Raw genomic sequence first — 56,877 nt, forward strand, 5'->3', positions numbered from 1 at the left:
AAAACTCAGGGACAGGGCTTGGATTGGCGTTGTCTTTTTCCTGCCTACATGGTCCTTTTTACTCATTCCCATTTGAAATTTTCTTGCATCACCTACTTGACTTCATACCATTGGACTAATACAGGCAGGATGTAGGTCAATTTAAGGCACTGTCCTTGGAAAAAGGTTAATGATTTAATGCAGTTGGTACTGTATAGAGAGTGTTTTTCTTCTGCTTTTCTTCAAGATAAAAACTTTGGCTCAAATCACAAAAATGTCTCTCCAAATGTGTGCAAACATTACAAGAAAGAGAAGCAGCCATGAGCATTAGGAAAATACCTGCTGCTCATGGCTGCTTTCAAGTTAGGGACTGCTATTTAGTGAAACCGACGGACTTTTTTCCATCAACACTTAGCTTGAACAGGGACTTTAACCGCCTGCCGTTTACACCGCCCCACTTTTATGGTAAAATAACTTGTTTCGACGGATGGGAGGCATTTTTTGTGGATCAACATCCTTTTTTTGCCTATTTGTCCCGGATGCGGTATATCAACCGCTGGGGGCTCATGCGCAATACCTTCCAGGAGAATATTCAGGAGCACTCCCACATGGTGGCGGTGCTCGCCCACGCCCTGGCGGTGATCCGGCGGGATGTGTTCGGGAGAGAGGCCGATCCCGGGCTGGCCGCCATGGCCGCCCTGTACCACGACGCCCCTGAGATCCTCACCGGCGACCTGCCCACCCCCATCAAGTACTACGACCCGGAGATCCGGGACGCCTACAAAAAGGTGGAGGAATTTTCCGCCGGCAAGCTGCTGGCCATGCTGCCGGAGCAGCTGCGCCCCGCCTTCTCCCCCCTGCTGCGGGAGGACTATGACCCGGATACCAAGGCTCTGGTGAAGGCCGCGGACAAGCTGTCCGCCCACATCAAGTGCCTGGAGGAGCTGAAGGCGGGCAACAGCGAGTTCCAGCAGGCCGCCCGTCAGACGCTGGATGCGCTGAAAGGCTATAACCTGCCCGAGGTGGACTACTTTTTGGAGCATTTCCTCCCCGCCTTCGGCATGACTTTGGATGAGATGGGCCGGGAATGACCGGCGCCGTTTTCATAGAGACAGAAGAAATAAAGGAGTTATCAAGTATGAGAGCCATTGTCACCGTTCTGGGCAAGGACCGTGTGGGCATCATGTCCGCCGTTTGCGCCCTGCTGGCCCAGCACAACGTCAATATTCTGGATATCAGCCAGACCATCCTCCAGGACTACTTCACCATGGTTATGCTGGTGGACGCCGGCAACTGCGATATGCCCTTTGCCGATCTGGCCGCCCTGATGGAGCAGGAGGGCAAAGATCGGGATCTGTCCATCCGCGCCCAGCGGGAGGACATCTTCAACGCCATGCATCGCATTTGAGGGTGAGCCGACATGATCAATACCAACGAAATTTTTGACACCATCCACATGATCGACCAGCAGCATCTGGATGTGCGTACCATCACTATGGGCATCTCTCTGCTGGACTGCGCCGACTCCGACCCCAACGCCGCCTGCCGCAAGATCTACGACAAGATCACCCGCCAGGCCGAGCATCTGGTGGCCACCGGCGAGGCCATTGAGCGGGAGTTCGGTATTCCCATTGTCAACAAGCGCATTTCGGTGACTCCTATGGCCCTGGTGGCCGGCGCCTCCGAGACCAACAGCTATGTGCCCTTTGCCGTGGCCCTGGACAGCGCCGCCAAAGCGGTGGGCGTCAACTTCATCGGCGGCTTCTCCGCCCTGGTGCAGAAGGGTGCCACCAAGGCCGACCGGAAGCTCATCGCCGCCATCCCTGAGGCCCTGGCCCGCACCGACCTGGTGTGCGCCAGCGTCAATGTGGGCTCCACCAAGGCAGGCATTAACATGAACGCCGTGGGCGTCATGGGCCGCATCATCAAGGAGTGCGCCCAGCTCACCGCCGACAAGGGCGGCTTTGGCTGCGCCAAGCTGGTGGTGTTCTGCAATGCCGTGGAGGACAACCCCTTCATGGCCGGCGCCTTCCACGGTGTGGGCGAACCCGACTGCATCATCAACGTGGGCGTGTCCGGCCCCGGCGTGGTACACCACGCCCTGAAGGACGTGAAGGGTCAGCCCTTTGACGTGGTGGCCGAGACCATCAAAAAGACCGCCTTCCGGGTGACCCGTATGGGTCAGCTGGTGGCCCAGGAGGCCAGCCGCCGTCTGGGCGTGCCCTTCGGCATCGTGGACCTGTCCCTGGCCCCCACCCCCGCCATCGGCGACTCGGTGGCCCGCATCCTGGAGGAGATGGGCCTGGAGACCTGCGGCACCCACGGCACCACCGCCGCCCTGGCCCTCCTGAACGACGCGGTGAAGAAGGGCGGCGTCATGGCCTCCTCCCATGTGGGCGGCCTGTCCGGCGCCTTTATCCCCGTCAGTGAGGACGAGGGCATGATCGCCGCCGCCCGTGCCGGCACCCTCCACCTGGACAAGCTGGAGGCCATGACCTGCGTGTGCTCCGTGGGTCTGGACATGATCGCGGTCCCCGGCGACACCTCCGCCGCCACCATCTCCGCCATCATCGCCGACGAGGCCGCCATCGGCATGGTCAACTCCAAGACCACCGCCGTCCGCATCATCCCCGCCCCCGGCAAGGTGGTGGGCGACACCGTGGAATTCGGCGGCCTGCTGGGCTCCGCCCCCGTTATGCCCGTCCACTCCGAGAGCGCTGAGGCCTTCGTGGCCCGGGGCGGCCGGATTCCGGCCCCCATGCAGAGCCTCAAAAACTAAGGTACCGGGCCGATGTGGGCATCGGCCCCTACGCAAATGATTCCTGTTTTACTCACAAAAGGCCGCCCACGGGCGGCCTTTTTCAAAAGGAGGTTATCATCATGTCCACTTGTCGTTCTGCCTGTCCCTATGATTGCCCTGAGGGCTGCTCTCTGCTGGTAGAGACCGAGGGCAATACCGTCACCTCCATTACCGGTGATCCGGCCAACCCCTTCACCGACGGCTGGGTGTGCGCCAAGATGCGCAATCTGCCGGAGGCCATCAACAGCCCTGAGCGTATCCTCACTCCCCTCCGCCGCACCGGCGCCAAGGGGACCGGGGTGTTTGAGCCCATCTCCTGGGATCAGGCCATCGGAGAAATCACATCCCGCTGGAAGGACCTGATCGCCCAGTACGGAGCGGAGACCATTCTGCCCTACTCCTACGCCGGCACCATGGGCGTGGTCCACCGCAACTGCGGAGAGGGCTTCTTCCACGCCCTGGGCGCCAGCCGCCTCAAGCGCACCCTGTGCAGCACCGCCAAGTCCACCGGCTGGCAGAAGGTGATGGGGGGCTCCTGCGACCTGGCCCCCTGGGATGTGGAGCACAGTGACCTGATCCTGCTGTGGTCCGCCAATATCCCCGCCACCCGGGCCCACCTGGCCCCCATCCTGCGGAAGGCCAGGGAGAACGGGGCCAAAATCATCCTTATTGATGTATACGAAAACGCTTCCGCCGAGCTGGCCGACCAGACCATTCTGATCCAGCCGGGCAGCGACGGCGCCCTGGCCCTGTCCATGCTCCAGGTGCTGGACCAGGAGGGCCTCACCGACGAGGCATGGCTGGCTGAGCACGCCGCCGGGTGGGAGGAGTTTCGGGCTACTCTGGATGTGTGGGACCCGGAGGAGACCCAGTGTCTCATCGGTCAGGCCCCCGATGTGATCCGGGACCTGGCCCGGGCCTACGGCAGAGCCAAGGCCCCCTGCATCGTGCTGGGCAGCGGCTTCTCCCGCTCGGGCAACGGCGGCGAGGCCACCCGGGCCATTACCGCCCTGCCCGCCGCTGTGGGCGCCTGGGCCAAGAAGGGCGGCGGCACCTATGGCGTGTGCTCCTCCCCCGATCTGGTGGACAAGTCCGCCGTCAAGCGTCCCGACCTGGCCGGGCCGAACACCCAGATGATCAACATCAACCAACTGGGCCGTGCCCTGGAGGGCAAGGGCCTCTCCACCCCCATCCGCAGCCTGTATGTCTACCACGCCAACCCGGCCACAGTGACCTCCGACCAGAACGCCGTCCGCCGGGGCCTGGCCCGGGAGGACCTGTTTACCGTGGTCCATGAGCGGTACATGACCGACACCGCCAAATACGCCGACATCATCCTGCCCGCCCCCTACATGGTGGAACAGACCGACCTGTACACCCCCTACGGGTACCGGCAGATCCAGTACGCCCCGGCGGTGGTTCCCGCCCCCGGCGAGGTGAAGAGCAACCTTGAGGTATTTACCCTGCTCTCCGCCGCCATGGGTCTGGACGATCCCTTCCAGGGCCGCACCGCGGAGGAGCTGTGCCGCCAGATGGTGGAGGACAGCTGGGCCCTCTCCCGGGAGGAGAAGGACAAGGTGCTTGCCGGGGAGCCGGTGGTGCTGGAATCCCCCTTCCCCCTGCCCATTCAGACGGAGGACGGCAAGGTCCATCTGGACGATCCTATCATCGGCTGGTTCCCGCCCCACGGCGGCTCCGACCCCTTCCACCTGATCTGCGCCCCGGTGGTCCACACCCTCAATTCCTCCTTCAATGAGTCCTCCACCCTGCGGGACCTGCGGGGGGAAATGACGGTGCGCATGAACAGCGAGGACGCTGCCCGTCTGGGCCTGGTTCAGGGGGAGCAGGTGGTGTGCTATAACAAGCTGGGCGAGATGACCTGCACCCTGGCTCTGGACCGGGCGGTGGCTCCCATGACGGTGGTGGCCGAGGGCGTCTATCCCGGCGAGAACACCGTCAACTGCCTGACCCACGACCGCCTGTCCGACTGGGGCGAGGCCACCACCATGAACGACAACACCATCTGGGTCCGTAAGGCCTAAAGGTTTTTCCGGGAATTGGCTTTTTTCTCTGGTCAAAGCCGGTCCCCGGGTGTATGATAAAGGCATCAGCCGATTCTGGCTTTGTGAAACATAAAAGGAGTGACGTCACCATGATTCAAATCGACACCTCCAACGCCCGTTCTTTCCTGCCCGACACTTGGCTCACCAGCCGTCTGGAGGCGCTGGAGAGCGCCCGTCAGAAGCTGGAGACCGGCAGCGGCGCCGGCGGCGACTTTACCGGCTGGGTCCACCTGCCCCGGGACTATGATAAAGAAGAGTTTGCCCGCATCCAGGCGGCGGCGGAGCGCATCCGCGCCACCTCCCAGGCCCTGGTGGTCATCGGCATCGGCGGCTCCTATCTGGGCGCCCGGGCCGTGGTGGAGCTGGTCAACTCTCCCAACTTCAACCTGACCCACAAGGACGGCCCCGCCATCTACTTCGCCGGCAACGGCCTGTCCACCGACGCCATGCTGGAGGTGATGGACCTCATCAAGGATAAGGACTGGTCCATCAACGTGATCTCCAAGTCTGGCACCACCACCGAGCCCGCCGTGGCCTTCCGTATCTTCAAGAATCTGCTGGAGGAGAAGTACGGCAAGGAGGAGGCCCGCAAGCGCATTTACGCCACCACCGACGCCCACAAGGGTGCCCTGAAGGGTCTGGCCGACGCCGAGGGCTACGAGGAGTTCGTGGTGCCCGACGCCATCGGCGGCCGCTACAGCGTGCTCACCGCCGTGGGCCTGCTGCCCATCGCCTGCGCCGGTGTGGACATTGCTGCCCTGATGGAGGGCGCCCGGGAGGAGATGGAGACCCTGGCTGTGCCCGGCGAGGCCAACCCCGCCTGGCAGCACGCTGCCGCCCGCCACGCCCTGTACACCGGCGGCAAAAAGGTGGAGATCCTGGTGGGCTATGAGCCCTCCTTCCGGTTCTTCGGCGAGTGGTGGAAGCAGCTCTTCGGCGAGAGCGAGGGCAAGGACGGCAAGGGCCTGTTCCCCGCCAGCGTGGAGTTCACCGCCGACCTGCACTCCATGGGCCAGTACATCCAGCAGGGCGAGCGCCTCATGCTGGAGACCGTGGTGCGTTTTGAGAATAGTAACGGCCCCGCCATCACCATCCCCCACGATCCCGACAACGTGGACGGACTCAACTTCCTGGCGGGCAAGGACCTGTCCTTCGTGGCCGAGCAGGCCATGCGGGGCACCCTGCTGGCCCATGTGGACGGCGGCGTACCAAACCTGATGGTCACCGCCCCCGGCCGCTGCGCCAAGAGCGTGGGCGCGCTGATCTACTTCTTCGAGTATGTCTGCGGCCTCACCGGCTATCTGATGGAGATCAACCCGTTTAACCAGCCCGGCGTGGAGGCCTACAAGAACAATATGTACGCCCTGCTGGGCAAACCCGGCTACGAAGATAAAAAAGCTGAGTTGGAAGCCAGACTGTAAGGCCTCCACAACAAGCGTTTTGCCGCAGGCAAAACCTTGATGCCGGGCGGATTTATTCCGCCCGAGCAGATCAAATCTTTGGGGTCCCCACGGAACTGTAGTTCCGTGGGGCGGCCTATAAGAACAATATGTACGCCCTGCTGGGCAAGCCTGGTTACGAAGATAAAAAGGCGGAGCTGGAGGCCCGGCTGGGCTGAATGTGACGGCCAGGTTGTCACAACCTGGAACGCCAACCGTGGGAATTTTTTGTGAACTTGAGCAAATCAGTTGCAATCCCACGGTAAAAATGGTAACATAAATGCACCAGGCCGGGGTGGTCCCGGCGGACTAAGAAGGAGTGATAATTATGGTGAGAGTGATCATGGGGGTCAAGGGCACCGGTAAGACCAAGCAGATGATCGAGCTCATTAACTCCGCTGTTCACAGCGAGAATGGCAACGTCGTTTGCATTGAGCGCGGCCCCAAGCTGACCTATGACATTCACTATAAGATTCGCCTGGTTGAGGCCAGCCACTTTGATGTCTGCAACTTCGACTTTATGAAGGGCTTCATCAGCGGCCTCTATGCCGGCAACTACGATATTACCCATGTGTTCATCGACAGCCTGACCAAGATCGTGACCGCCGACGTCACCGACCACGCGGTTGAGGAGTTCCTGGATTGGCTGAACAGCTTCTCCGAGAAGAACAATATCAAGTTCACCGTCACCATCAGCGCTGACGAGTCTCTGGCCACCGAAGGCATCAAGAAGTACTTCTAATGAACGAAAAACCGCCCTGCCGAAGCAGGGCGGTTTTTTTACGGTCTTTTTACATCTGTTCGTGGAAGGTGCGCTTGATGACCTCCAGCTGCTGCTCCCGGCTCAGGCGGGAGAAATTCACCGCATAGCCAGACACCCGGATGGTAAGGGTGGGATACTGCTCGGGATGCTCCATGGCGTCCACCAGCAGCTGCCGGTTCAGCACGTTGACGTTGAGATGGTGGGCCCCCTGGAGGAAGTAGCCGTCCAGAATATGCACCAGGTTGTCCACCCGCTCCCCCTGGCTCTTGCCCAGGGCGGAGGGCACGATGGAGAAGGTGTTGGACACGCCGTCCTGGCACACCGCCCGGTAGGGGATCTTGGCCACTGAGTTGAGGGAGGCCAGAGCGCCGCTCTTGTCCCGGCCGTGCATAGGGTTGGCGCCGGGGGCAAAGGGCTCCCCCGCCTTCCGGCCATCGGGGGTGGCCCCCGTCTTTTTGCCGTACATCACGTTGGATGTGATGGTGAGGGCGGACAGGGTGTGGATGGCGTTCCGGTACAGGGGGTGCTTCTTCAGCTCGGCGGAGAAGTAGGACACCAGCTCCACGGCAATGTCGTCCACCCGGTCGTCGTCGTTGCCGTACTTGGGGAAGTCCCCCTCCACTGCGAAGTCCACGGCGATGCCGTTTTCATTGCGGATGGGGCGCACCTTGGCGAACTTGATGGCCGACAGGGAGTCGGCGGCAATGGACAAGCCCGCCACGCCGAAGGCGGCCAGCCGCTCCACCAGGGTGTCGTGGAGGGCCATCTGGCTGCTTTCGTAGGCGTACTTGTCGTGCATATAGTGGATGATGTTGATGGTATCCACATAGAGCTCCGCCACATAGGACAGCACCTTTTTATAGTTGCCCAGCACCTTGGGGTAGTCCAGCACCTCGTCGGTGTCCAGCTGGATGTCGGGCACCACTTTGATGCCCTTCTTCTCGTCCACGCCGCCGTTGATGGCGTACAGCAGGCTCTTGGCCAGGTTGGCCCGGGCCCCGAAGAACTGCATCTGCTTGCCCACCGCCATGGCGGAGACGCAGCAGGCGATGCAGTAGTCGTCGCCGTACATGGGCCGCATGAGCTCGTCGCTCTCATACTGGATGGAGTCGGTGTCGATGCTCATTTTGGCGCAGTAGTCCTTGAAGCCCTTGGGCAGATGGGGGCTCCACAGCACCGTCAGGTTGGGCTCGGGGGCGGTGCCCAGGTTGGTGAGGGTATGGAGCATCCGGAAGGAGTTGCGGGTCACCAGGGTGCGGCCGTCCACTCCCATGCCGCCGATGGACTCGGTGACCCAGGTGGGGTCGCCGCCGAAGAGCTCGTTGTACTCCGGGGTACGCAGGTGGCGCACCAACCGCAGCTTGATAACAAACTGGTCGATAAGCTCCTGGGCCCCCTGCTCGTCCAGCACGCCGTTGTCCAGGTCCCGCTGGATGTAGATATCCAGGAAGGTGGACACCCGGCCCAGGGAGGTGGCGGCGCCGTTGTTTTCCTTGATGCCCGCCAGGTAGGCCATATACAGGTTCTGTACCGCCTCATGGGCGTTCTCCGCCGGGCGGGTGATGTCGCAGCCGTACCTGGCGGCCATGGAGGCCATTTGCTCCAGGGCCCGGATCTGCATCTGGACCTCCTCCCGCAGGCGGATGCGCTCGTCGGTCATGGGGCCGTCGATCATGTCCAGGTCCTTTTTCTTCTCCTCAATGAGGAAGTCGGTGCCGTACAGGGGCACCCGGCGGTAGTCGCCCACGATGCGGCCCCGGCCGTAGGCGTCGGGCAGGCCGGTGAGCAGGCCCGCCGTTCGGGCCAGGCGGGTGCGCTTGGGGTAGGCGTCAAACACACCCTCGTTGTGGGTCTTGCGGTAGAGGCGGAAGTGGCGCTCGATCTCCGGGTTGAGCTGGTAGCCGTACTGCTCCAGGGCGGAGGTGGCGTTGCGGATGCCGCCGAAGGGGTTGACGATGCGCTTGAGGGGGGCGTCGGTCTGGAGGCCCACGATGACCTCGTTCTCCTGATCGATGTAGCCGGGGGCGAAGTTGTCGATGCCGGAGACAGCGTTTGTCTCCACATCGATGATGCCCTTCTTCACCTCCTCGATGATGAGGGCCTCGGCTTTTTTCCACACTGCCGCCGTTTTTGTGGAAACAGGGGCCAGAAAATCCCCATTTCCCGAATACGGAGTGTAATTCTTCTGGATAAAATTACGGACATTCACCAAATGCCGCCACTCGCCGGTGCGAAACCCCTGCCAGGCGGTGCAATTTACATCAATGCTCATATGACGACTCCTTTTCTCAGGCCTGAACGCAGGTGCGGTTCAGGCGTTCATTCCAGCGCTCCAGGGCCGCCCCGTCCATGGGGGGCACCCCCTCCAGGGGGTAGGGCAGGCCCAGGGACGCATACTTGTGGACGCCCAGGGTGTGGTAGGGCAGCAGCTCCACCCGCTGGATGTGCTTCAGCCCCTTCAGATAGGCCTCCAGCCCGGCAAGGTGGGGCTCCCCGTCGGTGAGGCCGGGCACCACCACATGGCGGACCCAGAGGGGGACGGCAGCCTGCTGGGCCTGCTCCAGGAAGCGGTCAAAGGCCGCCATGGAACTGCCGGTGACCTGCCGCCAGCCCTCGGGGGTGTAGTGCTTCACGTCCAGCAGGATCAGGTCGGTGTGGGCCAGGATGGCCTCGTACTCCCCCAGGCCGCACCCCGCCGTGTCCAGGCAGGTGTGGATGCCCGCCTCGTGGCACAGCGCCAGGCACTGGGCCAGAAACTCCGGCTGGAGCAGGGGCTCCCCGCCGGAGAATGTGACCCCGCCGGTGCTGCCGTAGTAGGGCTTGAAGCGGACCAGCCGCTCCACCAGCTGCCGGGTGGTAACCGTCTCCGCCGGGCCGTCCACAGCCCAGGTGTCCGGGTTGTGGCAGTAGCGGCAGCGCAGGGCGCAGCCCTGCAAAAAGACCACCGTGCGGATGCCGGGGCCGTCCACCAGCCCCATGGATTCCAGGGAGTGGACCCTCCCCTGTGTCATAGGGAACCATACCTCCTTTTTGCATGAAGAAAAGCCGACAGTCCGGGCTTCTCTCGCCCAGACGGTCGGCTTTTTACTATCATACTCCATGTGGTAGGCTCCACATTATCCGTCAGTCATATGATATTATTTTTATAGCATGAGCATCCCCGCTTTGTCAAGCGGACGGACTTCTGCAAACAAAACAAAAAAGACATCCAAACGGATGTCTTTTTTGGTGGTGGAGACGACAGAACTCGAATCTGTGACCCCTTGCGTGTGAAGCAAGTGCTCTACCGGCTGAGCTACGCCTCCATATTGGTGACCCGTACGAGACTCGAACTCGTGTTACCGCCGTGAAAGGGCGGTGTCTTAACCACTTGACCAACGGGCCATGTTGCCCAAGCGGGCCGAACGCTCGGAAAAGGGACCCCAAAAGACGGCACGTGCCGTCTTTTGGGTCTGGTAGCGGCACCTGGATTTGAACCGGGGACACTACGGGTATGAACCGTATGCTCTAGCCACCTGAGCTATGCCGCCATTTGCACCCGGACGAACAGGGCAAGAGATAGTATATCCGAAGTGTCCCGTTTTGTCAACAGCTTTTTCGCAATTTTTTCAAAAAATTTCAGACGGGGGTTTTTAGTCGATCTTGTAGCCTACACAAGCGCGGGGACTTCCTGCGGGAAGTCCGGCGCAGAGCGCCAAGCCGCGCTCGCGGGCGGGAACCAGTTCCCCCCGCGGCCCCCCTCCGCTCTCCGAGGGGACGGAGGATTCAGTCAATCTTGTATCCCACGCCCCATACCGTTTTAATGAATCTGGGGTTGCGGGAGGGCTCCCCCATCTTCTCCCGCAGGCGGCGGATATGGACCATGACGGTGTTGTTCCGGTCCAGGTACTTCTCCCCCCACACGCTCTCAAAGAGCCGCTCGGCGGAGATGACCTGACCCCGGTTTTCCGCCAGCATCCACAGGATGTCAAACTCGATGGGGGTGAGGTTAAGCTCCTTGTCGTACAGGGTACACTCGTGGGTGGCGCGGTTGATGACCAGGCCGTTGAAGTCCAGAATGTCCTTGCTGTCCCCCTTGTCCGCCTCGTTGTAGCGGGTATACCGGCGCAGCTGGGCCTTTACCCGGGCCATCAGCTCCAGGGGGTTGAAGGGCTTGGTGATATAGTCGTCCGCCCCAATGGTCAGCCCGGTGATCTTGTCCATGTCCTCCGCTTTGGCGGTGAGCATAAGCACCGGGAAATGGTGGTCCTTGCGGATCTCTCCGCACAGGGTAAAGCCGCTGATATCGGGGAGCATCACGTCCAGGATGGCCAGGTCCACCGACCGGCTGTTCACCACCGCCAGGGCCTGGGTGCCGGTGTTGCACTTGTAGACGGTGCAGCCCTCACTCTGCAAATAGACCTCCACCAGATCGGCGATCTCGGGCTCGTCGTCCACCACCAGAATGTTGGCCTCCATAGCCATCCCTCCTTTTGTCTCGATTATACCGGTCCGGCCGTATTTTCGTCAAGCTGGCGGAAAAAATGTAATAAAATCATAAGATGGGCCGGGCCGAGGCGCCGGTGGTGACTTTTCCCGCCAACAGTGGTACAATATAAGTCTACAATTCTGATTCTTCCAGAGAGAGAGGGCTGTTCCATGCACGACGCAGATACATTGCTGGCCCGGGTGGTCGCCCAGGCCAAGGCTCTGGGCATCCCGGTCTCTCCCCATATTCTCCCCCAGGTACGCCTCAACCGCCGGGCGGTGACCCGGTTCGGCTGCTGCATCCGGCAGGCCGACGGCAGCTACCGCATCGAGCTGGCCCAGCGGCTGCTGGAAGCCCCGGAGGAGGCCTGCCTCCAGACCCTGGCCCACGAGGTGCTCCACACCTGCCCCGGCTGCCGGGACCACGGCGTCCGATGGAAGGCCTACGCCGGGCAGATGAACGCCGCCTACGGCTATACCATCTCCCGCACCGGCACCTGTGACCAGCTGGGGGTGGAGGATATCCGTCCCATCCGCCATCTGGTGGTGTGTACCAAGTGCGGCCGGCAGTTCCCCCGCGCCCGCCGCTCCCCCCTGGTGGCCCACCCGGAGCGCTACCGCTGCGCCTGCGGCGGCGTGCTGCGCCTGGCGTATTAGAATGGAGGGAAGGCTACGAAAAAGCATAGCAAGGCCGCCCTGTTCAACCGCATTTTCTCCATCGCGGGTCTGAGCATCGGCGGCGTCATTCTCATTGCTCTGGTGGTCCATGTGACCCGTACCATGGACCTGCGGGCCCTGGTGGCCCAGGTGCAGCCCGGCTGGCTGCTGCTGGCCGCCCTGTGCATCCCCTTCAGCGAGAGCGTGGACGCCATCCTGTTCTACGGCATGGGCAAGGCCGCCGGCTGCCCCATGAAGCTGACCGGCTGCTTTGACGCGGCCTATATCGGGGAATTTTACTACAAGCTGGGCCCCGCCGGAGCCCCCGTCCAGCTCAAGCTGATGTACGACGCCGGGATGTCCGCCACCTACACCGCCTCCATCTACACCTGGAAGGCGGTGGCCAACACCATGGTGTACACCGGCTATGCCGTGGCCGCCCTGGCCTATGAGCTGATCTGGCGAAAGGCCAGCCTGGGCCCCGCCGTAGCCGGCGCCGGAGTGCTCATCGCCCTCTACCTCTTCCTGTGCGGCCTGGCGGTCTTTACCGCCATCCGTCCCGCCCCCATCCAGCGGCTCATCCGAGGCATCCTCACCTTCCTGTCCCGGCACTGGAAGGTGATGGCCAAGGAGGGCATGGTGGACAAGGGCATGAACAAGGTGGAGGAATTCTGCCAGCAGCTGGGGGCCTTCCAGGGCAACAAACGGCTGCTGGTCTGGCTGTACGCCGGGATGTTTGTGGAGCTTACCGCCCTGTTCTCCATCCCCTTCTTCCTCTATCGGGGGCTGGGACTCACCGGCTTCTCCTTTTGGGAGCTGGTGATGGTACAGTGCCTGGTGATGGTGCTCTCCCGCATCATCATGCTGCCTGGCAATGCCGGCGGCGCGGAGGGCAGCTTCTATCTGTTCATGGGCCCCATCTTCGGGGAACATCTGGCAGTAGGTATGGTGCTGTGGCGGTTCGCCTCCTTCCTGGAGGTGCTGCTGCTGGGCGGCGCCTGGTCGGTGGGCCGGTTCGCCAAGCGCTCCGCCGCCCGCCGCCACGCCCAGGAAAAGGAGGGGCCCGCATGAAAGGGAAATACACCCGCCTCAAACTGAAAATGCTGCTGGTGGTCATTGTGGGCACCCTCATCGCCGGAGCCGCCGGCATCTTCCTGCTGGAGGTGGTGGTGGACGGGGTGCTTCAGGACCCCTTCGCCCGGTTCTTCCTGTGGGCGGCCCAGACCCTCTTCGGCCAAAGCCCGGAGGATGCCGCCCACCTCTATCAGATCCTGATCCGGGACAATAAGCAGGAGATCCTCACCGTCTGCATCATGGTGCTCATGCTCATCGCCTTCTATCTGGCCATGGGCCGGTTCACCCACTGGCTGGAGGACATCCGGGCGGCCACCCGCCGCCTGGTGGAGGAGCGGGAGGACCCGGTGGTCCTTCCCCGGGAGCTCTCCCCCATCCAGGACGACCTGAACGTCATCCGCCGCCAGCTGGCCGCCCGGGAGCGGGCCGCCCAGGAGGCGGAGCAGCGCCGGGGGGATCTGGTGGCCTTTCTGGCCCACGACCTCAAGACCCCCCTTACATCGGTGGTAGGCTATCTGACCCTGCTCCACGACGACCCCGGCCTGGCCCCGGAGCAGAGGGCCAAATTTACCGGCATCGCCCTGGACAAGGCCCTGCGGCTGGAGGAGCTGCTGGGGGAGTTTTTCGATATCACCAAAATGGACCTGGACAGCGGAGCGGGGGAGAAGGTGCCCATCCAGCTGTCCATGCTGCTGGAGCAGCTGGCCGACGAATTCTACCCCCTCTTTGCCGAAAAGAACCTCACCTGCGTGGCCGACATCCAACCCCACCTGGTGGTGCGGGGGGACCCGGACAAGCTGGCCCGGGTATTCGACAACGTGCTGCGCAACGCGGTGAGCTACTCCATCCCCGGGGGCACGGTGGATGTAGTAGCCAAGGCCATGGGCTCCTACACAGAAATCACCATTCAGGACGAAGGGCTGGAGATCCCCGAGGGGGAGCTGGCCAACATCTTTGAGAAATTCTACCGGCTGGACGCCGCCCGCTCCACCCGCACCGGCGGGGCGGGGCTGGGTCTGGCCATCGCCAAGGAGATCGTGGAGCTCCACGGCGGCTCCATCCGCTGCGAAAGCAACGGCAAGCTGACCAGCTTCATCATCTCCCTGCCGCTGTACCGAGGAGGAAAGGCATGACACAGAAAGAGACCGCCCTGGCCCGGCTGTCGGGCAACCGGCTTTTGTACATCGATATGCTGGAGGTGCTCCGCCGGGGAACCGCCCAGATCCGCCGGGCAGGACCCGACGGGGTGCTGCTCTACGATCCCCCCAGCGAGGTGTGGTTCCTGGACGCGGAAACCCCCGCCGCCCTGGATGAGATGCTCCCCATGCTGGATGGGTGTGTCATCCTCACCGGCCATCAGATGTGGTACAAGGATAAACTGGCCGCCCACTTCGGCTTTCAGACCGAACAGATCTGCCGCCAGTCGGCCTGGCTGGCCCCCCAGCCGCCGGTAGTCCCCTCTTTTGACGGAGAGCTCCGGTGGCTGGACCGCAGCTGGGCGGTGTGGACGGAGGAGCACTACAGCCACTCCTTCGGCGGAGTTTCCTACATGGAGGATGCCATCGACCGGGGGATGCTGGGGGCCTTTGTGGACGGGCAGCCCGCCGGGTTTATCGCCACCCACATCGAAGGGTCTATGGGGATGCTGGAGGTACTGCCCCAATACCGCCGCCGGGGCATTGGAGAGGCCCTGCTGCTGGCCATGACCGCCTCCTGTCTGGAGCGAGGGATATACCCCTACGGGCAGGTGTGGGCGGACAACGACCCCTCCCTGGCCCTCCAGCGCAAGGTGGGCATGACCCTGTCGGAGGAGCTGCTGTTCTGGCTGTTCTGACAGATGCAAAAAGGGCCTGTTGCAAAATGCGCAGCTCGTACAAAGACCCGTCATTCCGAGAAAAACGGCCGCCCGGTGGGCGGCCGTTTTTCGTGGGAATCCGCCCCTTTTGCCGAGGAAACGGATTGCCACGCCAGTGTGCGCACTGGCTCGCAATGACAGGCTTGTGCAAAACAGCTATTTTGCAACAGGCCCTTTTTCTGCATTTATGCCTCCGTGCCGTGGGCGATGGGCCCGAAATCCTGGAAGGGCAGGATCACCCACAGGGCCCGGCCCAGCACATACCGCTCGTCCACCGTGCCCAGGGTCACATCCCGGCTGTCGGAGGAGTGGTTGCGGTTGTCGCCCATGACGAAGATGGAACCCTCGGGCACCACCACGTCGGTGAGGGTCTCCCCTCCGGGCTGGCGCATGACCTCCTCCGGATTGATATAGGGCTCGTCCAGCACCTCGCCGTCCACGGTAACGGTGCCCGCGTCGTAGTCGATGACCACGTGCTGACCGCCGGTGGCGATGACCCGCTTGACGATGGGGCCCTCGGAGGCGTCAAATTCCTTGGTGAGCACCACTACGTCTCCCTGCCTGGGGGTATAGCCGATGCTCTGTAACAGCAGCAGGTCCCCGTCGTGGAGGGTGGGGTACATGGAGGAGCCCACCACGCCGATGATGCGCCCCACAAAGGTGAAGATGAGAATCAGGGCCACCAGCACCATCACCAGGGCCTGTAACCAGAAGTAGAGGTCCACCTTCAGGGCGTCCTTCCCCTCCAGCTCCTGCTCCTGGGTCTTTTCTTTTGCCAATGCCATCAGCTCCATATGCTTGGAATATGCCACATTATAGAGCTTGCCGAAAAGGTCTTTTCGGCAAGCTCAGCACTTTTTGAAGGTTCAAAAAGTGTTTGACTGGACGCGAAAGACAACCCTGACGGTTTTCTTTCACACTATCTTTCCCTCCGAATCCTTTAGCCGGAGCGATTTTTGATAGATTGATTATAGTAGCAATTTCCCCCGATTGCAAGGGAAATTCGCGTCAGCGGCCCTCCTGCCAGGCTCTTTCCCGGCTGTGGCAGGTGAAGAGCAGGATCTGCCGCTCCTCCCCCAGCTCCTCCAGGCACTCCAGCGCCAGGGCCATGCGGCTGTCGTCGAAGTTGGCCAGGGCGTCGTCCAGCACCAGGGGGCAGGGCTCCTCCTGAGGCAGCACCAGCTTGCAGGCCGCCAGCCGCACCGCCAGATAGAGCTGGTCAGCCGTCCCCTGGGACAGGGCCAGGGCCCGCCGGGACTGGAGGCCGCCGGCCTCCTCGGCCAGGGCCTCAAACTGCCGGGTGAGGGACACCTTGTCGTACTTGCCGCCGGTGAGCTTGGCCAGATAGTCCCCCGCCAGATGGTTGAGGGCGGGGGAGAACCGGGCCTGAAGGCCGGCGTGGGCGGCGTCCAGAGCCTTGAGGGCGGTTTCCAAGGCGGCGTGCTCGGTCTGCCGCCGCTCCAGCTCCTCCCGGGCCTCCTCCTGACGCAGCTCCAGCTCCGCCGGATCGCCCAGGGTGTTCAGCTCGCCCTGGGCCATGGCCAGGCCGCTGCGGAGCCGGGACAGCTCCCCCTCCGCCGCGTTGAGCCGGGCCGCCGTCCCGGCGGGGTCAAACCGGGGCTCCACCCCGGGGTCGGCCGCCACCGGCTCGGGCCGGGGCAGGCTGGCCGCCAGCTTTTCCGCCCCCTCCAGCTTCACCTGGGCGGTGGCCAGCCGCTCCTCCAGCTGGAGGGCACGGGAGATGGCCGCCGACACGCCGAAGGTATCCTTCACCGTGGGGGCAAAGGGGTGGACCAGCTCCAGCAGGACCTTGCGGGTGTTCTCGTCCTGGGCCAGCAGGGCGTCCAGAGCCTGCTGGGCCTCCTCCCGCTGTTTGGCGGCCTGTCCGGCCACCACACAGGCCTCCCGGTAGGCGCTGGCCCGGTTCAGGATACCCTGGGGGTCCTCCGCCTCATAGCGCTCCAGCAGCTCCGCCGCCAGAGTCCCGGCCCGCTTTTTCCGCAGGGCGGCCGACACAAACAGGCCCACGCCCGCCACGGCCAGCACACCGCAGGCAGCGCCGCCCATCCACAGGGCAGGCAGCACTCCGGTAAAGGCCAGCACCAGCGACCCGGCGGCCAGCACCAGGGCAACGGCGCCCCCGGCATACAGTCCGCCGCAGCGGGGAACCTCCCCCGCTGTTTGAGCGTCGGCGCTGGCCTGCTCCCAGGCCTGGTCGGGGGTCATATCGGGGAACAGGGGGTCCACCGCAGCGGCGGCAGCTTCCGCCTCCTGGGCCTGAGCCTGTTCCAGCCGCTCCTCCGCCTGCTTGCGACTGGTGTGGAGGGCGTTGAGCTGGTTCAGTTCCCCCTGGGCCTTTTGCAGGGTGGCCTTGTCGGGAGGCGTGCCATAGCGGTTAAGTTCTGCTTCGATGGTGTCCACCTGTCCCCTGGCCGCCTCCAGGGCGCTCTGAGCCTCCTCCCACCGCTGGCGGCGGGCGGCCATGGCCCGGGCCAGGTGGGCGTCCCGCTCGGCCTGGAGGCGCTTGTGCTCGGTCTGGAGCTTGTCCATCTCCCGGCGGGCCTCCTGGGCCAGCCGGAAGGCCTTGGCCTGACGGCCCGCGATCTCATCGTTGCCGGCCAGCTCCTCCTCCAGCTTGGGGATGAGGCCGGTCTTGTTGTGCTTGCGGCGGTTGAGCCAGTCCCGCAGGCGGCGTTCCACCTGGGAGTAGGACACGTCCTCCTCCCCACTGGAGGCCAGGGCGGCGATACGGGCCTCCAGGGCGGGAGCGCCGTCGATGGCCGCCCCTCCCTGGCACACAAAGGCGGAGCGCTCAAAGACCTCTCTGGGCGCGCCGATGAGGGTCTCCCCCACGTTATCGGCGGTGAGGTATCCCACCGGCTCCCCGGTGTCGGTATACACCGCCTCAAACTTGCCGAAGGGGGTGTTGCCCTTGGGGCCACGGCGAAGGGTGATCTGCTCCCCCTTCCACTCCAGCTCCACCACGCCCTCCATGGCCCCGCCGTTCCAGGGCTGGTAGCGGTTCTTTTCGGCGATGTAGCCCTGCTTGTCCCGTTCCTTGGTGTTGATGCCGTAGAGCATGGCCCGCAGGAAGGCCGACCAGGTGGACTTGCCCCCCTCGTTGGGGGCCTCGATGATATTCAGCCCCTCCTTCAGCTCCAGCTCCCGGTGGTCCAGGCCGCCGAAGGTGGCTTTCATACGAATGATTTTCATGGGCAGGGGTCCTCCCCGTTTTCCAGCGCCGCCAACGCAAACCGGGCGGCCAGTTCAGCCTCCGGCCCGCCCTGGGCCTTCAGCTGGCGCAGGACCAGGCCGGTGAGGGAGTCCTCCCCCGCCCGCTCCCACAGGTCCCGCAGCTGTCTGGTGTGGTCCCGGATGGTGACGCTGTAGTAGTATGGTTGGGCCTGGGCGGTGAGAGCCGCCACATCAGGCGGTCCAAAGGACCGCTGGCCGGTGAGCAGGATGCGGCAACAGTCGCCGCAGGGCTCCGCCGGCAGCACCTCCTCCAGGGCCTGGGCGGCGGTGTCCGCCCCGGTGACGTCGGCCTCCACGATCGCATACCGCCGGGCGGCCAGGGGTACGAACCGGGCGGTGACATCGCTGGGGTCGTCCCCCACGGTGACCACCAGCACCCCCTTGTCCCCCGTCTCGTCAAAGCCCCGGCCCTCAGGGCAGCCGGGGTAGGCCCACCAGGTATCCCCCGCCTTCTGCAACCCGGAGCAGGCATGGATATGGCCCAGGGCCAGATAGGTCAGGCCGCTGGCGGCGATGTCGGCGGGATCGATGGGGCCGTAGCGGCCCTTGCCGTCCACGTCGCCGTGGAGGGCCATCAGGTGGATGCCCCCGTCCCGGGGGACGGTAAAGCCCATGAGGGGGGAGCGGTCGGCCTGGGGGGTGGTGAAGGCCGCCCCGTGGACGGTGCAGCCCAGCTGGGGTAGGGCCACCGACTCCACCGACACGGTGGAAAAGATGTGTACGTTGTCAGGCCATACGGTGTTGGCGTACACCGACCGGGGACCGTAGCAGTCGTGGTTGCCCGGGGCGATGAACACCGGGGCCTGGATCTGGCCCAGGGTGCGGGAGAGGGCCTCCACCGTCTCCTGGTAGGTCTGGCTGGAGTCCAGCAGATCGCCGGAGAGGAGCACCAGATCGGCCCTCACCTCCTGGGCCAGATCGGCCAGCCGGTCCAGCAGCTGCCGCTGCTCTTCCCGCCGCTGCCTTGCCTTGTCCGGGGGCAGGGCGGCAAAGGGGGCGTCCAGATGAAAGTCCGCCCCGTGAATGATGGTTAACATAAATGTATATTCCTTTCCAAAAGGATGGCGGCATCAGTCCCGCAGGTCCAGCCGCTCCACACCCACGCACTTGCGGGCGTCGGTATCGATGGAGAAGAGGACGCTCTCCAGCTTACAGGGCCCCTCCGCCTGCTCAAACCGCCGGGGCAGGCCACCCAGAAAGCGGTTGATGGCCTGGTCGGGCCGGATGCCCAGCACGCTGCGGGCGGGGCCGGTCATGCCCAGGTCGGTGACGAAGCCCAGCCCCTTGGGGAGCACCTGGGTGTCGGCGGTGGGCACATGGGTGTGGGTGCCCCACAGGGCCTGGACCCGTCCGTCCAGGTACCAGCCCATGGCGCCCTTCTCGCTGGTGGCCTCGGCGTGGAAATCCACCAGTACCACGTCCACCCCTTCCATCCGTTTCAGCACCTTGTCGGCAGTGGTGAAGGGGTTTTCAAAGTTGCTGTCCATCTCGCACCGGCCGATGAGGTTCATCACGCCGATCCGCAGGCCCTTAGGGCCGTCGTACACCCCCCAGCCCCGGCCGGGCACCCGGTTGGTGTAGTTGGCGGGCCGCAGGGTATAGCGGTCGTCCTCCAGAAAGTCGGCGATCTGGATGCGGTTCCAGGTGTGGTTGCCCAAAGTGATCACGTCGGCCCCGGCGTCGAAGATGTCCCGGGCCTGCCGGGGCAGGATGCCCACGCCGGAGGCGTTCTCCCCGTTGACCACAGTGAAGTGGACCTCATGGAGCTTTTTCAGGCTGCGGAGGTGGCGGTTCAGGTACTCCACGCCGCTCTCCCCCACCACATCGCCTACCGCCAGCACGTTTAAGATCATAGTCTGCCTCCCTCTGTGTTTTTACGCAGTGGTTCTATTATATGTGATTTTTCGGAAAAGGGCAATTCTTCTTTGCCGGCTGGAGACGCAAAAGAGCACGCCCGAGGGCGTGCTTTTTTGTCATTGCTCCTTCAGGCCCAGCAGCACCTGACCGGCGGAGCGAGCGAAGAGCCGGGCGGCGGACAGGGCCTCCTGGAGGGTGTTGCCGTGGGTGCCCACCTCCACCAGCAGGGAGCCGGTAGACAGCTCCTGGTTATAGCTGGAGGAGCGGAAGGTCATGGGCCGGGCCAGGGTGGGATAGAGGGTGTTCATGCTGCTCTGGATCTTGCAGGCCAGGGCCAGATTCTCCATCCAGTGGGGGTTGCTGCCGTCCTGACCGTGGCCGATGACCAGCATCACCTGGGCGGTATCCACCCCGTCGATGACCGTCACCGCCTTGTACACCGTGCCGTCCTCCCCCGCCAGGGCGTCCCGGTGGACGTCCAGCACAATCTTGATGGAGGGATACTGCTCCAGATACTTCTGCACCGTCTGGGCAGAGCGGGTATAGGCCCCGTTGTACTGGGGGTAGTCGTGGACGGTGCGGTCGTGAATGACCGACAGACCCATCTCGGTGAACACCCGCTCCATCTCGTCCCCCACCCGCAGCATATTGTCCTCCTCCTCCAGGGTGCGGGCCACCCCGCCGTCGGGGGTATACACGTCGGTGCCGTCTGGGGTGTATGCCTCGGTGGTGTGGGTATGGATGATAAGGATCTGAGGTCCCTCGGCGGGCAGGGTGATGTTCACCGACGCCTGAGCCGCCGCCGCCAGATCCACGGACTCCCCGGTGCGGTTATAGAGATACAGCCCTCCCGCCACATCGTAGCCCTGAGGACTGGTGGGGATCAGGGTACGGGCGATGATATCCGAAGGCGCGGTAGTAGTCTGAGGCTCTTCCACCAGGTCGTCGTGGTCCTGAGCAGGCTGTCCCGCCGGCAGTTGTATTTCCTCCGGCACCTCTTGTCCCAGATGCTGGGCCACCGCCTCCTGATTGCCTGCCAGCAGCAGGGACTGGCCCACCGCCAGCCGGTCCCAGCCGTCCAGTTTGTCCAGGGTGTCGCCCCCTGTCTTGCCCAGTTCCGCCGCCAGAGCGGTGGACACAAAGGCCCCGCTCTCCCCCAGGCTTTGCAGCGCCCCCGCGCCCCCGCCGCACAGAAGCAGCAGCCACACCGCCAGGGTGGCCAGGAACAAAGCGGCACTCCGGCGGAACAGTCGTTTCCATAAGATCGGCCCTTTCATATCGCACCATCCTCATCTGTAATGTGGGATCCTTTCGGTCCCTTCTACCCTATGCGCCCATTCCTCCGGGTATGCCTTGTCCCAAATCTCACCGGCGGTGGAAATTATTTTGACTGTCAAAGGATTCCCTTGACATTTTTCTACAATCCGGTATAATTCAGTTGCGAAACAAGCCACGCAGAAGGGAGGCCCTCAGTGGAGTATTCCAGCGAAATCATCAACCATTTTCTTTCCGACGTCTTTGGCGACATCCTGAAGCGGGAGGAGGCCACCCTGGCGGCAGGGGATCTGTCCCTGCGGGAGGTACAGCTCATTGACGCCATCTGCCGCACCGTGGACGAGGGGGGCGACAACCGCTCCACCGCCATTGCCTCCGCCCGGCAGATGCCGGCGGGTACCCTGACCTGCGCCGTGGGGCTGCTGGAGAAGAAGGGCTATCTGGTCCGCCGCCGGGACGAGAAGGACCGGCGGGCGGTGCGCCTGCTGCCCACCCAGCTGGGCCGGGCCGCCAGTGAGCAGCACCGGGCCTTTCACCGCCGTCTGACCGACCGGATGCTGTCCGCCCTGACCGATCAGGAGGCCTCCGCCCTGGCGCGGGGTATGGAAAAACTGACCGCTTTCTTCCGCGGCGGAGCCCAGGCTCCGGCGGAACCACAACCATAAAGATCTGATGAAGTGAGGTACGTTATGAGTAAGATCGCCATTGCCACCGACAGCAACAGCGGCATCACCCAGGCTCAGGGCAAGGAACTGGGTATTTTTGTTCTGCCCATGCCTTTCTATATCAACGACGAGCTCTTCCTGGAGGACATCACCCTCTCTCAGGAGCAGTTCTATGAGCGTCTGGCTCAGGACGCCGACGTCAAGACCACCCAGCCCTCCCCCGGCGACGTCACCGACCTGTGGGATAAGATCCTCCAGGACTATGACCAGATCGTGTACATCCCCATGTCCAGCGGCCTGAGCAGCTCCTGCGAGACCGCCATGATGCTGGCCCAGGACTACGAGGGCAAGGTGTTTGTGGTCAACAACCAGCGCATCTCGGTGACCCAGCGCCAGTCGGTGCTGGACGCTCTGGAAATGGCCCAGGCCGGCAAGTCCGCCCAGGAGATCCACGACTATCTGGAGCGCACCAAGTTTGACTCCGATATCTACATCACCGTGGACACCCTGAAGTATCTGAAAAAGGGCGGCCGCTGCACCCCCGCCGCCGCCGCTCTGGGCGCCGTGCTGGGCATCAAGCCGGTGCTGCGGATCAAGGGCGAGAAGCTGGACTCCTTCGCCAAGGTCCGGGGTTGGAAGGCCGCCAAAAAGACCATGATCGACGCCATCCACCACACCATGGAGACTGAGTTTGCCGGGCTCTCCGGTCCGGAGCAGCTCCACATCGCCGCCGCCTACACCGGCGACCGGGCCGACGCCCAGGAGTGGCTGGAAGAGCTGGAGGCTATTTTCCCCGGTCATCCCATCCATATGGACCCGCTTTCTCTGTCGGTGGCCTGCCATATTGGCCCCGGCGCCCGGGCAGTCACTGTAACAAAAGCTCTGGAAAAATAATGATAATACTTAAAAAGGGACGCAAATGCGTCCCTTTTTCCTGTTATTTGCCCTTTTCTGACACAAACCTGCCATCGATGGGAACAATTTAAAAATCATGCACATTTTCTTCATAATTCAGCCACAATTACAGGGTATTCTAAAACTCGTTCAAAGGAAACCGCAAAATCCGCTGGTAAAGGAGAGATCCGTTTATGTATTACAGTGATTATAACCGGCCCCCCGAGGACCGTGACTCCGTCATAGAAACCAATCAGTTCCATGTGTATGACGCCGTACCCCCCAAGGAAAAGAAGAAGGGTGGATTGGGTAAGCTGATTGCCGTTGGCCTGTGCTGCGCCATCATCGGCGGCGCGGTGGGCGGCGGCGGCGTGTGGGCTGTCAACCGCTTCGGGGGCAACTCCACCACCATTTACGAGGGCACCCGTCCCACCGCCGTGTCCCTGGCCAACGTGGACGGCAAGACCGTCCTCTCCGCCGAAGAGGTGTACGCCTCCAACCTGGAGTCGGTGGTGGGCGTCAACGGCAACGTGACCACCAACGTGTGGGGCCAGACCGTTAAAAACGCCGTGTCCGGTTCCGGTTTCGTCATCAGCTCCAATGACACCACCAGCTACATCCTTACCAACTACCATGTCATCAACGGCGTCAGCGACATCACCGTATTCTTCTCCGACGGAAAGAGCTATGACGCCACCTTGGTGGGCGGCGAGGAGGAGAACGACATCGCCGTGCTGAAGATCGACCAGGGCAACCTGCGGCCCGTGGTGCTGGGCGACTCGGACGCCATCAATGTGGGCGAGGATGTGTACGCCATCGGCAACCCTCTGGGTGAATTGACCTTCACCTTCACCGGCGGCTACGTCTCCGCCAAGGACCGCTCGGTCACCATGAGCGACGGCACCGTCATGAACATGATCCAGACCGACACCGCCATTAACTCCGGCAACTCCGGCGGCCCTCTGTTTGACAAGTACGGCCAGGTGGTGGGCATCGTGTCCGCCAAGCTGTCCTCCAGCTCCAGCTCGGAGGCCTCTGTGGAGGGTCTGGGCTTCGCCATCCCCATCAACGATGTGAAGGACATGGTCACCTCCATTATGGAGAACGGCTATGTCACCGGCAAGCCCAACGTGGGCGTGCTCATCAACGCCGTGGATGAAAGCGTTCAGCGCTACGGCGTGCCTGCCGGTGTGGAGATCATGGCCATCCTGGACGGCTCCTGCGCCCAGAAAGCCGGCCTCCAGGTAGGCGACATCATCACCGCTGTGGGTGACACCCAGGTATCTACCGAGACCCAGCTCCAGAGCGCTGTGAAGGATCACAAGGCGGGAGAGTCCGTCACCTTCACCATCTACCGGGACGGCAACACCTCCACCGTCAATGTAACCCTGGATGAGGACAACCAGGAGCGGCAGGACGCCATGAATCAGCTGAGCGAGGAGTACAACAGCCAGCAGCAGCAATCCCAACCCCAGCAGGGCGGCAATTACTACTACAACTTCCCCTTCGGCAACTGGTAAGCATCTGAGCAAAGACCCCCGGCGCACTGGGCATCCCAGTGCGCCGGGGGTTTTCGTTCCATCGGTAAGGCCGCACCGGAGTGAGGGCGTGTGTTTTGCAGCGCAGCGGTAATGATATCCCCTGGCAAACGGGCGGGTTCGGTCTTCGCCCCCTACAGAGCGGCGCATTTCATCCGCAGGGACCATGTCCTCACCGGCCCGCCGTTCCTTGCCGTGGATCGCCGGCGGGGGTAAACCGCCGTCCTACTCAGCGCTGAAACATTGGACGTCCACAAGCCCTACGCTAGAGCTGTAAAGTCCAGCAAAAACCGGGCGGAGCCAAATGGCTCCGCCCGGTTTGTTTGGCTGAAAATCAGCCCTGGGTGCAGTGGTCGAAGAAGAAGTAGCCCAGAGGAGTATAGTACATACCCTGGATGCCGTCGGCCAGCATATACTTCTGAGTGTAGAAGTACAGGGGGCACAGAGCATAATCCTGACCCATGATGATGTCCTCGGCCTCGTGCATCAGCTGCATACGCTCAGCAGGATCGGTAGAAGCCTTGGCAGCCTGGATCTTGGCGTCATACTCCTCGTTGGAGTACTGAGCGTCGTTGTTGCCGCCGCCGGTGAGCCACATATCCAGGAAGGACATGGGATCGTTGTAGTCGGCGATCCAGCCGTTACGGGCGATGGAGTAATCGCCGTCCTTACGGGTCTGCAGGAAGGTGGCCCACTCCTGGTTGTTCAGGGTGACGGTCACGCCCAGCTGGGTCTGCCACATATTCTGCAGGGCCTCGGCAACAGCCTTGTGGGAGTCGTCGGTGTTGTACAGGTACTCAACAACGGGGAAGCCCTCGCCGTTGGGGTAGCCGGCCTCGGCCAGCAGAGCACGGGCCTCCTCGCAGTTGGCCTCGTAGTCAGCGTCGGTGGGCTTGTAGTAGTCGCCGCCCACGGTGCGGAAGTCGTCGCCGGTGGCGCCGGCAGCGTCGTAAACACCAGCGGGCACGAAGCCGCCAGCCTCGACCTGACCGGTCTGGGTGATCTCGTTCACGATGTAGGTACGGTCAATGGCCAGAGTGAAGGCCTTACGGACGCGAGGATCGTCGAAGGGGGCCTTCTGGGTCTGGTAGCAAACATAGTAGGTGCCGATGTAGTCCACGATCTTCAGGTCGCCGGAAGCCATCAGGCCGGCGATCTCGTCGGTGGGCATGGACTCGATGAAGTCCAGCTCGCCGGTCTTGAAGCCGTTCAGCATGGCGTTGTTGTCTTCCATCAGCTTAAAGGTGATCTTCTGGGGACCCAGGGTATCCACATTGTAGTAGTACTCGTTGGGCTCCATGACGATCTCGGAGTTGGTCACACGGTTGGTCATCTTGTAAGCGCCGTTGGACACATAGGTAGCGGGATCGTAGGTCCACTGAGCGTTGCTCACGATGTCCTCACGCACGGGGAAGGTGGCGGGGAAGGCGCAGATCTCGGTGAAGTAGGGCAGGTCGGAGGTGATGGTGACCTCGAAGGTCTTGTCGTCCACAGCCTTAACGCCCAGCTCGCTGGGATCCTTCTCGCCGTTGATGATGGCGTTGGCGTTGACCACGCAGTCGATCATGTAGCTGTAGTCAGCAGCGGTCTCGGGGTTGACCAGACGCTGCCAAGAGAACACGAAGTCCTGAGCGGTAACGTCCTTGCCGTCGGACCACTTGATGCCGTCGCGCAGGTGGAAGGTATAGGTGACGGTGCCGTCCTCGTTGGGAGTCTTGTCATAGCTCTCGGCCTGGCCGTAGCCCAGCTGAGCGTTGGTGCAGGTACCGTCGGAACCGGCGGTCTCGCTGCCGGAATCCTCCCAGCGCATCAGGCCCTCAAACATATGGCTGATCATAATGGCGCCGTCGACCGCGCTGTTCAGAGCGGGATCGATGGTCTGGGGCTCAGAAGCAATGTTGACAGTCATCTCAAAAGCGTCGCCGGAAGGAGCTTCGCTGCTGGGAGTGCCGCTGTTCTGAGCGTCAGGAGTCTCGTTGCTGTTGCTGGTGCCGCCGCCGCAGCCGGCCAGCAGGCCGAACACGAGGGCCCCGGACAGAAGCAGAGAGACAAGCTTTCTCTTTTTCATGGTTGGACCTCCATCTTTCTCATTTTTGTATCTATAACGCCTTGGGGCGCGATACACATGGGGATGGTCCCCGGCGCCCGCGCAGCGGGCGCCGAAAGGCCATGGCCTTTCGTGCGTTAAAGTAACGCGAAAGTATTATACCACAGGTCAGGTACAGGTGTAAAGAAAATGTTTCAAAATTGTTACGAACTCTTCAGTTTATTTCTATCTGGTTCCGAAAAAAGGCGGCAATCTGCCGCCTTTTTCCAATTTTCGCTTGAGTGTCCTTACTGTGCAGGCCCGGCTTTCCCTTAGCCCAGCAGGTGACAGGCAGCGTAGTGGCCGGGAGAATGCCTCCCACCCGGCTCAGGCCGCCGGGCGGGTACCCCATTCTCTTTCATCTGCTCGGGCGAAGTGAATTCGCCCGGCATCAAGGTTTTGGGCACAGCCCAAAACGCTTGGACGCCGCAATGCGGCGGCAGGCCCATTCGCCCAATCAGCCCAGCAGATGGCAAGCGGCGTAGTGGCCGGGAGAATGCTCCTTGAACTGAGGCACGCACTCCTTGCACTTCTCCGTGGCGTAGGGGCAGCGGGTATGGAACCGGCAGCCCGTGGGCGGATTCATGGGGGAGGGGATATCGCCCTGGAGCACGATACGCTGACGGGTCCGGCTCACCTCGGGATCGGGCACCGGCACGGCGGACAGCAGGGTCTTGGTGTAGGGGTGGATGGGGTTCTTGTTCAGCTCGTAGCTCTCCGCCAGCTCCACCATGGTACCCAGATACATCACGCCGATACGGTTTGAGATGTGACGCACCACGGACAGGTCATGGGCGATGAACAGATAGGTCAGGCCCAGATCCTGCTGCATATCCTCCAGCATATTCACCACCTGGGACTGGATGGACACGTCCAGGGCGGAGATAGGCTCGTCACACACGATGAATTCGGGGCGCACCGCCAGGGCGCGGGCGATGCCCACGCGCTGCTGCTGGCCGCCGGAGAACTCATGGGGATAGCGGTTGGCGTGCTCGGTGTTCAGACCCACCCGGGCAAGCAGCTCCTTGATGCGGTCGGTGCGGTCCTTCTTGTTGGGGCACAGCTTGTGGATATCCAGGGCCTCACCAATGATCTCGCCCACCGTCATACGGGGGTCCAGAGAGGCGGAGGGGTCCTGGAAGATGATCTGCATCTTCCGCCGGTAGGGCAGCATATTGACTGCCTTGGGCTTGGGAGTCTTGACGTGGATCAGCTGGCCGTTCTCGTCCTTCTGCCAGGGGTCCTCACCCTCAAAGATGGTCTCGCCGTCATAGACGATCTTGCCGGACGTGGGGGGATGGAGCTGGAGGATGGTACGGCCCAGGGTGGTCTTGCCGCAGCCGGACTCGCCCACCAGGCCCAGGGTCTCGCCCCGCTTGATGAACAGGGACACGTCCTCCACGGCCTGGACGCCGGGGCCCTTCAGGCCCTTGACGCCAAAGTATTTCTTCAGGTGGTCTACCTGAACGAGGATATCATTCTTCTCACTCATGGTCGCCCGCCTCCTTGTTCTCGGTCTCTGCCGCGGGCTTGGCGTCCGCCTGGCCGGCCTTCTCCTTGGCCATCTGCTCCTGCACCCGCAGCCAGCAGGCGGAGCGGTGGTTGTCGCCCAGCTCCACATAGGGAGGCATCTTCTGCAGGCAGATCTTCATGGCGTATTCACACCGGGGAGCGAAGGGGCAGCCCTCGGGAGGATTGAGCATATCCACGGGGGTACCCTCGATGGGGATCAGGCGCTCGTAGCTCTCGGCGTCCACACGGGGCATGGACCGCAGCAGGCCCATGGTGTAGGGGTGGCCGGGCTTGTAGAAGATGTCGTCCACAGGGCCCTGCTCCACCATCTTGCCGGCATACATGACGGAGACCTTGTCGCAGATCTCGGCCACCACGCCCAGGTTATGGGTGATGAAGATGATGCCCATGTGGGTCTTCTTCTGCAGCTCCTTCATGAGCTCCAGGATCTGAGCCTGGATGGTCACGTCCAGAGCGGTGGTGGGCTCATCGGCGATGAGCAGCTGAGGATGGCAGATCAGGCCCATGGCGATCATGACGCGCTGACGCATACCGCCGGACAGCTCATGGGGATACTGCTTCATCCGCTTTTCCACGTTGTTGATGCCCACCATCTCCAGCATCTCCATGGCCCGCTTGGCGGCCTCCTCCTTGGAGACCTTCTTGTCGTGGGCCTTCAGGGCCTCGATGAGCTGGTTGCCGATGGTGTACACGGGGTTCAGGCAGGTCATGGGGTTCTGGAAGATCATGGCCACCTTGTTGCCGCGCAGGTCGATCATCTCTTCCTTGCTCTTGGCCAGCACGTCCTCGCCCTCCAGGGTGATGGAACCGCCCACCACCTTGCCGGGGGACTGGAGCAGGCCGATGATGGAGTAGGCCTCCACGCTCTTGCCGGAGCCGGACTCGCCCACGATGCCCATGACTTCGTCATAGTTCAGGTCATAGCTGATGCCGCCCACAGCCTTGACTTCGCCGGCGGGGGTAAAGAAGGAGACGTGGAGATCCTTCACTTCCAGCAGCTTGCCGGTTTTCTGTTTTTCTTCCATGGTGTCTCCTCCTTTCTTACTTCTTCAGACGGGGATCCAGAGCGTCGCGCAGGCCGTCGCCGAACAGGTTCAGGCAGAGGATCAGGATGCTCAGGATGATGGCGGGGATGAACAAACGATAGGGATAGCTCTGCAGGCCGCTCAGACCATCGGAGCACATGGAGCCCAGGCTGGTCATGGGGGCGGAAACGCCCATGCCCAGGAAGGACAGGAAGGACTCGGTGAAGATGGCGGAGGGGATCTGCAGGAAGGTGGTGGTCACGATCTGGCCCACGCAGTTGGGCAGCAGGTGGCGCTTGATGATGCGCCCGCCCTTGGCGCCCAGAGCACGGGCGGCGGTGACGTACTCCTGCTGCTTGAGCTGGAGGATCTGGCCGCGGATGATGCGGCTCATGGTCACCCAGTACAGCAGACCGAAGGCGATGAAGATGGCGATCAGGTTGGGGCCCAGAATGGTGACCATGTTCTGGAAGAACCCGTCGCCCGAGTTTTGGAAGTCCTCCAAAATGGGTTTGAGCGTGGCGCCCAGCAGCAGAATGATGAGCACCTCGGGGATGGTGTAGATGATCTCCACGATACGCTGCATGACGGCGTCCACCTTGCCGCCGCAGTAGCCGGAGATGGAGCCGTAGATGGCGCCGATGACCAGCACGATGAGGGCGCAGCAGATACCGACGATCATGGACACACGGGTACCGATCATGGTACGGACCATGATGTCACGGCCCTGCATATCGCAGCCGAACACATGGGGGAAAACCGACTCGCCGTTGGCGATGCGCTGCAGCTCGTCGTTGGTGTAGCCAAACAGCTTGGGCTTGATGCCCAGCTCGGCCCGCAGCTCGTCCACGTCGCCGCCGCTCTTCACTTTGGCGCGGATCTGAGCTTCCTCAATGCGGCTGAGTTCGCGGCCCTCAGCCTCGGCCTCAGCCCGGGCCAGCTCAATGGCTTTCTCCGGGTCCTGCGCCGCCGCCAGCTCCTCCTGGTCCTCCAGGGAGTAGTGCCAGGGGTGCAGGTTGTTGGCGCCGGGGATCACTTCATCGTAGCTGTAGGGCACGATCAGGGGACCCACGAAGGCAAACAGGCCCAGCAGGATCACGATGACCATGGCCACCATGGCTACCTTGTTGCGGCGCAGGCGGCGCCATGCGTCCTTCCAATAGGACACGCTCTTGCGGTCCTGAATAAAACTCTCTTTCTCTTCTGCGCTGGCCGGCTGAAAGGCGTCTTCCGGCAGCTTGTTCCAATCCAGGATATCTTCAATATCCGGCTGAAGAGAGCCGAGCACTTTTTTCCGTTTCTCTGCCAACTCAGTTCCCTCCCTTGCTCAGATTGATCCGCGGGTCCACCAGCTTGTACAGCAGGTCCACGACCAGGTTCATCACAATGATGAAGGCCGCCAGGAAGATGGTGGTGCCCATGATGATAGGATAGTCACGGGACTGGATGGACTGGACGAAGTAGCGGCCCAGACCGGGGATGGAGAACACCTGCTCCACCACGAAGCCGCCGCACAGGGTAAAGGCGATCTGGGGGCCCAGATAGGTGATGACGGGGATCAGGGCGTTGCGCAGGGCGTGCTTGAAGATGATCTTCTTGTTGCGCAGGCCCTTGGCCCGGGCAGTCTTGATGTACTCCTGGTTGATGGAGTCCAGCATGGCGGTACGGGTCTGCCGGGACAGATAACACATGGGGTAGAAGCCCAGGGCAGCACAGGGCAGCACATAGCTCTGCCAGCTGCCGTCAAATACCGTTGGTAATATCTTAAAGCCCTCAATACCACCGGTAAATATTTGCAGCAGGATGGTAGCCACCACGAAGCCCGGCATGGAGATACCTATTGTACATATTACGCGCAATAGGCTGTCCACCCAGGTACCTCGTTTGTATGCGGCCAGACAGCCCAATGGGACGCCCACTAAAATAGCCCACACAATGGCGATGATGCCGATCCTGGCCGAGATGGGGAACATGGTGGTGATGATGTCCAGCACCGGCCGGTCCTTCTGCATCTTGATGGAGTCGCCGAACTCACCCTGCAGAATGTTGCCCAGGTACTTACCCAGCTGCACGATGACCGGCTGATCCAGGCCGTACTTCTCATTCAGAGCATCGATGGTGGCCTGAGATGGGGTCTTCTCAGACAGCCAGGGGTTGCCCGGAATGGCGTTCATGAGGAAAAAAGTGAGGCAGATGACGATGAACAGGGTGATCACTGCCATCAGCACTCTTTTCAAAACATATTTTGCCATTTCTTCACTTCCTATACCAGTCTCTGTTCGTTTTCCGTGAATGCCCCACAATAAACGTCTGTTTATTTTATCGTAATTAACACCTTCCGTCAAGAGTTCTGCCGCCTGAATTTGATGGAATCGCCGTCAAATCTTGCAGCTGTCCTTGTCGGAAAGACACTTTTCTGCATAATTGTCCATTTCATTCTTCGACATCGGATGCTTTCTTCCCTTGTATCGCCTGCTTTTCGACACTTTTTCTCGCTAATGCGATGAAATTCGCTTATAAATATTCACGATTTTGCCCCGCATATTCATTTTAACGGAATTCCTGCAAAACCCCGGCTTTGAATCTTGCCCCACCGTCTGGTTGCAAAACCCATGCCAGGATAAAGAAACGCGGACAGATGAGGGACCATCCCCCGTCTGTCCGCGCCCATCTTTGAACGCTGTATTCTGTTTTGGAGCCGGTCAATCAAAGCCCAGGCCCATATAGCCATGGGTCTCCTCCCCCCACAGGGCGCCCTTCTCCCGGTCATACCACTTGACCATGCCGAAGGGCTGGAGATAGCTGCCCTGCATCCCGTCCCACTGGGCCGGGGTGCGGACGAAGCACCGCTGACCGGGCATCCGGGCGGCCAGGGCGGCCAGACCACGGGGCATATGCTCCGGCGGCAGCAGCAATTCCTTAAAAAGGACGCTCTCCTGGTTCAGGTATTCGGCGGCGGCACAGCCTCGGAACGCTCCCACGGTGACGCGGTACAGGCCGCCGCCGGTGATCTTGCCCATTCCCTCCTGATAGCGAATCAGCTCCTGGCTGTAGGAGACAAAGGGCAGGCCTGCCAGCGCCGCCTCCCGGATGGCGTTGTACTCCGCCGGGCTGATGGGTTCCACCTTGTCCTCCGGGAAGGCGGGCGTGGTCATGCTCCGCAGCAGCTCCACCTTGCGGGTAAAAAAGCCGGGCAGATAGCCCACCATGCCGAAAAATTTAAAGAGCCCAGCCTCAGCGGGCACCACAGTCACACAGTCGGCCCCCCGGGCCTTCAAAAATTCGTCCACATAGAGCAGAAGCTGCCGGCCATAGCCCTTGCTGCGCACATTGGGGTCGGTAGCCAGGGCGTAGACATACCAGGCGGAGGCGGTGCCGCCGCCGGGTAGGTGGATGGTCTGAGGCAGCAGGGCCAGCATGGAGGCCAGCTTCCCGTCCTCCAGCAGCAGGAGGGTGTCCTCCGGCCGCCAGCAGCATTCATAGAACCAGTCGATATAGCGGGGGTCCTCCCCAAAGGCGGCCCGCCACAGGTCCTTCTGGGCCTGGGCCTCGCCGGGCCGGGAGGGACGGATCTCTACCATAGGAACACTCCTCTCTCTTTCAGGCGGCAGACAGGACCCGCACGGAATTCGTGCCGCAAATCATCTTATCCCAGTACAGTTCGCCGACATGATATCATGGCCTCCGGAAATTGGCAAGGGAAATCCGGCGAACCGGCCCGGAAGCAGGAAAATGGGCGGCCAAAGGCCGCCCATTCAACGATTTATTGCTGCTCCACCAGCATGAGGCAGCCGTCCTGATCGTACTTGAGCCGCTGGACCTCCGCCTTGGTGTTGCGGATGATGTCGTCCATGCGGACGCTCTCGGTGACGGTGGCCACAAAGGTGTAGGCCACGCCGTGGCGCTTGGCACGGCCGGTACGGCCGATGCGGTGGGTGTAGTTCTCCATCTCGTCAGGCACGTCGTAGTTGAACACCGCGTCCACGTCGTCGATGTCCAGGCCACGGGCGGCCACGTCGGTGGCCACCAGCACCTTGATCTCGCCCTTTTTAAACTTGTCCAGGGTCTTTTCCCGCACCCGCTGCTGGATATCGCCGTGGATGGCCTGGCAGGAAATGCCCCGCATCTGGAGCAGCCCGGCCAGCCGGTCGGTCATGTTCTTGGTGTTGCAGAAGGCAATGGCCCGCTCGTACTCCCCGTGGGTGATGAGGGCCACGATGGTGTCCAGCTTCTTCTCCCGGCCGTCCAGATCGATGCGGTACTGGGTGATGTCGGGCTTGGACTCCTCCACCGGGCGGACGGTGATCTCAATGGGGTCCCGCTGGTACACCCAGGAGATGTCCATCACTTCCCGGCTGATGGTGGCCGAGAACATTCCCAGGTTCTTCCGGTGCTTCAGCTGGTCCAGGATACGGGTGACATCCCGGACAAAGCCCATATCCAGCATCCGGTCGGCCTCGTCCAGCACCACCGTCTCCACCTTGTCCAGCTTGACGGTGCGCCGCTTCATGTGGTCCATGAGGCGGCCGGGGGTGGCCACCACGATCTGGGGGCGCTTCTTCAGGGTGTTGATCTGCTTGTCGATGGGGGCGCCGCCGTAGAGGCACACGGTGCGTACCCCTTCCTTAAATTCGCACAGGTCCCGCAGCTCCTCCTGGATCTGTACCGCCAGCTCCCGGGTGGGTGCCAGCACCAGGGCCTGCACATCCTGGTTGTCCGGATCAATGTGCTCCACCATGGGGATGCCGAAGGCAAAGGTCTTGCCGGTGCCGGTAGGGGCCTTGGCGATCACGTCCTTCCACTCCATAAAATAGGGAATGGCGCCCGCCTGGACCGGCGTGGCCTGGACGTAGCCCTTCTTGTCGATGGCCTTCATGACCTCAGGGGACAGGCCCAGGTCGGCGTAGTTGACGATCTCGTTGACCTGCTCGCCGTTGATTTCCATGGGTACAAAACTTCCTTTCCGTTTCAGTCTGCCTGATTCAAGGTCCCCACAGGCATCGAAACTCCCTTTCGTACCCAACGCCCTCTTTCCCCGGGGCGCGACCTCAAATCGTACCGAAAAAGTGTATCATATCCCGGGAAAAAATGCAATCCTTTCACTCTGGAGGGAACTCATGCCGGCAGAAAACCGGCGGGCGGCCATAAAGGCCGCCCTTACCCGCCTACTATAACTATCATGGCTCTCTACAATAAAACCCCTAAAACAAAAGGACGCACCGCGCTGCGGTGCGTCCTTTTCCTCTTATTACGCCCGTTTGGCGGCCAGGGATACCCAGCCGTTCTGCTCCCGGCGGCGGATGATGTGCAGGCCGTTGCGCTCCAGGGCGGCCTCCACCTCGGCGGAGCGGGTGTCGATGATGCCGGAGCACAGGAACACCCCGTCCTCGGTCATCCACTCCCCCGCCTTGGCGGACAGGGGCATGATCACGTCGGCCACGATGTTGGCCAGTACCAGGGGGTAGCGCTGCTGGCCCAGCTCCTTCACCAGAGCCTGGTCGGAGAGCACGTCGCCCGCCCGGACGGTGTACCGGTCCTTGCCGATGCCGTTGAGCCCGGCGTTCTCATAGGCCACGTCCACCGCCTTAGGGTCAATGTCCACCGCCACGGCGGTGGAGGCCCCCAGGGCCATGGCGGCGATGGACAGGATACCGCTGCCGCAGCCCAGATCCAGCACCGGCTGGCCGGGTACCACATACTCCTCCAGCCCCATGAGGCACAGCTGGGTAGAGGCGTGGTTGCCGGTACCAAAGGTGAGGCCGGGGTTGAGGTACACCGGAGTGCGTCCCTCCGGCGGGGTCTGATCCCGCTCCCACTCAGGGACGATCCACAGCTTCTCGCCCACGGTCATGGGCTTATAATACTTCTGCCAGGAGTGTGCCCAGTCGTTGTCCCCCAGGGATGCGGTGGTGTAGGGCTTGTCGATGCCCTCCAGCCAGCGCGCCAGCTGGGCCTTGCCGTCTGCATCGTCGGTGACATAGAACTTGACCCGGCACACACCCTTCATCCGCTCCATCAGGTCCTCGTCCACATAGTCCCAGTACTGACGGTTCTGCTCCAGGAAGGTCTTGAAGTCCTCTTCATCCTCAATGGCGAAGCCGGTGACGCCGTTGGCGGTGAGCCGGGCACACAGGCCGTCCAGTTCCTCCTCGGTGGTGTCCAGCACCACTTCCAGCCACTTGATATCCTCCATCAGCGCTCACTCCCCATAAAGAAGAGGGCCACGGTGCCCGGGCCGGAGTGGGCGCCGATAACGGGACCCACATAGTTGATGACGATATCCTCCACCCCAAAGCGGGCCCGGATATCATCAGCCACCTTCTGGGCGTCTGCCAGGCAATCGCCGTGGCTGATGAAGATGGACTGACCCTTCAGATCCAGCACGGTCTGCTCCATGTGGTCCACCAGGGCCTTGAGGGAGGCATTGCGGCCACGGGCGGTGCCTACCTTAATGAGGTGGCCCTCATTATCCACGTGCATCACCGGCTTGATGGACAGCATGGTGCCCAGCACGGCAGTGGCGGAGGAGATGCGGCCGCCCCGCTTGAGGAAGTGGAGGTCGTCCACGGTGAACCAGTGGCACAGGTTGAGCTTGTGCTCCTCGGTCCAGTCCCGTACCTCCTCCATGGTCTTGCCCTGCTTTTTCAGGTTGGCGGCATACCACACCAGCAGGCCCTGACCCAGGGAGGCGCACAGGGTATCCACCACATACACCTTCCGGTCGGGATACTGCTCCATCAGCTCCCCGGCGGCGATCTGGGCGGAATGGCAGGTGGCGGACAGGCCGGAGGAGAAGGCCAGCACCAGCACGTCCTTGCCCTCCTTCAGAATGGGCTCCATGGCCTCGGTATAGTCGGCCACATTGACGGCGGCGGTGGTAGCCATGGCGCCCCCCCGCAGGCGGGCATAAAAATCCGCCGGGTCGATGTCCCGGTTGTCGGGATAGTTGAAGTAGGTCTTATCCTCCATAGTGAAGGACAGGGGAATCACTTCCACCCCCAGCTCGGCCACCAGCTCGGCGGTCAGGTCGGCGGAGGAGTCGGTCAAGATCACATATTCTCCCATTGTTCAGAGAACCTCCATCGTTGTTAAAATCTGAGCGGTATTCAGTCTTTTTTCTTCTTTTCCTTTTCATTGGGGGGCTGTTTGGCCCGCAGCAGTTCCAGGATACGCTGACAGGCCAGCTTGTCGGCGTAGCTGCGCAGGGCCAGCGCCAGGGCCAGGCCGGGCAGGTCCTCCTCCCCGGCGGTGGGGTCCAGGGACCCGGCGGTCACGTCCAGGGCCCGGTCCAGTTCCATGCGGAACTGCTCGTACAGCTCCTTGGGCTCACGCCCCTGAGCTGCCGCGGCCAGCAGCAGACCGGCATCCTTCACCGACAGCACCTGCTTGAGGGCGCACAGGGCTGTGAGGTAGGCCAGGTGGGTGCGGGAGTACCGCTTGCCCTCCGCCCGGGGCATAGCCCCATCTTTAATATAATTATTCACCATGGCGGAGGTCAGGGCCTCCCCCTCTCCATAGTGGATCAGTTGGCGGGGCATATAGTTGATAAGCTGGTCCATATACAGCCCGATATCGGGGAAACCCTCCCAATCTACCGGCCGTTCCCCCTCCAGCCGCTCCTTTAATGCGCGGATCTCTTCCAAGGTGGGCCTCCTTTCTGGTTTTCAAAACCATATCTAAACATATCGCTGTCATTATACCACATCACTTTCCCGGAAGTAAACCCTTTCAGGTGCTGAAAACAGGCCTGTTTTCTCACATAACAGCATTATGTGACTCTTTTCCCCCACCTGCGGGCACGGAGAGAGACCGGCTGAAAACTTCCAGGTTTTTTGTGGGGTTTGACGAATGAATAAATATTGCATTTATTTGCATACGGTGTATAATAAGAGACACCTAATTCAAGGAACGCAATGAGGATCGCGTGAAACGCAATGAATAGGAGAGAATACATCATGAAGAACTTCAAGAAGCTGGCCCTCATGGGCCTGACCGCAGTCATGTCTCTGTCTCTGCTGGCCGCCTGCGGCGGCGGCAACAGCGGCAGCGCCGAGACCCCCTCCGGCAACACCGAGACCCCTTCCGTTGAGAACACCGAGACTCCCGCCGCCTCCGGCGAGTTCACCACCGTGGAGGCTGGTAAGCTGATCATGAGCACCAACGCTCAGTTCCCCCCCTATGAGATGGTGGGCGACGGCGAAGGCTACGAGGGCACCGGCTATGAGGGCATCGACGTGGAGATCGCCTACGCCATCGCCCAGAAGCTGGGCCTGGAGCTGGTCGTGGACAACATGGGCTTTGACGCCGCCCTGCAGGCTGTGCAGACCGGCAAGAGCGACATCGTCATGGCCGGCGTCACTGTGACCGATGACCGTCTGGAGGTCATGGACTTCTCCGACACCTATGCCAACGGCATTCAGGTCGTCATTGTTCCCGAGAACTCCGACATCGCCACCATCGATGATCTGGAGGGCAAGCTGATCGGCTGCCAGATGGGCACCACCGGCTACATCTACTGCTCCGACACCCCCGAGAACGGCGGCTACGGTGAGGACGCCGTGATCCCCTATGACGACGGCGCCGCTGCCATCCAGGCTCTGATGAACGGCCAGGTTGACTGTGTGGTTATCGACAACGCTCCCGCCCAGGAGTATGTGAAGGCCAACCCCGGTCTGAAGATTCTGGACACTGAGTTCGCCAACGAGAACTACGCCATCGGCTTTGCCAAGGGCAACACCGCTCTGAAGGACGCCGTCAACACCGCTCTGACCGAGCTGATCGAGGACGGCACCGTGCAGTCCATCATCGACAAGTATATCCCCGCTGAGGGCTAAGACAAACGACAAATCCGTATTCAACTGAAAAGGGCGGCCTTCGGGCCGTCCTTTTTCGGGTCGTATTTGGCAGAAGGTAAGAAAGGAGAATCTCTGTGAACTGGGCGCAACTCTATGAGTCCCTGGGACAGCAGCTGAAAGACGGCGTGGACTTGCCCTGGTGGCAAGACGCCTTTGTGGGCATTTATAAGGCCTTTTTTGAGGAGTCCCGCTGGCAGCTCTACCTGGACGGCGTGCTGACCACCCTCTGGATCACCGCCATGGCCCTGATCCTCGGTATTGTGCTGGGCGTTGTGGTGGCTGTAATCCGCACCACCCACGATCAGCAGCGTCTGGGCCGGCACAACCCCGTCCTGGGCGTACTGAACGTGATCTGCAAAATCTATGTTACCATTATCCGCGGCACCCCCATGATGGTCCAGCTGCTGATTATGGGCTTTATCATCTTTAAAAGCAGCCGCGAATATACCCTGGTGGGCACCCTCACCCTGGGCATCAACTCGGGCGCCTATGTGGCCGAGATCGTCCGCGGCGGCCTGATGAGCGTGGATATCGGCCAAACCGAAGCCGGACGGTCCCTGGGCCTGAACTATCTGGACACCATGCGCTTTATTGTCATTCCCCAGGCCTTTAAGAACATCCTGCCTGCTCTGGGCAACGAGTTTATCACCCTGTTTAAGGATACTGCTCTGATCTCCGCCATCGGCGGCAAGGAGCTGGTCTATGCCGCCAAGTCCATCGGCAGCAAGACCTACGATGTGATGTATCCCTATCTGGGCATCGCCATCATCTATCTTCTGATGGTCATGCTCTTCACCTGGCTGCTGGGTATTCTGGAAAGGAGGCTGCGTCAAAGTGATAGACGTTAAACATCTGTCCAAGTCCTTCGGGGACCATCTGGTGCTGGACGACATCTCCGAGCACATCTATCCCGGGGAGAAAGTGGTCATCATCGGGCCCTCCGGCTCGGGTAAGTCCACCTTCCTGCGCTGCCTCAACCTGCTGGAGGCCCCCACCAAGGGCACCATCACCTTTGAGGGCACCGCCATCACCGATCCCAAGACCAACATCGACCTGATCCGGCGGCAGATGGGTATGGTGTTCCAGCACTTCAACCTCTTCCCCAACATGACCATCCGGAAGAACATTACCCTGGCTCCCGTCCGCACCAAGCTGATGAGCCAGGCCGAGGCCGACGACACCGCCACCGCCCTGCTCAAGCGGGTGGGCCTGGAGGAGAAGGCGGACGCCTATCCCGCCCAGCTCTCCGGCGGCCAGAAGCAGCGTATCGCCATTGTCCGCGCCCTGGCCATGAAGCCCAAGGTGATGCTGTTCGACGAGCCCACCTCCGCCCTGGACCCCGAAATGGTGGGCGAGGTGCTGGAAGTCATGAAGCAGCTGGCTGACGAGGGCATGACCATGGTGGTGGTCACCCACGAGATGGGCTTTGCCCGGGAAGTGGGCAGCCGGGTCCTCTTTATGGACGGCGGCCATGTGCTGGAGCAGAACGAGCCCCACGCCTTCTTCGCCAATCCCAAAGAGCCCCGCACCATCGAATTTTTGTCCAAGGTGCTGTAATCTGCCACGTCCCCCGGTACAAACTGTACCGGGGGACGTTTTCCGTTTCTTTTTCACCGGTCGGCTTTGACAAGACCAACTTTTTGCGCTATAATGGCACACTATCTTCCCAAATGACCGGAGTACCATACTATGATGAACCGTGAACAAATCCTTTCCCTGCTGCGCAAGGACCGGCTGTGGCAGGCGGTCTTTCTGCTTTTGACCCCCTTTACCGCCGTGTGGCTCATGCAGTTTACATACGGAGCCAATCCTTTTGCTCTGACCTTCCCCGTACTGGTGGCCAACGCCCTGTGCGTGGCTCTGTTGTTCTGGCTGCTGTGCGCCCTGGTGGGGCGCATCGCCCCCTGCACCATCGGTATCCACATCGCCGCCGGGTCCTGGGGCGCCGCCAACTGCTTTGTCAACACCTTCCGGGGCACCCCCATCCTGCCCTGGGATTTCTCCGCCCTGGGCACCGCCGCCAGCGTGGCGGGCAACTACCACCTGTTCCTCACCTGGCAGATGGGAGTCGCCATCTTTCTGGCGGCCGCCCTGGTGGTATTCCTCCACCCGGAGCGGCGCAAGGCCCGGCTGCGGCTCACCACCCGGAAGCGCCTGCCCCTGCGGCTGGCCTGTCTGGCGGCGGGGCTGGCCTGCCTCATGTTCCTGCTACCCTCGGAAAAGCTGGAGAAGCTGGGGGTCAAGACCGACGTGTGGGATCAGGCGGGGGCCTACCGCACCGGCGGCTGCCTGGCCGTCTTTTACCGCAATACCGAGTTTCTGGAGGTGGAAGAGCCGGAGGGCTACTCTCCGGAGAACGTGGATACCCTGCTGGAGGGGGTGGAGGCCCTGGAGCCGGCGGCGGTGTCGGTCCAAAAGCCCAACATCATCGCCATCATGAACGAGTCCTGGGCCGATTTTGAGTCCTACGGCAACCTGCAGCTCAGCGAGAGCGTCACCGACTACATCCGCTCCCTGGACAATTCCATCTTCGGCCACACCTATACCTCGGTATTCGGGGCGGGTACCAGCGCCAGCGAGTTTGAGTTCCTCACCGGCAACACCATGGCCTTCCTGCCCTCGGGCAGCATTCCCTACCAGCAGTATGTGCTGGGGCCCACCGCCTCTCTGGCCTCCCTGCTGAAGGCCCAGGGGTATGACACCCTGGCCTTCCACCCTGGTGAGCGCACCTCCTGGCAGCGCAACCTGGCCTATCCCCAACTGGGCTTTGACCAGTTCAAGTGTGTGGAGGACATGGACGTGGCCCAGACCATGGAGCACGGCTATGTCAGCGATCAGTCCGATTTCCAGCAGATCATCTGGGAGTTTGAGCGCAAGGAGGAGGGCAAACCCCTCTTCCTGTTCAACGTCACCATCCAGAACCACGGCAGCTACACCGCCGAGGACTATCCCGCCCAGGTCACCCTCACCGACCAGCCGGGCAAGTATCCCCAGGCCGAGCAGTACCTCACCCTGGCCAACAAGACCGACCAGGCCTTCCGCACTCTGGTGGAGTATTTCCAGAACCAGGAGGAACCCACCATCATCCTCATGTTTGGCGACCACCAGCCCTCGGTGGAGCAGGGCTTCCTGGACAAGGCCTACGGCGTCACCCAGGACCAGATGAACATGAATCAGTACATGGGCAAGTATAAGACGCCCTTTGTGATCTGGGCCAACTATCCCCTGCCGGAGGAGGGCCCGGAGATCACCAGTCTGAACTTTTTGAGCCTCTATCTGCTGCGGTACGCCGGCATTGAGGGCACGGTGTACGACGGCTATCTGTGGCAGCTCCAGCAGCAGCTGCCTGCCCTCACCTTTGTGGGCTATATGGACACAGCCGGGCAGGCCCACAGCCATCTGGAGACCAACGACTACGCCGCCCTCATTGAGGACTACCAGCAGATACAGTACAACAACCTGTTTGGAGGGGGCGGACGGCGAAGCGCCGTTTTTGATCCATAAACATCAAAAAATAGGGCTGGCACCTTAGGTGCCAGCCCTATTTTTATGAGTTTCTTATTCCCCTGCACAGGCAGCACATTTTTGTACCTCTGCCTCTTTTGCTTCATTTGGTGTGCTGAAACGTCCCCGGCGCTGCACACGGGATCTTTTTTCAATCTCTTCAGGGGACATCTGGGATGAGATAGAAAGCAGCACTTCCTCAAGCCGGGCATTGATTTTCAGATTCCGTTCCTTTTTTCTGCGGATGATTCCAAAACAACCAACGGGAGAAATATAAATATCTTCAGGCGCATCGGGAGATACGATGCTGTCCATTCCTGCAAAGGTGCAGTTCTCAGGTGTTGCAGAACAATTCAAGGACAAGCCGTTCTCCAAAGGAACAATGTCTTTTCCAAAATCATAAAAAACCTGGGTATCGGAAATGCGGACAGAACGGGCGCATAACGCAAATTGGAAGGAATCGAGATTAATTCCAAGCCTGTTTTCGTGAATCAAGCGATTGCCGATCCAGCGGACAACCGGTACAGCCCAAGAATTTCCTGTGCTCTGGTATCGGTTGGTCTTTTTTGCTTTCGGAAGATCGGTGTAATGATCAGGGAATCCCATCAGGCGCTCTGTTTCAAGGGGAGACAACCGACGGATGCGGTGATCCTGAACCACAAATAACGAGCCGTTATATGCGGCAGCATTGCCATTCCATTTTGTTCCATACGCGGAATACAAGCAATCTGTGTATGCCCTAAACACTTCAAAATGGTGCCCTTCTTTTTCAAATGTCAAGGGAAACTGCGGATATTCCGGCAGTTCGTTTTCGTGGAGCTCAAACAGAATATTTGCATTCAGTGCCATAGCAAGCTCTCCTATAACTTCTCAAATCATTCCGCCAAAGAGAGGTAAAATCCATCTGCAATTTCTGAAAAAAGCGCGCCGCAGATGCGGCGCACTTTTTTATGTTGTAAGATTCCAGGCAAAGTGGTCCAGATCCTCCTCCAGGATCAGCTCCCGTTTGCTGTCGGCGATCGTAATGGGGCGGATGGGGCGGCAGGGATTGCCGTAAGCCAGCCAGCCGGCGGGGATGTCCTTGGTGACCACACTGCCCGCGCCGATCACCGCTCCGTCCCCGATGGTGACGCCGTCCAGCACCACCACGTTGCAGGCCAGCCACACCCCGCTGCCGATGTGGATCTCCCGGGCAAACTCCGCCATGGTGGTGCGGCCCTCCCCGTCCAGGCCGGTGCGCTCCTGGGCGGGCAGGGGGTGGTTGGTGGCCATCAGGGACACGTTGGGCCCAAAGCACACGTTGTCCCCGATGAATACCCTGGCATCATCCATCACCATCAAATTGAAGTTGGCGAAAAAGTTCTCTCCAATAAAGGTATGGCAGCCGTAGTTAAACTGGACAGGGCCCTGGAAGTAGCAGGCCTTGCCCGCCCGGCCCAGAATGGCCCGGATCACTTCCCCCCGGTCAGGGTCGTACTCGTCCATGGAATTGTACTTCCGGCAGGCCTCATGGGCCTTGTGCTTCAGGTCCTTCAGCTCCTGCCGCCGGGGATCGAACATCTTCCCCGCAAAGATCTTTTCTTCCTCCGTCATGCTTCATTCACCTGATTTGCCTTGGAATTGGTCCCCTTCCGACAGCGCGCTGTTGCGGAAGGAATTTTTCAGCAGCCGGATGCAGTCGCCCAGCAGCTGATCCAGGTCGGAAAATACGGTGTGAGCCAGCCTGTTGTAGTAGGTATTGAGCAGCCCGTTGAGAAATACGATGATGGAGAAGGCCGCCGCGTCCCGGGACACCTGGAGGGTATATCCCTTGTCGCTCAGATAGTGCTCCATCACCTGCCGGGTGAGGGTAAAGACCTCCATCCCCGCCTCATACTTCCGCCGGGCCACCTCCTCCATCTCCGTACCGGCGTAATCGGCCTGCATGGGGACCTTTTTCAGCGCCATCACCTCGTAAAAGGTGGGGTGGCTCCACGCAAACTCCAGATAGGTGTGCAGGAAGGCGTCAAACTGAGCCTCCCCGCCGGAGACGGTTTCCATGGCCTGCCGCAGACTGTCGCACAGCTGGCGGTAGCCCTCAATCACCACCGACAGATATACCTCATCCTTGTTGACAAAATAGAGATAGATCTTGGTGGCTGAGGCGCCGATTTTCTGCCCCAGGCGGCGCATGGTCAGGCCCTCATAGCCGTCGGCCGCAAGGATGTCCAGGGCGGCGTCCAGAATACGGGCTTTTTCTGCTGCTTTTTCCGCAGGCGTCTTTTCCCTGGGCGGCATAAGACCACCTCTCTTTCCTCTCTTTCTTGATACCGTTATTGTACCAAATCCTATTTTTACATTCAATACTTCCCTTTTTTCAGGGGGGGCGTAATATTTCTGAGAAAGGTATGGATATCCCGGGGGAAATGTGATAAGCTGTAAACCGGTGTCCACCGGAACACCGCGCTTTTTTGCAGAAAGGAGGTCTCCCCGTTGAAGCCGGACTACAACGAGCTGCTGGAAATCGTAAGCGAAATGGGCTTCCGGCTCATGCTCAGCGGAGCGGAGATCTACCGGGTGGAGGAGTCCATCAGCCGCCTGCTCCAGGCCTATGGGGCCGAGCGGGGGGAGGTCTTTGCCATCCCCAACTGCATCATCGTCAGTCTCACCTCTCCCCAGGGGGAACCTATGACCCAGATCCGCCGGATGCCCAACCACGGCACCGACATCTACCTGCTGGAGCGGTACAACGATCTGTGCCGCCGCCTGTGCCGGGAGACGCCCCCCTTTGAGGAGGCCCTGGACAGTATGCGGGAGATCGAGCGCACCCATAAGGTCTACTCCCTGCCCGTCCAGCTGCTGGCCCACTTCCTGGGCTGCGGGATGTTCTCCCTGTTCTACGGCGGCTCGGTATGGGACGGTCTGTGCGGCGGACTCTGCGGCATGGTGATCTGCCTGTGTATGGCCTTCACCTCCAAGCTGGGGGCCAACCTCTTTTTCAAAACCATCGCCGGCGCGGCGGTGTCCGCCTTTGTGGCCCTGGCCCTTACTGCCGCCGGCATTGGCCAGAATTCCGACAGCATCATCATCGGCGCCCTGATGGCCCTGGTGCCCGGCATTGCCTTTACCAACGCCATGCGGGATATTATGGCCGGTGATATGGTGGCCGGCATCAGCAAGGCCGCCGAGGCCCTGCTCATCGGAGCAGCCATCGCCCTGGGCACCGCTCTGGCCCTGGGCCTGATCCGAATGCTGATGGGAGGCTGACATGGAAGAGTTTACCTACTATCTGCCCTGTATCTACGCCTTCCTGGCCTGCATCGGCTTTTCCCTGCTGTTCAACATCCACGGAGCCGCCGGTATGCTCATCTGCGCCGGCGGCGGGGCTCTTGGCTGGCTGGTCTATCTGCTGGCCGCCCCCCTGGTCCACAGCGACATCATCCAGTCCTTTTTCGCCGCCCTGGCCATCTCCGCCTGGTCGGAGATCATGGCCCGTCTGCGCCGGTGCCCGGTGACCAGCTATCTGCTGGTGGCCCTCTTTCCCCTGGTGCCCGGCGGCGGCATCTACTACACCATGGAGCACGCCATGAGCGGGGAGACCTCCCTGTTCCTGGAGTCTCTGCTCCACACCCTGGGCCTGGCCGGAGCCCTGGCGGTGGGCGTGCTGATGGTGGCCTCCCTGGCCCGCCTGGTCACCAACTACCAGAATCACCGGCGGGGCCTGTCAGGAGGCAAACACCCATGAGACGCTACGATTTCGTTCTGCTGGACGCGGATAATACCCTGTTCGATTTTGATCGCTCGGAGCACGAGGCCCTGCGCCTGGCTCTGGAGGCCTTCTCCATCCCCTGTCCCCCGGAGACCGAGGCCCTCTATGTGTCCATCAACAGCGCCCTGTGGGCCATGCTGGACCGGGGGGAGGCCACCCGGGAGTGGCTGGTGGTGGAGCGCTTTGCCCGGCTCACCGCCGCCCTGGGGGTGGACGCCGACCCCGCCGCCCTCAACCGGACCTATCTGGACCGGCTGGGCGAGCAGTCCTTTCTCCTCCCCGGCGCCCAGGAGGTCTGCCGGGCCCTGGGGAAGCACTGCACTCTTGCCATCCTCACCAACGGCGTGGCCCGGGCCCAGCGGGGCCGGTTTGACCGCTCCCCCCTGAAAGAACTCATTCCCCATCTCTTTATCTCCGAGGAGATCGGCGCTTCCAAGCCCAGCCCCGCCTTCTTCCGACCGGTGCTGGACGCCCTGGGCATCACCGACCTGAGCCGGGCCCTGATGGTGGGGGATAACCTGACCTCCGACATCGGCGGCGCCGCCGCCATGGGGCTGGATACCGCCTGGTACAACCCCCGCCATCTGCCCAACCCCGGCCCCGTTACCCCTACCTGGGAGATCGCCAGGCTGGAGGAACTGCTGCCGCTGGTGCTGGACGGCCCTGATTTTTAAACTTCAAACGAGGTGTTTTGTTTGTCCCGCTCGCTCTATTCCCAGCTTACCGGCAACTCCTCTCCGCCGCCCCGCCGCCGTCTGCCCCTGGTGCTGGCGGCCATTGCGTTGGGTGTGGTTCTGGTGACCGTTCCGGTGCTCAGCCGCGCCCCGGCGGAGGGGGCTGATCCCCTCCCCACGGCCACCGTCACTCCCACGCCTACACCTACCCCTACGCCTGCCTTTGATTTTACCCAGCCCGCCCCCAAGACCGACCCGGTGGACATGGACTACTTCTCTGATGCCCTGTTCATCGGCGACTCCCGCACCCAGGGACTGGAGCTGTACAGCGGCATCCAGGGCGCCACCTTCTACGTCTACACCGGACTGAGTATTTTCGGGGTGAACAATCCCGGCCTGGTGACGCTGGACGGACAGGACTATTCCATTGTGGAAGCCCTGGAGAAGGGTCCCCAGTTCGGCAAGGTCTACATAGCCTTCGGTATGAATGAGCTGGGTTATTACAATGAGGAAAACTATTTGCGCACCTTCGGCGTCTTTATAGAGGAGGTAAAGGCCCTTCAGCCCAATGCCGTGGTCTATCTGCAAAATCTGGCCCCGGTGGACGAGGCCAAATGCAAGGCCTACGGTCAGGCCTCCTGCATCACCAACGCCCGGGTAGAGGCCTTTAATCAGCTGTTTGCCCAGCTGGCCCGGGAGCATCAGGTGGTGCTGGTGGACGTGTACAGCGCCCTCACCGCCGACGGCCCCCTGCCGGACGACGCCACGTCGGACGGCATCCACTTCAAGCGTCCCTGGTATGAAACATGGCTGACCTGTCTGATGGAACACACCGTGGACCCGGCGATCTACCAGGCCGGACAGACCCATGCGGATGATATGGAAGGAGATAAAGAACCATGAAGAACCTGTTGACCCGACTGCTGCCCGGCGTGCTTGCCCTGTGCCTGACCCTTTCCGCCTGCGGAGGCGGTGGAAGCGCCAAGAGCTATGACCCTGCCGCCACCGCCAAGGCTCTGCTGGAGTCCGACGCCTTCAGCGACACCCTGGACACCCTGGACAAGGACACCGCCGCCACCATGTACGGCATTGACGCCTCCACCATCACCGACTGCGTGGTTTACACCTCCCTGTCCATGGGCGCGGAGGAGATCGCCGTGCTCACCCTCACTGACGAGGCAGCCGCCAAAACCGCCAAGGAGGCCCTGGACAAGCGGGTCAGCGATCAGATCACCGCCCTGGAGAGCTATATGCCCGGAGAGGTGGACAAGCTCAACCACGCCATCGTGGAGCAGACCGGCAACACCGCCCTGCTGGTGGTGGCCGCCGACGCTGACGCCGCTCGCAGCGTGCTGGACAGCCTGAACTGAGTCCCACCCAAAAACGCCGGGGATACCCCGGCGTTTTTTCTGAAAAAATAAACTGGCTTTCCCTCAACTTTTCACTGGCCCCTGCCGTCTAACAGATGCAAACACAAGACCCCCGGCCGGGTCCAGTTTATACAGATCGAGGTGTCTTCATTGTCCCAGTCCTATCATCCCAAACGCATGAAAAACAAGAGAAATGGCCCCGGCGCCACCCTGCCCCTGCTCATTGCCGCCGCAGCGGTATGCGTCTGTCTGCTGCTCATCCCCTCCGCGGGCAAGAGCGCTCCCCCCGCCGCCGAGGTTACCCCCTCCGTGCAGCCCGAGGTCACCCCCTCCGCACCGGTGACCGAGCCCTCCGCCGCCCCGTCGGAGTCTCCGGCTGTGGAGCCCACGCCCACCGCCACCCCCGTGCCCTCTCCCGCGGCCGTCTTTGACTTCACCCAGCCGGTGCCCCAGTCCGAGCCGGTGGAGATGGACTACTTCTCCGACGCCCTGTTCATCGGCGACTCCCGCACCGATGGCCTGCAGATCTACAGCGGCATCAAAGGCGCCACCTTCTACTGCTACAAGGGTCTGAACATTTTCGACATGAGCAAGCGCCAGGTGGTGGAGATGAACGGCGGCAAGTACACCGTGGTGGAGGCTCTGGAGAAGGGCCCCCAGTACAAGAAGATCTACATCTCCCTGGGTGTCAACGAGCTGGGCTATCCCGGCACCGACAGCTTCTACAAGGCCTTCAAGTCCTTCCTGGAGGAGGTCAAGTCCGCCCAGCCCGACGCCATCATCTACCTGCAGAATCTGGTGCCCGTCAACCCGGAGATCTGCGCCCAGAAGAACCAGCCCTCCTATGTGAACAACGACCGGGTGGCCGACTTTAACAGCGTGTTCCCCAAGCTGGCGGAGGAGTGCCAGGTAGCCCTGGTAGATGTCAAGACCGCCCTCAGTGACGAAAACGGCATTCTGCCCGCCGAGGCCACCGTGGACGGGGTCCACTTCACCAAGGCCTGGTATCAGAAGTGGCTGGAATATCTCATGTGCCACACCGTGACCCCCGAGGCCTATCAGGCGGGTCAGACAGCGGCCCAATAAAAGGAGCGTACCCCGGCATTGGACAACAACATCCGGCAGCAGCTGAACGAGTATATTATCGCCCACCAGGAGGATTTCTACCGCCTGGCGTTCAGCTATGTCAAAAATCGGGACGCTGCCCTGGATGTGGTCCAGGAGAGCATCGTCCGGGCCCTGTCCAAGTCGGATTCCCTCCGGCAGCCGGAGTACCTGAAAACCTGGTTTTACCGCATCCTGCTCAATGAGAGCATGAACCACTATCGTCGCAGCAAGCTGCTGGTCCCTCTGGAGGAGTCGGTGGCCGACGGGCCCGCCCCCGCCAGCGATCCGGCGGAGCTGCTGGACCTGTACGCCGCCATCGACCGGCTGGACCCCAAGGAGCAGGCCATCATCAAACTGCGCTTTTTTGAGGACATGAAGCTGGAAGAGATCGCACACATCACCGGCACCAACCTGAACACCGTCAAATCCCGCCTGTACAAAAGCCTGCGCAAGCTGCGGGATCTCACCGGAGAGGAGGTAACCACATGAAGGATCTGTGGGAAGAGGCCAGGCAGCAGTACCGGAACACCGATACACCCCCGGAACTGGAATTCGCCGTTGCCTCCGCCCTGCGGGCGGGGGAGAAGAAGCGGCGGCAGCACCGTGGCCTGCGGCGGAGCCTGTCCGCCGGACTGGCCGCCTGCGCCTGCTTCGTGCTGCTGGTCAACGTCAACCCTACCTTTGCCCAGGCCGTGGCCGACGTGCCGGTACTGGGCGATCTGGCCCGGGTATTCACCGTCACCCAGTACACCGTGGAGGACCGGGACCATCTCATTGATGTGCGCCTGCCCGCCCTGGACCTGGCCGGCGACACCGATCTGGAACAGCGGGTCAATACCGAGATCTCCACCCGCATCGATCAGGTCCTCCAGGAGGCGGAGGACCGGGCCCGGGACACCAGGGAGGCCTATGTGGCCACCGGCGGCGACCCCGACGACTTTATGCCCATCATCATCAGTGTGGACTACGAGATCAAGTGCCAGAACGACCGCTACCTCTCCTTTGTCATCACCAAAACCGAAACTCTGGCCAGCGCCTACACCGAATATTACACCTACAACATTGACCTCCAGGCCGGGCGGGAGATCACCCTCCGGGATCTGCTGGGCCCCGACTACAAGGAGATTGCCAATTCCGTGATTTCCGCCGAGATCGACCGCCGCAGCCAGGACCCGGATAACCTCTACTTCCTCCAGGGGGAGGGAGGCTTTGAATCCATCGCCGACGATCAGCCCTTCTATCTGGACGCCGACGGCACCCCGGTGGTATTCTTCGAGAAATATGAGATCGCCCCCGGCTATATGGGCGCCCAGGAGTTCCGCATCCCTCTGCCTGAAACCAAGTGAAGAACAAAGGGCCTGCTGCAAAATGTGCAGCTCGTACAAAGACCCGTCATTTCGAGAAAAACGGCCGCCCACCGGGCGGCCGTTTTTCGTGGGAATCCGCCCCTTTTGCCGGGGAAACGGATTGCCACGCCAGTGTGCGCACTGGCTCGCAATGACAGGTTTGTGCAAAACAGCTATTTTGCAACAGGCCCTTTGTTGTGCAAAGAAACACCGGGCACGCTGCTATGCAGCACGCCCGGTGTTTTGTCTGTATGGACGGATCAGAACATGGAGCCGAAGAGGCTGCTGGTCATACCCACAGGGGAACCGGAAATGACGGGGAAGACCACGTTGTCCAGCAGCAGCACGGACACGATCATGGTGACAGCCACCACACCCAGATAGAGCAGCCAGGACTTGCCGGACTCCAGTTCGGGAGCCACCATCTGGAAGGAGGACACACCCAGAGCAATCCACAGGATCACGGTGAGGACCAGCAGCCAGGCGCCCACCTGCATGGAGATCAGGAAGCCCAGGAAGGTAATCACCATCATGGCGGTGATAAATACGGAGTGGCAGCCGCAGGCAATCACTACATCCTGGAAGGTGCAGGAGGACTGGAGGATCTTGGCACCGGCAAAGAGCAGGCCCACAAAGACAGCCACGCAGATGGCGTCGCTCAGCAGGCCGCCGAAAAACCAGAACTGGAAGGGTACAGAGCCGTAGCCGCCGGTCATCATATTGACCTTGAGGCAGAAGCCCAGAATCATCAGGATGCAGGCGATGAGCTGCGCGCCCATCAGGATCAGGGGAGTTGCCAGGTCACGCTTGGCCAGGGTATCCCGGGTGGCCTGAACAGGGGAAGCAAAATAGCCCTTCAGGAAGCCGCCCAGGCCGCTGAAGGCTGCACCCGCCGCAGAGGGCTTGGCAGCGCCGCTGGGGCCGCCCATGGTGTTCACATTGGTGCCGCAGGAAGAACAAAATGCGGAACCGTCAGGGATCTCCTTCCCGCACTTGGGACAGAACATTACACAACACTCCTTCTCAGTGGCGGCAAAACGGGTTCTGCCGCACAATCTGTCGCTCCGCTTCCCTAGGACGGAGCATACCGGTTCTCTTGAACATGGAACCGGATTGTCGAGATTATAACATAGCTGAAGAAAAAAGTAAATCGATGGAAGAGAAATTGTTGACTTTCCCCCGGTTTTCTCTGTCGGTTTGCCTATTGCCGCAGGCCGGTCCCCCGTGCTATAGTTATGTCAGAGACATTCCCGGCAGACCAGAAAAAGTCGCTGACCGGGCCATTTGCGCGCCGTCCGTTGCACAGGCGGCACCCGCGGGGCAGGATGGAGTCTCTCCATCCGCGGGAAGTTTTAAGGGAGGTACATATGGGGAAGGTATTTCGCTGTTATGTGGAAAAAAAGCCGGGCTTTGACGTGGAGGCCGGCCATCTGCTGGGAGAGCTGAAGGGCACCCTGGGGCTCAGCGGCCTCACCGGCGTGCGGGTTATCCGCCGCTACGACGTGGAGGGCGTGGAGCAGGGTGCCTATGAGGCCGCCCGCACCACCATCCTGTCCGAGCCGCAGGTGGACCAGCTGTGGGACGAAACCATGCCGGAGACCCAGGGCGCTCTGCTGGCAGTGGAGGCCCTGCCGGGCCAGTACGACCAGCGGGCCGACTCCTGCGCCCAGTGTATTCAGATGCTCACCGGCGGCGAACGGCCCACCGTCCGGGCTGCCACCGTCTATGTACTGGCCGGTGCTCTGTCCCAGGATGACTTGGCCCGCGCCAAGGGTTATCTCATCAACCCGGTGGAGAGCCGGGAGGCTGCCCTGGACAAGCCTGAGACCCTGATCCAGCAGTACCCCGAGCCCGCTGACGTGCCGGTGCTGGAGGGCTTCTGCACGTTGGATCAGGCGGGCCTGGAGGCCCTGCTCAACCAGTACGGCCTGGCCATGGACCTGGCGGACCTGACCTTCCTCCAGGCCTACTTCAAGGACGAGGAACAGCGGGACCCCACCCTCACCGAGGTGCGGGTGGTGGACACCTACTGGTCCGATCACTGCCGCCACACCACCTTCTCCACCCATCTGGACAGTGTGGACATCACCGACCCCGCCGTCAAGGCGGCCTATGACCGCTATCTGGCCGCCCGTGTGGAGGTGTACGGCGAGGAGAAGGCGGCCAAGCGGCCCCAGACCCTGATGGACATTGCCACCATCGGCGCCAAGACCCTGAAGAAGCGTGGCCTGCTGCCCGAGCTGGACCAGAGCGAGGAGATCAACGCCTGCTCCATCCACGTCCCCGCTCAGGTGGACGGCAAGGAGCAGGACTGGCTGCTGATGTTCAAGAACGAGACTCACAACCACCCCACCGAGATCGAGCCCTTCGGCGGCGCCGCCACCTGTATCGGCGGCTGCATCCGGGACCCCCTGTCCGGCCGTGTGTATGTCCACCAGGCCATGCGCCTCACCGGCTGCGGCGATCCCCGGGTGCCGGTGAGCGAGACTCTGGAGGGCAAGCTGCCCCAGCGCAAGATCGCCCAGACCGCCGCCGCCGGCTATTCCTCCTACGGCAACCAGATCGGCCTGGCCACCGGCCACGTAGCCGAGCTCTACCACGAGGGCTACATCGCCAAGCATCTGGAGTGCGGCGCTGTGGTGGGTGCGGCTCCCGCCGATCATGTCCGCCGTGAGACCCCCGCCCCCGGGGACGTGGTCATCCTGCTGGGTGGCCGCACCGGCCGTGACGGCATCGGCGGCGCCACCGGCTCCTCGAAGAGCCACAACCTGTCCTCCCTGGACACCATGGCCTCCGAGGTCCAGAAGGGCAACGCCCCCGAGGAGCGCAAGCTCCAGCGGCTCTTCCGCAACCCCAATGTGACCCGCCTCATCAAGCGGTGCAACGACTTCGGCGCCGGCGGCGTGTCCGTGGCCATTGGCGAGCTGGCCGACGGCCTGTCCATCGACCTGGACGCCGTCCGCAAGAAGTACGACGGCCTGGACGGCACCGAGCTGGCCATCTCCGAGTCTCAGGAGCGCATGGCCGTGGTGGTTGCCCCTGAGGACGCCCAGACCCTGATGAACTTTGCCGCCTCCGAAAACCTGGAGGCCTACCAGGTGGCCACCGTCACCGAGTCCCCCCGCATGGTCATGACCTGGCGGGGCCAGACCGTGGCCAACCTGTCCCGCGCTTTCCTGAACACCAACGGCGCGGTGAAGCACGCCTCCGTTCAGGTGGACGAAAAGGCCGCCGCCTCCCAGAGTGAGAAGAAGTTCCGCACCCTGCGGGAGATGGCCGCCAGCCTGAAGTCCGCCTCCCGCCGTGGCCTCACCGAGCGGTTTGACGGCTCCATCGGCGCGGGCAGCGTGCTCATGCCCTTCGGCGGCAAGAGCCAGCGCACTCCCGCCCAGGCCATGGCCGCCCTCTTCCCCGTGGAGCCCAACCAGGAGACCGATCAGGCCAGCGTCATGGCCTGGGGCTGCGACCCCGACCAGCTGTCCGCCAACCCCTACGCCGGGGCCCGCAGCGCGGTGTATACCTCCGTGGCCAAGCTGGTGGCGGCGGGCGCCGACTATGAGAAGGCCTATTTGACCCTCCAGGAGTTCTTTGAAAAGCTGCGCACCGAGCCTCAGCGGTGGGGCAAGCCCTTTGCCGCTCTGCTGGGCGCGCTGGACGCCCAGCTGGAGCTGGGGGCCGCCGCCATCGGCGGCAAGGACTCCATGTCCGGCTCCTTCCTGGACCTGGACGTGCCCCCCACCCTCATCTCCTTCGCCATCGCCCCGGTGAAGGCCAAGGAGGTCCTCTCCCCCGAGTTCAAGACGGCAGGCAAGCCGGTGTACCTCTTTGCCTCTGAGGACAGCAAGTCCGCCTGGAGGGCCCTGTACGCCCTCCATCAGGCTGGCAAGGTGGAGGCGGCCTGGGCCGTGGAGAACGGCCTGGGCGAGGCCGTCATGAACATGGCCTTCGGCAACGCCATCGGCTTTACCTCTGTGGACACCGATCTGGACTGGGATACCCCCATGCCCGGCGCCATTGTGGCCCAGCTCACCGAGGAGTGCGAGGTTGGCCTGCTGATTGGCCACACCACTGCCGACGCTGTGGTCAGCGTCAACGGCGATTCCGCCCCCATTGACGAGCTGCTCTCCCTCAACGAGAGCGTGCTGGAGGACGTGTACCCCACCCGGGCGGGCAAGGCCGCTCCGGTGGAGGCCATTTCCTGGGCAGAGCGCTCCCCCGCCGTGTGCAAGTCCAAGATCGCCCGGCCCCGGGTGGTCATCCCCGTGTTCCCCGGCACCAACTGCGAGTATGACTCCGTCCGGGCCTGCCTGCGGGCGGGCATGGACGCCGAGACGGTGAACATCCGCAACCTGACCGCCGACGACCTGCTCCAGTCCACCGCGGCTCTGGAGAGCGCCATCCGCAAGGCCCAGATTATCTTTATCCCCGGCGGCTTCTCCGGCGGTGACGAGCCCGACGGCTCCGCCAAGTTCATCTGTTCCTTCTTCCGCAATCCCGCCATCACCGACGCGGTCCACGACCTGCTGAAGAACCGGGACGGCCTGATGCTGGGCATCTGCAACGGCTTCCAGGCCCTGGTCAAGCTGGGCCTGGTGCCCTACGGCGAGATCCGGGACATGGACGAGAACTGCCCCACCCTGACCTACAACCTGATCGGCCGCCACCAGAGCCGGTATGTTACCACCCGGGTGGCCAGCGTCAACTCCCCCTGGATGCTCAAGTCCAACGTGGGCGACCTCCACGCCATCCCCATCTCCCACGGCGAGGGCCGCTTCGTGGCACCCCAGAATGTGCTGGACCAGCTCATCGCCAACGGCCAGGTGGCTACCCAGTATGTGGACGCCAATGGCGTGCCCTCCATGGACATCGAGGTCAACCCCAACGGCTCCCTGTGCGCCATCGAGGGCATCTTCTCCCCCGACGGCCGGGTGTTCGGCAAGATGGGCCACTCCGAGCGGTACGGTACTTTCGTGGGCAAGAATATCCCCGGCGACAAGCACCAGCCTCTGCTGGAGAGCGGCGCGGAATACTTCAAGTAAGAATAACAAACAGCAGCAGCCCCCCGCCGACGGCGGGGGGCTGCTGCTGTTTGGTCGGTTACAGGGGCTGGGCCGTCAAATTTTGGCCGCTGCCTGTTATGGCGTAGAAGGCGTACTCCCCCTCCTTCAGAGTGGAGGCGGCCAGGGCAGCGCGCACCTCCTCCAGGTCCTCCGGCTGAAACCGGACGGCGATGCCGCAGCCCAGGGAGATCTCCCGCAGCACCGGCATCACCTGGACGGGAGCCACCTCTTTCAGCACTTTTTGGGCATAAATGGCCCCGTAGGTGGAGGTAAAGGTGATGACGCCGTAATCCATCACAGGGAGATCACCTTGGCCGCCTTCTGCATCCGGGTGACAATGTCGTACATATTGCTGACGGCGCCCACCTTCAGCTGATCGGTGAGGCCGTAGAAGTTGAGGCAGGTGCCGCACACCAGAATTTCCGTGCCGCTGTCGCTGAGGGCCTTCAGGTGGTCCGCTACCTGCTCGTCCAGGGTGGGCAGCTTGACCCCGGCATTCATAAAGAGCACCGCACCCGGCTTGTCCTCCCCCTGGGCCAGGGTGTAGAAGAACATCCGCATCAGGTTGGTGCCCAGCTCCCGGTCCCCGTCGCCGATGATGTCCCGGCCCACGAACACCGCCCAGTCTCCTCCGGCGGCAGGCAGGGGGGAGTTGACGGCCTTCTCACAGGCGGAGCATCCCTCTCCCTTGGTAAAGTCCAAAGCGAAGGTGTCTCCTTCCTCCCGGACTTGCACAGCAAAGCCCTGGTTGTCCGCCAGGCGCTTCAGATTCTCCACGGCGGTGGGGTTGTTCACCAGCACGGTAAAGTCGGTATGCCCCTGAGCCATGGCCCCCTTGGCCAGGATCACCGGGGTGGGGCAGGGCTTGCCCTTGGCGTCTACAATGTGTGCCATGTTGTTGTCCTCCTGCGTTTTTTCTTCATTATACCCCCGTATCTTCCCCGCCGCAAGTGGTGGAAAACCGGTAGAAAATGTGAAAAATTCTTTAAAATCCACCGCCGGACCCCCCTTGCGCTTTTTCGGCGGGAGAAGTTGTGCTATACTGTAAGGGCCCGGCGGACAGCCGGGCCTGAAATCATCCAACGCGAAAGGAGGTGAGCGGTATGGAGCTTCTCACCGGCTGGCTGGCGGGAAACGAGGCGCTGTGCGCCTGGTTTACTTCCATCGTGCGCTTTGTCTTTCCCGTGCTGGCCCTGCTCATCCTCATCCGCACCATCCGCTCCCTGCTGACGGTGCCCTGTCTGCCCGAGGTATGGGCCTACCTCACCCTGCCCAACGGGGCCAACCAGCCCCTCACCCACTGGGAGAATATCCTGGGCCGGGGGAGCAGCTGCGACGTGGTGCTCAACTACCCGGTGGTATCCCGGCAGCACGCCGCCCTCATCCGCAACGAAAACGACACCTGGACCGCCTACGACTTAAACTCCAAGGGCGGGGTCACCGTCAACGGCAAGCCGGTCCACGACGCCACACCCGTCCAGTACGGCGATGTGCTGGCGGTGGGCGGGGTGGAGACGGTACTGCTCCCCCTCTCCCCTGAGGAGAAGGCCAAGCGGCGCAGCAGCCGCCGCCGGTCCCGCCCCGTGTCCCCCTGGCTGGGCCTGGTGCTGCTGACGGTATTCCAGGTGCTCACCGCCATCCAGCTCATCATCAGCGAAGGCCCCGACGCCTCCCCCATGATCCCCATCACCTTCCTGTGCTTTACCGGGGTCATGTGGCTCTACTTCCTGGTGCTGCGGGCCATGCGGCGGGTGGGCTTTGAGATGGAGACCATCGCCTTCTTCCTGTCCACCCTGTCTCTTTCGGTCACCTGCTCCTCCAACACAGGGGCCCTGTTCAAGCAGTTCCTCTGCGTGGTGCTGGGGCTGGTCCTCTTCATCATCCTGGGCGTCTTTCTCCGGGACCTGGACCGGGCCAAGAAGATCCGCTGGCTCATGGCCGGGGCGGCCATCGGCTTTCTCAGCCTGACGGTGGTGCTCTACAAGCTG

The 56,877-nt window shown here is 61.9% G+C and carries 51 protein-coding genes, 3 tRNA genes and 1 riboswitch (1 of these 55 only partly in view); of the genes, 27 read left to right on the forward strand and 27 right to left on the reverse strand.

What is annotated here, in order from left to right; translation table 11 throughout:
* Positions 1–482 precede the first annotated feature (482 nt).
* The 6 genes from yfbR (at position 483) to B5G06_RS07440 (ending at position 7,023) form a co-directional block, all read left to right on the forward strand.
* A complete protein-coding gene (gene yfbR, locus B5G06_RS07410; RefSeq protein WP_087188456.1) occupies positions 483–1,070 on the forward strand; it encodes a 5'-deoxynucleotidase in 588 nt (195 codons plus the stop codon).
* 47 nt (positions 1,071–1,117) lie between these two features.
* Positions 1,118–1,387, forward strand: a complete 270-nt coding sequence (locus B5G06_RS07415) for an ACT domain-containing protein (RefSeq protein WP_087188457.1) — start codon at positions 1,118–1,120, stop codon at positions 1,385–1,387.
* Between the two features lie 12 nt (positions 1,388–1,399).
* The gene (locus tag B5G06_RS07420; protein ID WP_087188458.1) at positions 1,400–2,758 is read left to right on the forward strand and encodes a PFL family protein; all 1,359 of its coding nucleotides are present in this window, start codon (positions 1,400–1,402) and stop codon (positions 2,756–2,758) included.
* A gap of 101 nt (positions 2,759–2,859) precedes the next feature.
* Entirely contained in the window at positions 2,860–4,821 is a 1,962-nt protein-coding gene (locus tag B5G06_RS07425) for a molybdopterin-dependent oxidoreductase (RefSeq protein WP_087188459.1), read from the forward strand.
* A gap of 110 nt (positions 4,822–4,931) precedes the next feature.
* Entirely contained in the window at positions 4,932–6,263 is a 1,332-nt protein-coding gene (locus tag B5G06_RS07430) for a glucose-6-phosphate isomerase (RefSeq protein ID WP_087188460.1), read from the forward strand.
* Between the two features lie 346 nt (positions 6,264–6,609).
* On the forward strand, positions 6,610–7,023 hold the full coding sequence (locus B5G06_RS07440; protein WP_087188461.1) for a hypothetical protein: 414 nt from the start codon (positions 6,610–6,612) through the stop codon (positions 7,021–7,023).
* 49 nt (positions 7,024–7,072) lie between these two features.
* On the opposite strand, the gene pflB is transcribed toward B5G06_RS07440, so the two are convergent.
* From pflB to vanR, 6 genes are all read right to left on the reverse strand, one after another.
* On the reverse strand, positions 7,073–9,316 hold the full coding sequence (gene pflB, locus B5G06_RS07445) for a formate C-acetyltransferase (RefSeq protein WP_087188462.1): 2,244 nt from the start codon (positions 9,314–9,316) through the stop codon (positions 7,073–7,075).
* Positions 9,317–9,332: 16 nt separating this feature from the next.
* The gene (gene pflA, locus B5G06_RS07450) at positions 9,333–10,055 is read right to left on the reverse strand and encodes a pyruvate formate-lyase-activating protein (protein WP_087188463.1); all 723 of its coding nucleotides are present in this window, start codon (positions 10,053–10,055) and stop codon (positions 9,333–9,335) included.
* Between the two features lie 48 nt (positions 10,056–10,103).
* Positions 10,104–10,185: riboswitch (ZMP/ZTP riboswitch) on the reverse strand.
* Positions 10,186–10,273: 88 nt separating this feature from the next.
* Positions 10,274–10,349 (reverse strand) — tRNA-Val (locus B5G06_RS07455).
* Between the two features lie 4 nt (positions 10,350–10,353).
* Positions 10,354–10,428, reverse strand: a tRNA-Glu gene (locus tag B5G06_RS07460).
* Positions 10,429–10,497: 69 nt separating this feature from the next.
* Positions 10,498–10,574, reverse strand: a tRNA-Met gene (locus B5G06_RS07465).
* A 235-nt stretch (positions 10,575–10,809) separates the two neighbouring features.
* The gene (gene vanR / locus B5G06_RS07470) at positions 10,810–11,502 is read right to left on the reverse strand and encodes a VanR-ABDEGLN family response regulator transcription factor (protein WP_087188464.1); all 693 of its coding nucleotides are present in this window, start codon (positions 11,500–11,502) and stop codon (positions 10,810–10,812) included.
* A gap of 180 nt (positions 11,503–11,682) precedes the next feature.
* On the opposite strand from vanR, the gene B5G06_RS07475 reads away from it, so the two are divergent.
* Genes B5G06_RS07475 through B5G06_RS07490 form a run of 4 tightly spaced genes read left to right on the forward strand, consistent with a single transcriptional unit; the run spans position 11,683 to position 15,076 of the window.
* Entirely contained in the window at positions 11,683–12,168 is a 486-nt protein-coding gene (locus B5G06_RS07475) for a SprT-like domain-containing protein (protein ID WP_087188465.1), read from the forward strand.
* Positions 12,169–12,228: 60 nt separating this feature from the next.
* Positions 12,229–13,239, forward strand: a complete 1,011-nt coding sequence (locus B5G06_RS07480; protein WP_255396445.1) for a lysylphosphatidylglycerol synthase transmembrane domain-containing protein — start codon at positions 12,229–12,231, stop codon at positions 13,237–13,239.
* Positions 13,236–14,375, forward strand: coding sequence for a sensor histidine kinase (locus tag B5G06_RS07485; RefSeq protein ID WP_087188467.1), 1,140 nt, complete (start codon positions 13,236–13,238; stop codon positions 14,373–14,375). The genes B5G06_RS07480 and B5G06_RS07485 overlap by 4 nt, the downstream gene beginning before the upstream one ends.
* Positions 14,372–15,076: a GNAT family N-acetyltransferase gene (locus B5G06_RS07490; protein WP_087188468.1), complete on the forward strand. Its 705-nt coding sequence runs from the start codon at positions 14,372–14,374 to the stop codon at positions 15,074–15,076. Before B5G06_RS07485 ends, B5G06_RS07490 begins: the two co-directional genes overlap by 4 nt.
* A 206-nt stretch (positions 15,077–15,282) precedes the next feature.
* On the opposite strand, the gene lepB is transcribed toward B5G06_RS07490, so the two are convergent.
* From lepB to B5G06_RS07515, 5 genes are all read right to left on the reverse strand, one after another.
* Positions 15,283–15,891 (reverse strand): signal peptidase I, encoded by a 609-nt coding sequence (gene lepB, locus B5G06_RS07495; RefSeq protein WP_087188469.1) that lies wholly within the window; start codon positions 15,889–15,891, stop codon positions 15,283–15,285.
* 214 nt (positions 15,892–16,105) lie between these two features.
* Positions 16,106–18,310 carry an ATP-binding protein gene (locus tag B5G06_RS14580; RefSeq protein ID WP_087188470.1) on the reverse strand — a complete coding sequence of 735 codons (2,205 nt, stop codon included), beginning with the start codon at positions 18,308–18,310 and terminating at the stop codon, positions 16,106–16,108.
* Complete coding sequence (locus tag B5G06_RS07505; RefSeq protein WP_087188471.1) at positions 18,307–19,389, reverse strand: metallophosphoesterase family protein; 1,083 nt, start codon at positions 19,387–19,389, stop codon at positions 18,307–18,309. The genes B5G06_RS14580 and B5G06_RS07505 overlap by 4 nt, the downstream gene beginning before the upstream one ends.
* A 33-nt stretch (positions 19,390–19,422) precedes the next feature.
* Complete coding sequence (locus tag B5G06_RS07510) at positions 19,423–20,205, reverse strand: TIGR00282 family metallophosphoesterase (protein ID WP_087188472.1); 783 nt, start codon at positions 20,203–20,205, stop codon at positions 19,423–19,425.
* Positions 20,206–20,325: 120 nt separating this feature from the next.
* Complete coding sequence (locus tag B5G06_RS07515) at positions 20,326–21,486, reverse strand: stage II sporulation protein P (RefSeq protein WP_087188473.1); 1,161 nt, start codon at positions 21,484–21,486, stop codon at positions 20,326–20,328.
* A gap of 195 nt (positions 21,487–21,681) precedes the next feature.
* Here B5G06_RS07515 and B5G06_RS07520 point away from each other — a divergent pair, with 195 nt between their 5' ends.
* From B5G06_RS07520 to B5G06_RS07530, 3 genes are all read left to right on the forward strand, one after another.
* Positions 21,682–22,149 carry a MarR family winged helix-turn-helix transcriptional regulator gene (locus B5G06_RS07520; protein ID WP_087188474.1) on the forward strand — a complete coding sequence of 156 codons (468 nt, stop codon included), beginning with the start codon at positions 21,682–21,684 and terminating at the stop codon, positions 22,147–22,149.
* A 24-nt stretch (positions 22,150–22,173) separates the two neighbouring features.
* On the forward strand, positions 22,174–23,043 hold the full coding sequence (locus B5G06_RS07525; protein ID WP_087188475.1) for a DegV family protein: 870 nt from the start codon (positions 22,174–22,176) through the stop codon (positions 23,041–23,043).
* A 194-nt stretch (positions 23,044–23,237) separates the two neighbouring features.
* Positions 23,238–24,563 (forward strand): S1C family serine protease, encoded by a 1,326-nt coding sequence (locus B5G06_RS07530; RefSeq protein WP_087188476.1) that lies wholly within the window; start codon positions 23,238–23,240, stop codon positions 24,561–24,563.
* 352 nt (positions 24,564–24,915) lie between these two features.
* On the opposite strand, the gene B5G06_RS07535 is transcribed toward B5G06_RS07530, so the two are convergent.
* The 10 genes from B5G06_RS07535 to B5G06_RS07580 all read right to left on the reverse strand — a co-directional run bounded on the left by B5G06_RS07535 (position 24,916) and on the right by B5G06_RS07580 (position 36,868).
* Complete coding sequence (locus tag B5G06_RS07535) at positions 24,916–26,649, reverse strand: peptide ABC transporter substrate-binding protein (protein WP_087188477.1); 1,734 nt, start codon at positions 26,647–26,649, stop codon at positions 24,916–24,918.
* Positions 26,650–27,124: 475 nt separating this feature from the next.
* Entirely contained in the window at positions 27,125–28,159 is a 1,035-nt protein-coding gene (locus B5G06_RS07540) for an ABC transporter ATP-binding protein (protein WP_087188478.1), read from the reverse strand.
* The gene (locus tag B5G06_RS07545) at positions 28,152–29,225 is read right to left on the reverse strand and encodes an ABC transporter ATP-binding protein (RefSeq protein ID WP_087188479.1); all 1,074 of its coding nucleotides are present in this window, start codon (positions 29,223–29,225) and stop codon (positions 28,152–28,154) included. Before B5G06_RS07545 ends, B5G06_RS07540 begins: the two co-directional genes overlap by 8 nt.
* A 16-nt stretch (positions 29,226–29,241) precedes the next feature.
* Entirely contained in the window at positions 29,242–30,534 is a 1,293-nt protein-coding gene (locus B5G06_RS07550) for an ABC transporter permease (protein WP_087188480.1), read from the reverse strand.
* A 1-nt stretch (position 30,535) separates the two neighbouring features.
* Positions 30,536–31,477 carry an ABC transporter permease gene (locus tag B5G06_RS07555; protein WP_087188481.1) on the reverse strand — a complete coding sequence of 314 codons (942 nt, stop codon included), beginning with the start codon at positions 31,475–31,477 and terminating at the stop codon, positions 30,536–30,538.
* 450 nt (positions 31,478–31,927) lie between these two features.
* Positions 31,928–32,806: a GNAT family N-acetyltransferase gene (locus B5G06_RS07560; protein WP_087188482.1), complete on the reverse strand. Its 879-nt coding sequence runs from the start codon at positions 32,804–32,806 to the stop codon at positions 31,928–31,930.
* 182 nt (positions 32,807–32,988) lie between these two features.
* The gene (locus B5G06_RS07565) at positions 32,989–34,170 is read right to left on the reverse strand and encodes a DEAD/DEAH box helicase (protein WP_087188483.1); all 1,182 of its coding nucleotides are present in this window, start codon (positions 34,168–34,170) and stop codon (positions 32,989–32,991) included.
* Between the two features lie 303 nt (positions 34,171–34,473).
* Positions 34,474–35,418: a 50S ribosomal protein L11 methyltransferase gene (gene prmA / locus B5G06_RS07570; RefSeq protein ID WP_087188484.1), complete on the reverse strand. Its 945-nt coding sequence runs from the start codon at positions 35,416–35,418 to the stop codon at positions 34,474–34,476.
* Complete coding sequence (locus tag B5G06_RS07575; RefSeq protein WP_087188485.1) at positions 35,418–36,290, reverse strand: DegV family protein; 873 nt, start codon at positions 36,288–36,290, stop codon at positions 35,418–35,420. The genes prmA and B5G06_RS07575 overlap by 1 nt, the downstream gene beginning before the upstream one ends.
* A gap of 41 nt (positions 36,291–36,331) precedes the next feature.
* Entirely contained in the window at positions 36,332–36,868 is a 537-nt protein-coding gene (locus tag B5G06_RS07580; protein WP_087188486.1) for a DUF1836 domain-containing protein, read from the reverse strand.
* A gap of 312 nt (positions 36,869–37,180) precedes the next feature.
* Between B5G06_RS07580 and B5G06_RS07585 the strand changes: the two genes are divergently transcribed.
* From B5G06_RS07585 to B5G06_RS07600, 4 genes are all read left to right on the forward strand, one after another.
* Positions 37,181–38,059, forward strand: coding sequence for an ABC transporter substrate-binding protein (locus tag B5G06_RS07585; protein WP_087188487.1), 879 nt, complete (start codon positions 37,181–37,183; stop codon positions 38,057–38,059).
* 146 nt (positions 38,060–38,205) lie between these two features.
* Complete coding sequence (locus tag B5G06_RS07590) at positions 38,206–38,928, forward strand: amino acid ABC transporter permease (RefSeq protein ID WP_343286358.1); 723 nt, start codon at positions 38,206–38,208, stop codon at positions 38,926–38,928.
* Positions 38,915–39,637 carry an amino acid ABC transporter ATP-binding protein gene (locus tag B5G06_RS07595; RefSeq protein ID WP_087188489.1) on the forward strand — a complete coding sequence of 241 codons (723 nt, stop codon included), beginning with the start codon at positions 38,915–38,917 and terminating at the stop codon, positions 39,635–39,637. Before B5G06_RS07590 ends, B5G06_RS07595 begins: the two co-directional genes overlap by 14 nt.
* A gap of 132 nt (positions 39,638–39,769) precedes the next feature.
* The gene (locus B5G06_RS07600) at positions 39,770–41,584 is read left to right on the forward strand and encodes an LTA synthase family protein (protein ID WP_242955396.1); all 1,815 of its coding nucleotides are present in this window, start codon (positions 39,770–39,772) and stop codon (positions 41,582–41,584) included.
* 54 nt (positions 41,585–41,638) lie between these two features.
* Here the strand turns inward: B5G06_RS07600 and B5G06_RS14525 are convergent, their stop codons facing one another.
* From B5G06_RS14525 to B5G06_RS07615, 3 genes are all read right to left on the reverse strand, one after another.
* Positions 41,639–42,433, reverse strand: coding sequence for a DNA cytosine methyltransferase (locus B5G06_RS14525; RefSeq protein WP_087188490.1), 795 nt, complete (start codon positions 42,431–42,433; stop codon positions 41,639–41,641).
* Between the two features lie 99 nt (positions 42,434–42,532).
* Positions 42,533–43,177, reverse strand: a complete 645-nt coding sequence (locus B5G06_RS07610) for a sugar O-acetyltransferase (protein ID WP_087188491.1) — start codon at positions 43,175–43,177, stop codon at positions 42,533–42,535.
* 3 nt (positions 43,178–43,180) lie between these two features.
* Positions 43,181–43,861 carry a TetR/AcrR family transcriptional regulator gene (locus B5G06_RS07615; RefSeq protein WP_087188492.1) on the reverse strand — a complete coding sequence of 227 codons (681 nt, stop codon included), beginning with the start codon at positions 43,859–43,861 and terminating at the stop codon, positions 43,181–43,183.
* A gap of 195 nt (positions 43,862–44,056) precedes the next feature.
* On the opposite strand from B5G06_RS07615, the gene B5G06_RS07620 reads away from it, so the two are divergent.
* The 8 genes from B5G06_RS07620 to B5G06_RS07655 all read left to right on the forward strand — a co-directional run bounded on the left by B5G06_RS07620 (position 44,057) and on the right by B5G06_RS07655 (position 49,829).
* Positions 44,057–44,830, forward strand: coding sequence for a threonine/serine exporter family protein (locus B5G06_RS07620; protein WP_206406187.1), 774 nt, complete (start codon positions 44,057–44,059; stop codon positions 44,828–44,830).
* A gap of 1 nt (position 44,831) precedes the next feature.
* Complete coding sequence (locus B5G06_RS07625) at positions 44,832–45,308, forward strand: threonine/serine exporter family protein (RefSeq protein ID WP_087188493.1); 477 nt, start codon at positions 44,832–44,834, stop codon at positions 45,306–45,308.
* Positions 45,305–46,006 carry a YjjG family noncanonical pyrimidine nucleotidase gene (locus B5G06_RS07630; RefSeq protein ID WP_087188494.1) on the forward strand — a complete coding sequence of 234 codons (702 nt, stop codon included), beginning with the start codon at positions 45,305–45,307 and terminating at the stop codon, positions 46,004–46,006. Before B5G06_RS07625 ends, B5G06_RS07630 begins: the two co-directional genes overlap by 4 nt.
* A 21-nt stretch (positions 46,007–46,027) precedes the next feature.
* A complete protein-coding gene (locus B5G06_RS07635) occupies positions 46,028–46,909 on the forward strand; it encodes a GDSL-type esterase/lipase family protein (protein ID WP_087188495.1) in 882 nt (293 codons plus the stop codon).
* Positions 46,906–47,376 carry a DUF4358 domain-containing protein gene (locus tag B5G06_RS07640; RefSeq protein ID WP_087188496.1) on the forward strand — a complete coding sequence of 157 codons (471 nt, stop codon included), beginning with the start codon at positions 46,906–46,908 and terminating at the stop codon, positions 47,374–47,376. Before B5G06_RS07635 ends, B5G06_RS07640 begins: the two co-directional genes overlap by 4 nt.
* A gap of 150 nt (positions 47,377–47,526) precedes the next feature.
* A complete protein-coding gene (locus B5G06_RS07645) occupies positions 47,527–48,462 on the forward strand; it encodes a GDSL-type esterase/lipase family protein (protein WP_087188497.1) in 936 nt (311 codons plus the stop codon).
* 18 nt (positions 48,463–48,480) lie between these two features.
* Entirely contained in the window at positions 48,481–48,972 is a 492-nt protein-coding gene (locus B5G06_RS07650; protein WP_087188498.1) for an RNA polymerase sigma factor, read from the forward strand.
* Positions 48,969–49,829 carry a DUF3298 and DUF4163 domain-containing protein gene (locus B5G06_RS07655; RefSeq protein ID WP_087188499.1) on the forward strand — a complete coding sequence of 287 codons (861 nt, stop codon included), beginning with the start codon at positions 48,969–48,971 and terminating at the stop codon, positions 49,827–49,829. The genes B5G06_RS07650 and B5G06_RS07655 overlap by 4 nt, the downstream gene beginning before the upstream one ends.
* 260 nt (positions 49,830–50,089) lie before the next feature.
* On the opposite strand, the gene B5G06_RS07660 is transcribed toward B5G06_RS07655, so the two are convergent.
* On the reverse strand, positions 50,090–50,836 hold the full coding sequence (locus B5G06_RS07660; RefSeq protein WP_087188500.1) for a zinc ribbon domain-containing protein: 747 nt from the start codon (positions 50,834–50,836) through the stop codon (positions 50,090–50,092).
* A 360-nt stretch (positions 50,837–51,196) separates the two neighbouring features.
* Between B5G06_RS07660 and B5G06_RS07665 the strand changes: the two genes are divergently transcribed.
* Positions 51,197–54,868, forward strand: a complete 3,672-nt coding sequence (locus B5G06_RS07665; RefSeq protein ID WP_087188501.1) for a phosphoribosylformylglycinamidine synthase — start codon at positions 51,197–51,199, stop codon at positions 54,866–54,868.
* A gap of 58 nt (positions 54,869–54,926) precedes the next feature.
* On the opposite strand, the gene B5G06_RS07670 is transcribed toward B5G06_RS07665, so the two are convergent.
* A complete protein-coding gene (locus B5G06_RS07670; RefSeq protein WP_087188502.1) occupies positions 54,927–55,184 on the reverse strand; it encodes a DUF3343 domain-containing protein in 258 nt (85 codons plus the stop codon).
* The gene (gene yedF, locus B5G06_RS07675; protein ID WP_087188503.1) at positions 55,184–55,783 is read right to left on the reverse strand and encodes a sulfurtransferase-like selenium metabolism protein YedF; all 600 of its coding nucleotides are present in this window, start codon (positions 55,781–55,783) and stop codon (positions 55,184–55,186) included. Before yedF ends, B5G06_RS07670 begins: the two co-directional genes overlap by 1 nt.
* Before the next feature lie 209 nt (positions 55,784–55,992).
* Between yedF and B5G06_RS07680 the strand changes: the two genes are divergently transcribed.
* Positions 55,993–56,877, forward strand: partial view of an FtsW/RodA/SpoVE family cell cycle protein gene (locus B5G06_RS07680; RefSeq protein WP_087188504.1) — the beginning only. Its footprint extends 906 nt past the window's final position; the window shows 885 of its 1,791 coding nt (coding positions 1–885); the start codon lies at positions 55,993–55,995; its stop codon lies off the right edge, out of view.

It is taken from the genome of Flavonifractor sp. An52, from assembly GCF_002159385.1.
Lineage (GTDB): Bacteria > Bacillota > Clostridia > Oscillospirales > Oscillospiraceae > Flavonifractor > Flavonifractor avicola.

Excerpts from the sequence above, each read along its gene's own strand:
- B5G06_RS07600 (WP_242955396.1), top strand. The coding sequence starts at position 39,770 with ATGATGAACCGTGAACAAATCCTTTCCCTGCTGCGCAAGGACCGGCTG.
- B5G06_RS07440 (WP_087188461.1), top strand. The coding sequence starts at position 6,610 with ATGGTGAGAGTGATCATGGGGGTCAAGGGCACCGGTAAGACCAAGCAG.
- B5G06_RS07415 (WP_087188457.1), top strand. The coding sequence starts at position 1,118 with ATGAGAGCCATTGTCACCGTTCTGGGCAAGGACCGTGTGGGCATCATG.
- B5G06_RS07555 (WP_087188481.1), bottom strand. The coding sequence starts at position 31,477 with ATGGCAAAATATGTTTTGAAAAGAGTGCTGATGGCAGTGATCACCCTG.
- B5G06_RS07485 (WP_087188467.1), top strand. The coding sequence starts at position 13,236 with ATGAAAGGGAAATACACCCGCCTCAAACTGAAAATGCTGCTGGTGGTC.
- B5G06_RS07490 (WP_087188468.1), top strand. The coding sequence starts at position 14,372 with ATGACACAGAAAGAGACCGCCCTGGCCCGGCTGTCGGGCAACCGGCTT.
- pflA (WP_087188463.1), bottom strand. The coding sequence starts at position 10,055 with ATGACACAGGGGAGGGTCCACTCCCTGGAATCCATGGGGCTGGTGGAC.
- prmA (WP_087188484.1), bottom strand. The coding sequence starts at position 35,418 with ATGGAGGATATCAAGTGGCTGGAAGTGGTGCTGGACACCACCGAGGAG.
- B5G06_RS07525 (WP_087188475.1), top strand. The coding sequence starts at position 22,174 with ATGAGTAAGATCGCCATTGCCACCGACAGCAACAGCGGCATCACCCAG.
- B5G06_RS07545 (WP_087188479.1), bottom strand. The coding sequence starts at position 29,225 with ATGGAAGAAAAACAGAAAACCGGCAAGCTGCTGGAAGTGAAGGATCTC.
- B5G06_RS07430 (WP_087188460.1), top strand. The coding sequence starts at position 4,932 with ATGATTCAAATCGACACCTCCAACGCCCGTTCTTTCCTGCCCGACACT.
- B5G06_RS07420 (WP_087188458.1), top strand. The coding sequence starts at position 1,400 with ATGATCAATACCAACGAAATTTTTGACACCATCCACATGATCGACCAG.
- B5G06_RS07610 (WP_087188491.1), bottom strand. The coding sequence starts at position 43,177 with ATGACGGAGGAAGAAAAGATCTTTGCGGGGAAGATGTTCGATCCCCGG.
- pflB (WP_087188462.1), bottom strand. The coding sequence starts at position 9,316 with ATGAGCATTGATGTAAATTGCACCGCCTGGCAGGGGTTTCGCACCGGC.
- B5G06_RS07630 (WP_087188494.1), top strand. The coding sequence starts at position 45,305 with ATGAGACGCTACGATTTCGTTCTGCTGGACGCGGATAATACCCTGTTC.
- B5G06_RS07660 (WP_087188500.1), bottom strand. The coding sequence starts at position 50,836 with ATGTTCTGTCCCAAGTGCGGGAAGGAGATCCCTGACGGTTCCGCATTT.
- B5G06_RS07505 (WP_087188471.1), bottom strand. The coding sequence starts at position 19,389 with ATGTTAACCATCATTCACGGGGCGGACTTTCATCTGGACGCCCCCTTT.
- B5G06_RS07510 (WP_087188472.1), bottom strand. The coding sequence starts at position 20,205 with ATGATCTTAAACGTGCTGGCGGTAGGCGATGTGGTGGGGGAGAGCGGC.
- B5G06_RS07585 (WP_087188487.1), top strand. The coding sequence starts at position 37,181 with ATGAAGAACTTCAAGAAGCTGGCCCTCATGGGCCTGACCGCAGTCATG.
- B5G06_RS07560 (WP_087188482.1), bottom strand. The coding sequence starts at position 32,806 with ATGGTAGAGATCCGTCCCTCCCGGCCCGGCGAGGCCCAGGCCCAGAAG.
- B5G06_RS07565 (WP_087188483.1), bottom strand. The coding sequence starts at position 34,170 with ATGGAAATCAACGGCGAGCAGGTCAACGAGATCGTCAACTACGCCGAC.
- yedF (WP_087188503.1), bottom strand. The coding sequence starts at position 55,783 with ATGGCACACATTGTAGACGCCAAGGGCAAGCCCTGCCCCACCCCGGTG.
- B5G06_RS07530 (WP_087188476.1), top strand. The coding sequence starts at position 23,238 with ATGTATTACAGTGATTATAACCGGCCCCCCGAGGACCGTGACTCCGTC.
- vanR (WP_087188464.1), bottom strand. The coding sequence starts at position 11,502 with ATGGAGGCCAACATTCTGGTGGTGGACGACGAGCCCGAGATCGCCGAT.
- B5G06_RS07640 (WP_087188496.1), top strand. The coding sequence starts at position 46,906 with ATGAAGAACCTGTTGACCCGACTGCTGCCCGGCGTGCTTGCCCTGTGC.
- B5G06_RS14525 (WP_087188490.1), bottom strand. The coding sequence starts at position 42,433 with ATGGCACTGAATGCAAATATTCTGTTTGAGCTCCACGAAAACGAACTG.
- B5G06_RS07625 (WP_087188493.1), top strand. The coding sequence starts at position 44,832 with ATGGAAGAGTTTACCTACTATCTGCCCTGTATCTACGCCTTCCTGGCC.
- B5G06_RS07515 (WP_087188473.1), bottom strand. The coding sequence starts at position 21,486 with ATGAAAGGGCCGATCTTATGGAAACGACTGTTCCGCCGGAGTGCCGCT.
- B5G06_RS07425 (WP_087188459.1), top strand. The coding sequence starts at position 2,860 with ATGTCCACTTGTCGTTCTGCCTGTCCCTATGATTGCCCTGAGGGCTGC.
- lepB (WP_087188469.1), bottom strand. The coding sequence starts at position 15,891 with ATGGAGCTGATGGCATTGGCAAAAGAAAAGACCCAGGAGCAGGAGCTG.
- B5G06_RS07670 (WP_087188502.1), bottom strand. The coding sequence starts at position 55,184 with ATGGATTACGGCGTCATCACCTTTACCTCCACCTACGGGGCCATTTAT.
- B5G06_RS07535 (WP_087188477.1), bottom strand. The coding sequence starts at position 26,649 with ATGAAAAAGAGAAAGCTTGTCTCTCTGCTTCTGTCCGGGGCCCTCGTG.
- B5G06_RS14580 (WP_087188470.1), bottom strand. The coding sequence starts at position 18,310 with ATGAAAATCATTCGTATGAAAGCCACCTTCGGCGGCCTGGACCACCGG.
- B5G06_RS07475 (WP_087188465.1), top strand. The coding sequence starts at position 11,683 with ATGCACGACGCAGATACATTGCTGGCCCGGGTGGTCGCCCAGGCCAAG.
- B5G06_RS07540 (WP_087188478.1), bottom strand. The coding sequence starts at position 28,159 with ATGAGTGAGAAGAATGATATCCTCGTTCAGGTAGACCACCTGAAGAAA.
- B5G06_RS07665 (WP_087188501.1), top strand. The coding sequence starts at position 51,197 with ATGGGGAAGGTATTTCGCTGTTATGTGGAAAAAAAGCCGGGCTTTGAC.
- B5G06_RS07575 (WP_087188485.1), bottom strand. The coding sequence starts at position 36,290 with ATGGGAGAATATGTGATCTTGACCGACTCCTCCGCCGACCTGACCGCC.
- B5G06_RS07615 (WP_087188492.1), bottom strand. The coding sequence starts at position 43,861 with ATGCCGCCCAGGGAAAAGACGCCTGCGGAAAAAGCAGCAGAAAAAGCC.
- B5G06_RS07655 (WP_087188499.1), top strand. The coding sequence starts at position 48,969 with ATGAAGGATCTGTGGGAAGAGGCCAGGCAGCAGTACCGGAACACCGAT.